Source organism: Bacillus sp. AC266, from assembly GCF_979253805.1.
Window position 1 is genome coordinate 115343 of the sequence record NZ_CEEDEC010000008.1, and the last position, 57671, is coordinate 173013.

General features: G+C 35.6%; 56 protein-coding genes, 1 pseudogene and 1 other annotated feature (2 of these 58 running past the window's edge). Of the genes and pseudogenes, 40 read left to right on the forward strand and 17 right to left on the reverse strand.

What is annotated here, in order from left to right; genetic code table 11:
• Nucleotides 1-1482, reverse strand: the 5' portion of a protein-coding gene (locus AC0IXC_RS25505) for a glycosyl hydrolase family 18 protein (RefSeq protein WP_471653538.1). The gene continues 543 nt to the left of window position 1, outside the view; only the first 1482 of its 2025 coding nucleotides appear in the window; the start codon lies at nucleotides 1480-1482; its stop codon lies off the left edge, out of view.
• A gap of 372 nt (nucleotides 1483-1854) precedes the next feature.
• Here AC0IXC_RS25505 and AC0IXC_RS25510 point away from each other — a divergent pair, with 372 nt between their 5' ends.
• The 7 genes and pseudogenes from AC0IXC_RS25510 (at nucleotide 1855) to AC0IXC_RS25540 (ending at nucleotide 5298) form a co-directional block, all read left to right on the forward strand.
• Nucleotides 1855-2226 (forward strand): DnaJ family domain-containing protein, encoded by a 372-nt coding sequence (locus tag AC0IXC_RS25510; RefSeq protein ID WP_002140246.1) that lies wholly within the window; start codon nucleotides 1855-1857, stop codon nucleotides 2224-2226.
• 10 nt (nucleotides 2227-2236) lie between these two features.
• The gene (locus AC0IXC_RS25515; RefSeq protein WP_002029563.1) at nucleotides 2237-2551 is read left to right on the forward strand and encodes a thioredoxin family protein; all 315 of its coding nucleotides are present in this window, start codon (nucleotides 2237-2239) and stop codon (nucleotides 2549-2551) included.
• A 13-nt stretch (nucleotides 2552-2564) separates the two neighbouring features.
• Nucleotides 2565-2816: a hypothetical protein gene (locus tag AC0IXC_RS25520; RefSeq protein WP_002029564.1), complete on the forward strand. Its 252-nt coding sequence runs from the start codon at nucleotides 2565-2567 to the stop codon at nucleotides 2814-2816.
• A 129-nt stretch (nucleotides 2817-2945) separates the two neighbouring features.
• Nucleotides 2946-3029 (forward strand): annotated as a pseudogene (locus tag AC0IXC_RS25525) (histidine kinase); the annotation flags it as partial.
• 80 nt (nucleotides 3030-3109) lie between these two features.
• Entirely contained in the window at nucleotides 3110-3691 is a 582-nt protein-coding gene (locus tag AC0IXC_RS25530) for a TetR/AcrR family transcriptional regulator (protein ID WP_002124986.1), read from the forward strand.
• Between the two features lie 66 nt (nucleotides 3692-3757).
• On the forward strand, nucleotides 3758-4975 hold the full coding sequence (locus AC0IXC_RS25535; RefSeq protein ID WP_471653539.1) for an MFS transporter: 1218 nt from the start codon (nucleotides 3758-3760) through the stop codon (nucleotides 4973-4975).
• Nucleotides 4976-5046: 71 nt separating this feature from the next.
• Nucleotides 5047-5298 carry a helix-turn-helix transcriptional regulator gene (locus AC0IXC_RS25540; protein ID WP_002010192.1) on the forward strand — a complete coding sequence of 84 codons (252 nt, stop codon included), beginning with the start codon at nucleotides 5047-5049 and terminating at the stop codon, nucleotides 5296-5298.
• Nucleotides 5299-5373: 75 nt separating this feature from the next.
• On the opposite strand, the gene AC0IXC_RS25545 is transcribed toward AC0IXC_RS25540, so the two are convergent.
• Together AC0IXC_RS25545 and AC0IXC_RS25550 are read right to left on the reverse strand one after the other, a co-directional pair.
• Nucleotides 5374-6657 (reverse strand): MFS transporter, encoded by a 1284-nt coding sequence (locus tag AC0IXC_RS25545; RefSeq protein WP_002010215.1) that lies wholly within the window; start codon nucleotides 6655-6657, stop codon nucleotides 5374-5376.
• A gap of 108 nt (nucleotides 6658-6765) precedes the next feature.
• On the reverse strand, nucleotides 6766-8079 hold the full coding sequence (locus AC0IXC_RS25550) for an alkaline phosphatase family protein (RefSeq protein WP_471653540.1): 1314 nt from the start codon (nucleotides 8077-8079) through the stop codon (nucleotides 6766-6768).
• Between the two features lie 154 nt (nucleotides 8080-8233).
• Here AC0IXC_RS25550 and AC0IXC_RS25555 point away from each other — a divergent pair, with 154 nt between their 5' ends.
• Both AC0IXC_RS25555 and proS read left to right on the forward strand, forming a co-directional pair.
• Nucleotides 8234-8527, forward strand: coding sequence for a YesK-like family protein (locus tag AC0IXC_RS25555; RefSeq protein ID WP_002124993.1), 294 nt, complete (start codon nucleotides 8234-8236; stop codon nucleotides 8525-8527).
• A gap of 93 nt (nucleotides 8528-8620) precedes the next feature.
• Nucleotides 8621-8828 (forward strand) — a binding site (T-box leader).
• A 45-nt stretch (nucleotides 8829-8873) separates the two neighbouring features.
• Entirely contained in the window at nucleotides 8874-10304 is a 1431-nt protein-coding gene (proS, locus tag AC0IXC_RS25560) for a proline--tRNA ligase (RefSeq protein WP_326996957.1), read from the forward strand.
• Nucleotides 10305-10573: 269 nt separating this feature from the next.
• Here proS and AC0IXC_RS25565 read toward each other — a convergent pair whose 3' ends face one another.
• Nucleotides 10574-11608: an LPXTG cell wall anchor domain-containing protein gene (locus tag AC0IXC_RS25565; protein ID WP_471653541.1), complete on the reverse strand. Its 1035-nt coding sequence runs from the start codon at nucleotides 11606-11608 to the stop codon at nucleotides 10574-10576.
• A 207-nt stretch (nucleotides 11609-11815) separates the two neighbouring features.
• Here AC0IXC_RS25565 and AC0IXC_RS25570 point away from each other — a divergent pair, with 207 nt between their 5' ends.
• The 7 genes from AC0IXC_RS25570 (at nucleotide 11816) to AC0IXC_RS25600 (ending at nucleotide 18397) form a co-directional block, all read left to right on the forward strand.
• Nucleotides 11816-12694 carry an ROK family protein gene (locus tag AC0IXC_RS25570; protein ID WP_471653542.1) on the forward strand — a complete coding sequence of 293 codons (879 nt, stop codon included), beginning with the start codon at nucleotides 11816-11818 and terminating at the stop codon, nucleotides 12692-12694.
• A 128-nt stretch (nucleotides 12695-12822) separates the two neighbouring features.
• Entirely contained in the window at nucleotides 12823-13419 is a 597-nt protein-coding gene (locus AC0IXC_RS25575; RefSeq protein WP_002029589.1) for a TerD family protein, read from the forward strand.
• Between the two features lie 26 nt (nucleotides 13420-13445).
• Nucleotides 13446-14030 carry a TerD family protein gene (locus tag AC0IXC_RS25580; RefSeq protein WP_002010225.1) on the forward strand — a complete coding sequence of 195 codons (585 nt, stop codon included), beginning with the start codon at nucleotides 13446-13448 and terminating at the stop codon, nucleotides 14028-14030.
• An 80-nt stretch (nucleotides 14031-14110) separates the two neighbouring features.
• Nucleotides 14111-14689, forward strand: coding sequence for a TerD family protein (locus tag AC0IXC_RS25585; RefSeq protein ID WP_002091197.1), 579 nt, complete (start codon nucleotides 14111-14113; stop codon nucleotides 14687-14689).
• A 73-nt stretch (nucleotides 14690-14762) separates the two neighbouring features.
• Nucleotides 14763-15554, forward strand: a complete 792-nt coding sequence (locus tag AC0IXC_RS25590; protein WP_000025698.1) for a TerC family protein — start codon at nucleotides 14763-14765, stop codon at nucleotides 15552-15554.
• Nucleotides 15555-15664: 110 nt separating this feature from the next.
• Nucleotides 15665-17296 (forward strand): YceG family protein, encoded by a 1632-nt coding sequence (locus tag AC0IXC_RS25595; protein ID WP_002140256.1) that lies wholly within the window; start codon nucleotides 15665-15667, stop codon nucleotides 17294-17296.
• Nucleotides 17297-17314: 18 nt separating this feature from the next.
• On the forward strand, nucleotides 17315-18397 hold the full coding sequence (locus AC0IXC_RS25600) for a toxic anion resistance protein (protein ID WP_002029585.1): 1083 nt from the start codon (nucleotides 17315-17317) through the stop codon (nucleotides 18395-18397).
• Between the two features lie 138 nt (nucleotides 18398-18535).
• Here AC0IXC_RS25600 and AC0IXC_RS25605 read toward each other — a convergent pair whose 3' ends face one another.
• Nucleotides 18536-21202: a cation-translocating P-type ATPase gene (locus AC0IXC_RS25605; RefSeq protein ID WP_471653543.1), complete on the reverse strand. Its 2667-nt coding sequence runs from the start codon at nucleotides 21200-21202 to the stop codon at nucleotides 18536-18538.
• A 192-nt stretch (nucleotides 21203-21394) separates the two neighbouring features.
• The gene (locus AC0IXC_RS25610) at nucleotides 21395-21619 is read right to left on the reverse strand and encodes a DUF1128 domain-containing protein (RefSeq protein WP_002010236.1); all 225 of its coding nucleotides are present in this window, start codon (nucleotides 21617-21619) and stop codon (nucleotides 21395-21397) included.
• A gap of 177 nt (nucleotides 21620-21796) precedes the next feature.
• Between AC0IXC_RS25610 and AC0IXC_RS25615 the strand changes: the two genes are divergently transcribed.
• Genes AC0IXC_RS25615 through AC0IXC_RS25625 form a run of 3 tightly spaced genes read left to right on the forward strand, consistent with a single transcriptional unit; the run spans nucleotide 21797 to nucleotide 23705 of the window.
• The gene (locus AC0IXC_RS25615) at nucleotides 21797-22261 is read left to right on the forward strand and encodes a low molecular weight protein-tyrosine-phosphatase (RefSeq protein ID WP_002140258.1); all 465 of its coding nucleotides are present in this window, start codon (nucleotides 21797-21799) and stop codon (nucleotides 22259-22261) included.
• Nucleotides 22262-22314: 53 nt separating this feature from the next.
• Nucleotides 22315-22830 (forward strand): DUF4075 domain-containing protein, encoded by a 516-nt coding sequence (locus tag AC0IXC_RS25620; RefSeq protein ID WP_002191833.1) that lies wholly within the window; start codon nucleotides 22315-22317, stop codon nucleotides 22828-22830.
• Between the two features lie 5 nt (nucleotides 22831-22835).
• A complete protein-coding gene (locus AC0IXC_RS25625) occupies nucleotides 22836-23705 on the forward strand; it encodes a YihY/virulence factor BrkB family protein (RefSeq protein ID WP_002063656.1) in 870 nt (289 codons plus the stop codon).
• Nucleotides 23706-23887: 182 nt separating this feature from the next.
• Here the strand turns inward: AC0IXC_RS25625 and AC0IXC_RS25630 are convergent, their stop codons facing one another.
• Nucleotides 23888-25813: a heavy metal translocating P-type ATPase gene (locus AC0IXC_RS25630; protein ID WP_305927008.1), complete on the reverse strand. Its 1926-nt coding sequence runs from the start codon at nucleotides 25811-25813 to the stop codon at nucleotides 23888-23890.
• A 426-nt stretch (nucleotides 25814-26239) separates the two neighbouring features.
• Between AC0IXC_RS25630 and AC0IXC_RS25635 the strand changes: the two genes are divergently transcribed.
• From AC0IXC_RS25635 to lepB, 3 genes are all read left to right on the forward strand, one after another.
• Nucleotides 26240-27190 carry a DMT family transporter gene (locus AC0IXC_RS25635; protein ID WP_061676181.1) on the forward strand — a complete coding sequence of 317 codons (951 nt, stop codon included), beginning with the start codon at nucleotides 26240-26242 and terminating at the stop codon, nucleotides 27188-27190.
• A gap of 123 nt (nucleotides 27191-27313) precedes the next feature.
• Nucleotides 27314-27994 carry a lysoplasmalogenase gene (locus AC0IXC_RS25640; RefSeq protein ID WP_002029577.1) on the forward strand — a complete coding sequence of 227 codons (681 nt, stop codon included), beginning with the start codon at nucleotides 27314-27316 and terminating at the stop codon, nucleotides 27992-27994.
• A 287-nt stretch (nucleotides 27995-28281) separates the two neighbouring features.
• Nucleotides 28282-28818 (forward strand): signal peptidase I, encoded by a 537-nt coding sequence (gene lepB, locus AC0IXC_RS25645; protein ID WP_002010249.1) that lies wholly within the window; start codon nucleotides 28282-28284, stop codon nucleotides 28816-28818.
• Between the two features lie 43 nt (nucleotides 28819-28861).
• Here lepB and AC0IXC_RS25650 read toward each other — a convergent pair whose 3' ends face one another.
• Nucleotides 28862-31645 carry a tetratricopeptide repeat protein gene (locus AC0IXC_RS25650; RefSeq protein ID WP_471653544.1) on the reverse strand — a complete coding sequence of 928 codons (2784 nt, stop codon included), beginning with the start codon at nucleotides 31643-31645 and terminating at the stop codon, nucleotides 28862-28864.
• Nucleotides 31646-32121: 476 nt separating this feature from the next.
• On the opposite strand from AC0IXC_RS25650, the gene AC0IXC_RS25655 reads away from it, so the two are divergent.
• Entirely contained in the window at nucleotides 32122-32715 is a 594-nt protein-coding gene (locus AC0IXC_RS25655) for a DedA family protein (protein ID WP_002029574.1), read from the forward strand.
• A 14-nt stretch (nucleotides 32716-32729) separates the two neighbouring features.
• Here AC0IXC_RS25655 and AC0IXC_RS25660 read toward each other — a convergent pair whose 3' ends face one another.
• From AC0IXC_RS25660 to AC0IXC_RS25670, 3 genes are all read right to left on the reverse strand, one after another.
• Entirely contained in the window at nucleotides 32730-33158 is a 429-nt protein-coding gene (locus AC0IXC_RS25660) for an EamA family transporter (protein ID WP_002029573.1), read from the reverse strand.
• A 107-nt stretch (nucleotides 33159-33265) separates the two neighbouring features.
• Nucleotides 33266-33412, reverse strand: coding sequence for a BH0509 family protein (locus AC0IXC_RS25665; protein ID WP_000817786.1), 147 nt, complete (start codon nucleotides 33410-33412; stop codon nucleotides 33266-33268).
• Nucleotides 33413-33568: 156 nt separating this feature from the next.
• On the reverse strand, nucleotides 33569-33985 hold the full coding sequence (locus tag AC0IXC_RS25670) for a pyridoxamine 5'-phosphate oxidase family protein (protein WP_002029572.1): 417 nt from the start codon (nucleotides 33983-33985) through the stop codon (nucleotides 33569-33571).
• Nucleotides 33986-34164: 179 nt separating this feature from the next.
• Here AC0IXC_RS25670 and cax point away from each other — a divergent pair, with 179 nt between their 5' ends.
• Together cax and AC0IXC_RS25680 are read left to right on the forward strand one after the other, a co-directional pair.
• The gene (gene cax, locus AC0IXC_RS25675) at nucleotides 34165-35220 is read left to right on the forward strand and encodes a calcium/proton exchanger (RefSeq protein ID WP_012260267.1); all 1056 of its coding nucleotides are present in this window, start codon (nucleotides 34165-34167) and stop codon (nucleotides 35218-35220) included.
• Nucleotides 35221-35301: 81 nt separating this feature from the next.
• Nucleotides 35302-36099 carry a YfkD famly protein gene (locus tag AC0IXC_RS25680; RefSeq protein ID WP_002125017.1) on the forward strand — a complete coding sequence of 266 codons (798 nt, stop codon included), beginning with the start codon at nucleotides 35302-35304 and terminating at the stop codon, nucleotides 36097-36099.
• A gap of 192 nt (nucleotides 36100-36291) precedes the next feature.
• On the opposite strand, the gene yfkAB is transcribed toward AC0IXC_RS25680, so the two are convergent.
• A complete protein-coding gene (gene yfkAB, locus AC0IXC_RS25685) occupies nucleotides 36292-37419 on the reverse strand; it encodes a radical SAM/CxCxxxxC motif protein YfkAB (protein WP_002125019.1) in 1128 nt (375 codons plus the stop codon).
• Nucleotides 37420-37632: 213 nt separating this feature from the next.
• On the opposite strand from yfkAB, the gene AC0IXC_RS25690 reads away from it, so the two are divergent.
• The 6 genes from AC0IXC_RS25690 to truA all read left to right on the forward strand — a co-directional run bounded on the left by AC0IXC_RS25690 (nucleotide 37633) and on the right by truA (nucleotide 43588).
• A complete protein-coding gene (locus AC0IXC_RS25690; RefSeq protein WP_002010264.1) occupies nucleotides 37633-37815 on the forward strand; it encodes an SE1561 family protein in 183 nt (60 codons plus the stop codon).
• Nucleotides 37816-38021: 206 nt separating this feature from the next.
• Nucleotides 38022-39545: a class I fumarate hydratase gene (fumA, locus tag AC0IXC_RS25695; RefSeq protein WP_085963289.1), complete on the forward strand. Its 1524-nt coding sequence runs from the start codon at nucleotides 38022-38024 to the stop codon at nucleotides 39543-39545.
• Nucleotides 39546-39671: 126 nt separating this feature from the next.
• Nucleotides 39672-40454: a delta-lactam-biosynthetic de-N-acetylase gene (pdaA, locus tag AC0IXC_RS25700; protein ID WP_002029593.1), complete on the forward strand. Its 783-nt coding sequence runs from the start codon at nucleotides 39672-39674 to the stop codon at nucleotides 40452-40454.
• A 59-nt stretch (nucleotides 40455-40513) separates the two neighbouring features.
• Entirely contained in the window at nucleotides 40514-41377 is an 864-nt protein-coding gene (locus tag AC0IXC_RS25705; RefSeq protein ID WP_002140272.1) for a DNA-3-methyladenine glycosylase family protein, read from the forward strand.
• Nucleotides 41378-41387: 10 nt separating this feature from the next.
• On the forward strand, nucleotides 41388-42767 hold the full coding sequence (gene rlmD / locus AC0IXC_RS25710) for a 23S rRNA (uracil(1939)-C(5))-methyltransferase RlmD (protein WP_002029595.1): 1380 nt from the start codon (nucleotides 41388-41390) through the stop codon (nucleotides 42765-42767).
• 83 nt (nucleotides 42768-42850) lie between these two features.
• Nucleotides 42851-43588 (forward strand): tRNA pseudouridine(38-40) synthase TruA, encoded by a 738-nt coding sequence (truA, locus tag AC0IXC_RS25715; RefSeq protein ID WP_002125027.1) that lies wholly within the window; start codon nucleotides 42851-42853, stop codon nucleotides 43586-43588.
• A gap of 51 nt (nucleotides 43589-43639) precedes the next feature.
• On the opposite strand, the gene AC0IXC_RS25720 is transcribed toward truA, so the two are convergent.
• A complete protein-coding gene (locus tag AC0IXC_RS25720) occupies nucleotides 43640-43837 on the reverse strand; it encodes a hypothetical protein (RefSeq protein ID WP_002140273.1) in 198 nt (65 codons plus the stop codon).
• A gap of 81 nt (nucleotides 43838-43918) precedes the next feature.
• Complete coding sequence (locus AC0IXC_RS25725; protein ID WP_002029598.1) at nucleotides 43919-45322, reverse strand: sigma-54 interaction domain-containing protein; 1404 nt, start codon at nucleotides 45320-45322, stop codon at nucleotides 43919-43921.
• A 301-nt stretch (nucleotides 45323-45623) separates the two neighbouring features.
• On the opposite strand from AC0IXC_RS25725, the gene AC0IXC_RS25730 reads away from it, so the two are divergent.
• From AC0IXC_RS25730 to AC0IXC_RS25740, 3 genes are all read left to right on the forward strand, one after another.
• Entirely contained in the window at nucleotides 45624-45878 is a 255-nt protein-coding gene (locus AC0IXC_RS25730) for a biotin/lipoyl attachment domain-containing protein (protein ID WP_002010281.1), read from the forward strand.
• A gap of 105 nt (nucleotides 45879-45983) precedes the next feature.
• Nucleotides 45984-47405: an amino acid permease gene (locus AC0IXC_RS25735; protein WP_033708760.1), complete on the forward strand. Its 1422-nt coding sequence runs from the start codon at nucleotides 45984-45986 to the stop codon at nucleotides 47403-47405.
• A 47-nt stretch (nucleotides 47406-47452) separates the two neighbouring features.
• Nucleotides 47453-48775 (forward strand): acetylornithine deacetylase, encoded by a 1323-nt coding sequence (locus tag AC0IXC_RS25740; protein WP_471653545.1) that lies wholly within the window; start codon nucleotides 47453-47455, stop codon nucleotides 48773-48775.
• Between the two features lie 97 nt (nucleotides 48776-48872).
• Here the strand turns inward: AC0IXC_RS25740 and AC0IXC_RS25745 are convergent, their stop codons facing one another.
• Complete coding sequence (locus AC0IXC_RS25745; protein ID WP_002029602.1) at nucleotides 48873-49526, reverse strand: helix-turn-helix domain-containing protein; 654 nt, start codon at nucleotides 49524-49526, stop codon at nucleotides 48873-48875.
• 137 nt (nucleotides 49527-49663) lie between these two features.
• Between AC0IXC_RS25745 and ytaF the strand changes: the two genes are divergently transcribed.
• On the forward strand, nucleotides 49664-50275 hold the full coding sequence (gene ytaF, locus AC0IXC_RS25750) for a sporulation membrane protein YtaF (RefSeq protein ID WP_002029603.1): 612 nt from the start codon (nucleotides 49664-49666) through the stop codon (nucleotides 50273-50275).
• Between the two features lie 162 nt (nucleotides 50276-50437).
• Here the strand turns inward: ytaF and AC0IXC_RS25755 are convergent, their stop codons facing one another.
• On the reverse strand, nucleotides 50438-50782 hold the full coding sequence (locus tag AC0IXC_RS25755) for a DUF3969 family protein (RefSeq protein ID WP_002125038.1): 345 nt from the start codon (nucleotides 50780-50782) through the stop codon (nucleotides 50438-50440).
• 175 nt (nucleotides 50783-50957) lie between these two features.
• Nucleotides 50958-51887, reverse strand: a complete 930-nt coding sequence (gene glsA / locus AC0IXC_RS25760) for a glutaminase A (RefSeq protein WP_060749412.1) — start codon at nucleotides 51885-51887, stop codon at nucleotides 50958-50960.
• Nucleotides 51888-52211: 324 nt separating this feature from the next.
• Here glsA and nagE point away from each other — a divergent pair, with 324 nt between their 5' ends.
• From nagE to AC0IXC_RS25785, 5 genes are all read left to right on the forward strand, one after another.
• On the forward strand, nucleotides 52212-53720 hold the full coding sequence (gene nagE / locus AC0IXC_RS25765) for an N-acetylglucosamine-specific PTS transporter subunit IIBC (protein ID WP_088038350.1): 1509 nt from the start codon (nucleotides 52212-52214) through the stop codon (nucleotides 53718-53720).
• A 262-nt stretch (nucleotides 53721-53982) separates the two neighbouring features.
• Nucleotides 53983-55233 (forward strand): serine hydrolase domain-containing protein, encoded by a 1251-nt coding sequence (locus AC0IXC_RS25770; RefSeq protein WP_088038351.1) that lies wholly within the window; start codon nucleotides 53983-53985, stop codon nucleotides 55231-55233.
• A gap of 340 nt (nucleotides 55234-55573) precedes the next feature.
• Complete coding sequence (locus AC0IXC_RS25775) at nucleotides 55574-55975, forward strand: DUF2642 domain-containing protein (RefSeq protein WP_471653546.1); 402 nt, start codon at nucleotides 55574-55576, stop codon at nucleotides 55973-55975.
• A gap of 16 nt (nucleotides 55976-55991) precedes the next feature.
• The gene (locus tag AC0IXC_RS25780; protein ID WP_471653547.1) at nucleotides 55992-56186 is read left to right on the forward strand and encodes an LSm family protein; all 195 of its coding nucleotides are present in this window, start codon (nucleotides 55992-55994) and stop codon (nucleotides 56184-56186) included.
• A gap of 13 nt (nucleotides 56187-56199) precedes the next feature.
• Nucleotides 56200-57671, forward strand: the 5' portion of a protein-coding gene (locus tag AC0IXC_RS25785; RefSeq protein WP_002029616.1) for a glycosyltransferase family 2 protein. It continues 76 nt past the right edge of the window; the window shows 1472 of its 1548 coding nt (coding positions 1-1472); its start codon is at nucleotides 56200-56202; its stop codon lies beyond the right edge, outside the window.

The window sequence follows — 57671 nt, forward strand, 5'->3', positions numbered from 1 at the left end:
TGTAACAGTAATATTTTTTACGTTTGTTGGTGGTTCAGTATCTTTTTGAGTAATAGGTCCACCAAGTAATTCTTTTACTAGCGTATCAAGTAATTTTGGTCCACTACAACTATATTTTGGACTTGTACGGCAATCCCCGCTTAGTTCCCAAAACATTGCGCCACTTAAACCCTTTGTCTTTATATAGTCTGTTTTATATTTCATAGATTCATTGTCATCATAGCTAATAAAGGTTCCTGTAGTCGCATTATATAAATAAGGTACTTTCGCTACATCGTTCCATCCGCGAACAAAACCATTTTTATTCACATAATTAGATGCTAAATCACCATAATCGTACACACCTGTGTCACCGGTAGAATAATCATCCCAAGTGCCTTTAGAAGCGAGCTTTCCGTCACTACCTGGTTTACAAGGTTGGTATTGCCCATTATTTTCTTTTCCGCAACTTTTCCATCCACGTCCGTAAAAAGGTATACCTAATACGAGTTTATCCGCTGGAACCCCTTCATTTGTATAAATGTCTATCGCACCATCTACGTAAAATTTCGTATCCGCTGCGGGGTCATTTGGATCTTTGTATAGTGCAGCATTATGGTTAGAAGTAGCTTCCCACCCACCGTGGAAATCGTATGTCATAATATTAATCCAATCCAGTATTTGAGAAATCTTCTTTAGCTCTGTATGATCCGCATAACGTTGGCTTGCACCTGACGCGATTGTTAGTAAATATTGTTTACCATCTTCTGCACCAGCTTTCGTTAATGCATTTCGAACATCTTGAAGCAGAAGGGTGAAGTTTTGTTTATCTTCAGGACGATAACTACCACCAGGAATCGTTTCAACACCCGGGTATTCCCAGTCTAAATCAACGCCGTCAAATCCATATTCGCGAAGAAAAGCTACTGTAGATTCAGCGAATACTTTTCTTGTTTTTTCATCAGCGGCCATATCAGAAAAGCGGTTAGACCAAGTCCAGCCACCAACTGAAATAATTGTTTTTAAGTGAGGATACTTAGCTTTTAATCGTTTCAGTTCTCCGAAATTTCCACAGCGGGCATATTTATCACAATCTTCCCAAGTTGTACCCGATCCCGGATAAGATTTTGTGACATCAGCCCATGGTTCACCGAGTACGAGAGTGCCATTAGGGACCTCTTTATTTTGCAGTGGTACACCAGATTCTTTACAGTTCCACGTTTGTTTATTTGGATTATCGGGGTGAGTAGAAGGGTTTCCATGTTTTCCATTCCAGCAAATATCAGCGAAAGCATAGTTTAAATGAGTTAGCTTTGATGCATCAATGTCTGCAACTTGATAATTACGTCCGTAAACGCCCCATGAAGGAAAATACCCAACAATTTTTTGACCTTGCTTTGGTGAATCTGCTAATGCGAAATTTGGAGTAATAAAGTTTGTGAGAAAAAGAGGTAAGAAAAGTAGTAGGGATAGTAATAGTAGCGTGAATTTTTTTGATCTCATAGTCATTTCTCCTTTCAAAATAAAAGATATATTTAAAGGCATGCGCCAATAAACCAAAGTGAATCTAGACGTATGAAACGTCTAGATAAAAATGATCAGACATCACGAAGTCTATACAAGGGAGCTGGGGGTGATTAAATCGTAGCAAATGCAAGATTTGGTGTAAACGCTTTATTTGATTCGCAAAGATTTTCTCAATATTAAATGGCTCTAATACAGACTACACATGAAAATAAAATATTGATTAGGGAGGAAAAGGCTCCTTGTAATTAAATTTGAGAAAAAATTGTATAAAGTCAATTTGTAATAGCGTAGCAAGATGAGAAAATATCATGTAAAATAATAGTAAAAATATGTAAAGGAGCGAATGGTGTGGATGTCTTTTTGAACATTGCTGAAGAAAAAATTCGACAAGCAATACGGAATGGTGATCTCGATCATATTCCGGGGAAAGGAAAACCACTACAATTAGAAGACCTTTCAATGGTACCTCCAGAACTTAGAATGAGTTATAAAATCTTGAAAAATGCAGGTATGATTCCACCAGAAATGGAACTACAAAAAGATATATTAAAAATAGAAGACTTAATTGCGTGCTGTTATGATGAAGTAGAGAGAAAAGAATTACAAGAAGAGTTAACAGCAAAAACGCTGCGTTTTCAGCAGGTAATGGAAAAGAGAAAGATTAAAGATAGTTCGGCTTTTCGTATGTATCAGGATAAAGTATTTCGTAAATTACGCTAAGAGGGATAAGATGAATACATTTGAAACGATAGAAGAATTAGCGACATATATTGAAGGACAACAATTGGTACTGCTGTTTATTAAAACGGAAAATTGTGGTGTTTGTGATGTTATGTTAAGAAAAGTAAATTGCGTATTAGAGAATTATGATTACGTAGAGAAAGTAGAAATATTACTACAAGACATGCAAGAGATTGCGGGGCGATATGCAGTATTTACAGGGCCAACAGTTTTATTATTTTATACTGGAAAAGAGATCCTTCGTGAATCGCGCTTCATTTCACTTGAAAATTTAGAGAGAACCATTCAATTATTCGAAGATTAAGGGAGGCTTTTATATGGAATTTATTATTGTCATACTATTATTTGTTGTAGTTGGAACGATCGCAACAGCAGTTCGATCAAACAAAAAGAAGGTAAATCTTACAAAACAAAATAACATTCATAATTCATCCAACAGCTCATCACCATTATTTTTCTTTGCTGGATCGGATAATGATAGCTCGCACGATGGAGGTTCACATGATTGCGGAGGTTCTTTTGGTGGAGATAGTGGAGGTAGCTGCGGTGGTGGAGGCGGCGGTGATTGATGAGAATACGCCCTATAGGGGGCGTATTTCTTTTTAAACAAACGTTTGATTAGTTGGCTTCCACATGCATAAAAACAGTTAAACAAACGTTTGATTAAATATTTTTAACATGCTAGGGGAAATGAAAAGGGAACCGTATTTCTTACTAAATTAGGATTTAAATTTGGAATAATACATATGATTCGAATGTGGTTTGAAAGTACGTTTTCTTAAATAAGGAGTATAGCCTCTTGCGATAGAGGTTTTTTATTTGTTATTATTAGACTGAACGGTCGGTTTAAAGAGGTGTGAATATGAGAAGAAGCGCAGAAGAGATAAAGAAAGAAATTGCCTATAAAGCAGAAAGTCTGTTTTCACAGAAGGGCTATGCAGCTACATCTATGGAAGAGATTTGTGAAATTACAGAGAGAAGTAAAGGAAGCATTTATTATCACTTTAAAAGTAAAGAAGAATTATTTTTATTTGTAGTGAAACAGCATACGTATGATTGGCTTGAAAAATGGAATGAAAAAGAGAAGTTGTATAGTACTAGTACTGAAAAACTATATGGTCTCGCGGAATATTATGTAGAGGACATACAGCAACCCATTTCAAATGCAATAGAGGAATTCTCTATGAGCCAAGTTGTAAGTAAAGAAATTCTGGATGAACTGTTAGCTTTAACTAGAGAATCATATGTTATGGTTGAGAAATTAATTGAAGCAGGTATACAGTCTGGAGAGTTTCAAGAAGATGATACGCGTGATCTTATGTATATTGTGAATGGATTATTATCGGGGCTTGGAGTACTTTACTACGAGTTAGATTATAAAGAGCTGAAACGTATTTATAAAAAGGCAATAGATGTATTGTTAAAAGGAATGGCAGCTGAATAATAGGTCAGTTGCTTTTCTTACAAAATAAATTAGACCGAACGGTCGGTTTATGAAAGGGGAATGAAAATGAACGCTTTATTTAAAAACCGAGCATTTATGCTCGTTATGGCATCTGATATTTTACAACAATTTGCAATTTGGATCAGAAATATGGCTCTTTTGTATTTCATAATGGAGCGAACGAATAATGATCCAGTTTCAGTTTCTTTGTTATCGGTTATGGAATATGCACCTATTTTTATTTTCTCGTTTATCGGTGGGGTGCTAGCTGATCGCTGGAATCCGAAAAGAACGATGGTCGCTGGAGATGTATTAAGCGTACTGTCTATTGTAGGAATTGTCTTGTTGCTAAAGCTGGATTATTGGCAGGCTATATTTTTTGCAACACTCATTTCCGCGATTGTAGGTCAGTTTTCACAGCCATCATCTTCGCGTATATTTAAACGCTATGTAAAAGAAGAACAGGTAGCAAATGCGATTGCATTTAATCAAACATTACAGTCGCTATTTATGATTTTTGGACCAGTGGTAGGATCGCTTGTGTACACACAACTTGGTTTATTTACGTCACTATATAGCTTAATTATTTTATTTTTGTTATCTGCTATCGCTCTTTCATTTTTACCAAAATGGGTGGAACAAGAGCAAGTGGCGAGAGGTTCATTAAAAAATGATATAAAAGAAGGTTGGAAATACGTTCTTCATACGAAAAATTTACGTATGATTACGATCACTTTCACCATTATGGGCTTAGCTGTTGGACTAACGAATCCATTAGAAGTGTTTCTTGTAATAGAACGGCTTGGAATGGAAAAGGAAGCCGTTCAATATTTAGCCGCAGCTGATGGAATCGGTATGTTAATTGGTGGTATTGTTGCTGCAGTTTTCGCTTCAAAAGTGAATCCGAAAAAGATGTTTGTATTCGGTATGAGCATATTAGCGATGTCATTTTTAGTAGAAGGGTTATCTACATCATTTTGGATTACTAGTTTCATGAGATTTGGAACAGGTATTTGTTTAGCCTGTGTCAATATCGTTGTCGGTACGCTTATGATTCAACTTGTACCAGAAAACATGATTGGCAGAGTAAATGGAACGATTTTACCACTGTTCATGGGGGCAATGTTAATTGGAACTTCACTAGCTGGAGGATTGAAGGAGATGACCTCACTAGTTACTGTATTTTGTATAGCAATGGCACTTATTTTATTTGCGATAGGTCCGGTTTTACGTATGCAAATAAAGAAAGAAGATATTGTGAATCGAGAGGAAATGACGAATTGATTAGTTTCGAAATAGCTATTGTAAGGGAGCAGAATTGCTCCCTTTTCTTGTGGCAATCTTTTGACAATGACATGTACCAACTATATACTGATGATGTAAAAACGATTTTACAGGTTAGGAGAAACGGTGTGAAAAATCAAATCTATGAATTGCGCACTGCAAATAATATTTCACAAGGTGCATTAGCGGATAAGTGTAACGTATCAAGACAGACGATAAATGCAATTGAGAATAATAAATATGATCCAAGCTTAGCACTAGCATTCCGGTTAGCAGAAGTATTAGGAACAACTGTCGATAAACTATTTTTGTACAAGCTTTAGAGTTTTTAATTGTGGTGCGTTATCGTTAAAAATATAAGAAAAAGATCCCCTTCTTGTGTGAAGGGGATCTTTTTCTTATATTGTTTTAGTTTTCGGATTAGGTGGTGTAACGGACGTATCATTTTCAGGTACTCTAGTTAATAAGAATCCACCGATAATAAATAGGACAATAATACTAAGGACACCAGCGTTTGTTTTTCCTGTTAATTGTGTTGTGACACCTACTAATACCGGACCCATAATTGCTGCGAATTTACCAAAGATATTATAAAATCCGAAGAATTCATTTGCAGATTCTTTCGGTACTAGTTTTGCGAAATAAGAACGGCTAAGTGCTTGAATCCCGCCCTGAGAAGTAGCAACTAACATTGCTAAAATCCAGAAATCAAACGTCGTTTTTAAGAAATAAGCATATGTGCAAATAATGATATAAATGATAATGCCGACATATAGCATTTTTTTACCGGTAAATGTTTCCGATAGTTTTCCATATAATAAAGCAAATGGACAAGCGACAATTTGTGTTACAAATAAGATGATTAATAGATTGGTTGCACTAATACCGAGATCTGTTCCGTAAGCAGTAGACATAGTGATAATTGTATCTACCCCATCAATGTAGAAAAAGTAAGCTATTAGGAACATAAATACAGTTTTATATTCTTTAATATTTTTAAACGTATTAGCAAGGCGCTTGAAGCTCATTGCAATTGGTCTTGGATGACGTTCAATATAGTGTGTTTGCTCTACATTTTTTAGCATTGGTATCGTAAATAGTCCCCACCAAAGAGCAGTTATTGCAAAGGAAATTTGACTAGCAATTCCGACTGATAAGGGGATAGTTCCTTTTTGAGCAAGAATAATAAGAGCAATACAACCGATAAAAGGAATTGTGCTCCCAATGTAACCTAATGCAAAACCTCGCGTAGAAATTCGGTCCATTCTATCTCCAGAGGTAACATCTACTAGAAATGCATCATAAAAAATATTTGCTCCAGCAAAGCCAACTAATGCGAGCATATAGCATCCTAGTAATAAGTACCACTGAGATGTTGGAACAATTGCTAGCATACTTGTAAATACGATACCGAGTCCAAAGAAGAATGTGAAAAATCGTTTTTTAAATCCCTTATAATCAGCAACTGTGCCGAGAATAGGAGCGAGTATAGAAATTAAAAGTGTAGCGAACGAGTTTGCATATCCCCAATAGGCTGTTGAAGTTGCGCCAGATAGACCAGCTTCTTTTGCAGCTGCTTTAAAGTAAATTGGAAATAATGCAGTTGTAATGACGAGCGAATATACCGAGTTCGCCCAATCGTATAATATCCAGCTTTTTTCTTGTCTGGACATTTTTTTCATATAATGTTCCCCCTTAAATTTGTTCTACTAACAGTGTACAAAAATAAAAATTATAAAAAGAGAAACAGTGATGATTTTTACATAACTTTTACATATATACACAGTTCTTTACAATTGAAGTAAATCCTCTACAATTGCGCCGTCTGTTTCACCTAAGTGCAAACCGAGTAACCTAGCGATAGTCGGGCCTTCATCAATCAGTCTCATATACGGGATTGTAACGCCACTTTGAATGCCTTTCCCAGCAGCCATAAAAATTGTTTCATAGTTAGGTTTTGTTGGGGAATATCCATGTGTGCCAAATGTATATTTCTTACTTGAAGTAACATCTTTTTTATTAATTTTTTTTATGAAATCACCTGTATAATTTTCAATGAAGTAATAACCTTCCATGGCCTCTAGCATAAATAAGCAATTACCATCAGCACCACGTTCTTTTGCACCTTCATCGTGCAGAATAAATTCAATTCCATTTTGTTTATTCTGAAGAAGTTCTTCAAGAAGAAGTTGAATTTCTTTAATCGTTTCAGTATCATTTTTATCTTTTACATGTACGTAGGCAGATCCATCACAGCTTTGGCAATAAGCTTTCCAATCTAGTAACTTTCCACTTTTATTTACGGATATAAGTCCTTTTTGACGAAATAGGACATTTAGTTGGATTGCTTTGTTTTCACTTAAAGCGCTATGATCGCCAAGTGCAATAATTGTACTTTCTTCGTATATCCCGCTTTCTTTTAATGCATGAATAATTTTTCCAAGGCGTTCGTCGTGTCTGTGGATTGCAGCTATTGTTTCTTTAGACTCAAAGCCATGATAGTGTCTTTGAGTATCTAAATCAGTAAAATGTACGAACATAACATTAGGCTTTTTCGTATGGATTGTATGTACAGTAGAAGCGAGGACGAAATCATCAAGTTCAGGCTGTGACAGTCCATTTCGTATATGGCCGAAGCGACGATTTAAATCTAATTGATATAGCGGACTACCGCTAAATAATGAAACTAAAACTTGATTTTGCCACGGTCTATTTGGAAAAATTTCTGGTAAATTGTAATCAATATTTGCTCTTCCAGTAACAGGCCATAGAAGGGCAGCTGTCGTTAAATTTGCTTTGCGTGCTTCATCGTATAAAGTTGTTCCTTTAATGGACTTTCGATACCAATGCCAATCTGGTGACTCACGTCCTGGTTGAAGTAATGTATTGCTGACAACGCCATGCTTATTAGGATAATTACCGGTTACGATTGTTGAGTGGCTTGGATATGTTACAGAAGGATAAATTGGCTCCACTTTTTTCGCAATCGCGCCCTTTTTTATTAAAGTTTGGAAATTAGGTAGTTTTTGTAATATAGGAAAATCTAAAGCTGATAAGCAGTCGAAAGATAAAATAATGACGCGATTTGTTAATGCTTTATCCATAAAGTTTCCCTCCTGATTATATAAAACCTATTCTTATATATTACTATTAATACCTGGTAATAAAAATATATTTTTGAATAAAATTTCGTTATTTATTTTCAGAAAAATTAAACATATAATAAGTATAAGGTAATGAATGGAAGGAGGGAATACTATGGATTGGCTAGATGGATTTGGTATCTTTTACATCATTGGTGGAGTCACCGTTCTCCTTGTATTTTTTATGTCATATTTACTAAAGAAACGTTTTCCAGACAAACAGTTTGATATTATATTTGCACTTAGTTTAGTACTTCTTTGTTTAGCTTTCTTTCCTGTAACAATGATCGCTATTGGTGGTTGGGAAGGAATGGGATACGGATTTATTTGTTTCTTCGTTTTAATTGGTACACTAATTGGTATGGTTGCTCATCAACTTGTAAAAATAGTTCGGAAAAGTTACGTATAAAACAGTGATAATTGAAAAAAATGTATAAAAATAAGAAAATTGGCTCTTGTTTTGAGATAAAATTTATATTATGATATTCAACAAATTTATTTTGTTATAACGATGAAAAAGGAATAGTACATGTCTTACCTTTTTGCAGAGAGAGAATCCTTTTGGCTGGAAGATTCTTAAAGAGGCGATATGGAACCAACCTTTGAGTTCTGCATATGCAGCGGGAAATTCCCGTTATCAAAAAGAGAGCATACTCAATTTTTTTGTGTATGAATCAGGGTGGTAACGCCGACAAAGCTCGGTCCCTATTTGGGGACGCGGGCTTTTTCTATTTTCTAAAGGAGGAAGAATAACTATGGTAAAAGAACAAGTACAAGCCATTGCGAAAATGGAAGAAGACTTTGCTCAGTGGTATACCGATATTGTAAAAAAAGCGGAGCTTGTTGATTATTCAAGTGTGAAAGGTTGTATGATTTTACGTCCATACGGTTATGCATTATGGGAAAATATGCAGAAAGTGATGGATGAAAAATTAAAAGAATCTGGTCATGAAAATGTGTACATGCCAATGTTTATTCCAGAGAGTTTATTACAAAAAGAGAAAGATCATGTTGAAGGATTTGCTCCTGAAGTAGCATGGGTTACTCATGGCGGAGCTGAGAAATTGGCGGAAAGACTTTGTATACGTCCTACATCTGAAACTCTATTCTGTGAGCATTTTTCAAAAATTGTTCAATCATATAATGATTTACCAAAGTTATATAACCAGTGGTGTTCAGTAGTTCGTTGGGAGAAGACGACGAGACCATTCCTTCGTACAACTGAATTTTTATGGCAAGAAGGTCATACGATTCATGAAACGGCAGAAGAATCTCAAATTGAAACATTAAATATTTTAAATCTATATGCTGCTTTTTGTGAAGAGTATTTAGCGATTCCCGTTATTAAAGGGCAAAAAACAGAAAAAGAAAAGTTTGCAGGAGCGAAGGCAACTTATACGATTGAAAGTTTAATGCATGATGGAAAAGCACTTCAAACAGGAACATCTCATAACTTTGGAACGAATTTCTCTGAAGCATTTGATATTAAGTTTTTAGACCGTAACGGTAAATGGCAATATGTACATCAAACATCTTGGGGTGTATCAACAAGAATGATAGGTGGACTTATTATGGTTCATAGCGATAATAACGGACTTGTAATGCCACCGAAAGTCGCTCCAGTACAAGTTGTTATCGTTCCTATTGCTCAGCACAAAGAAGGTGTGTTAGAAAAAGCAACAGAGTTGCAAGGACGTATTCAGAAGGTTGCACGTGTAAAAATAGATGCTAGCAATAAAACACCTGGCTGGAAATTTAATGAGTATGAAATGAAGGGTGTTCCAATTAGATTAGAAGTTGGTCCAAAGGATATTGAAAAGAATCAAGTTGTACTTGTAAGGCGAGATACGAAAGAAAAAGAGTTTATATCAATGGATCAATTAGAAGAACGCATTCCAGCACTACTTGAGGAAATTCACCATTCCTTATTTAGCAAAGCAAAAGTATTTCGCGATGAGAATACGTATAGTGTGACGAATTTCGGAGAGATGAAAAAAATAGTTGATGAAAAACAAGGGTTTATTAAAGCAATGTGGTGCGGAGAACTAGCTTGTGAAGAAAAACTAAAAGAAGAAATTGGAGTATCTTCACGTTGTATTCCGTTCGAACAAGAAAGTTTAGCTGACGAATGTATTTGCTGTAGTAAAAAAGCGAAGCAGATGGTGTATTGGGGAAAAGCGTATTAATACTCTTTCTACTAGATGACAAAAAGGACCTTTGATTGCATAATAAAATGCAATCAAAGTCCTTTTTAGTTTTATCCCGCTATTTGCCAGGCAGTAAAACTCCCACTTCAAAATTCGGCTGGAGCAAAGAAGTTAGGTGGGAGCCCTGCTGCCGGTAAAAGCCCGATTGGTGAAGGCTAATAATCAGTGGGGGATGAACAAAATCCCCACTGATTAAAGTTTCACTTTATAATCTGTTTCATGTATTTTTAGATGGAAGGATGATTTTTTTATTTTGCGTTTTTACGACGAATAAATAGTAACACACCAATTAGGAATGTCGAAAGACCAATTAAAATAGATGCAGGATAATGCGTTGCAGTATTAGGCAATTTATTGCCTTGTTTTGTTGCATTATCTTTTGCGTCACCGCTTTGAGAGCCGCTATCGCCTTTAACACGGTTGCCGCCCTGAGAGCCATTACCACCTTGAGAACTGCTGTCGCCTTTAACACGGTTGCCGCCCTGAGAGCCACTGCCACCAGAACCACTGCCACCAGAACCACTGCCACCAGAACCACTGCCACCAGAACCACTGCCACCAGAACCATTGCCACCAGAACCATTGCTACCAGAACCGTTGCCACCAGAGCCATTGTCACCAGAACCATTGCCACCAGAGCCGTTACCGCCAAAACCGTTGCCACCAGAGCCATTGCCACCAGAGCCATTGCCACCAGAGCCATTGTCACCAGAACTACTGCCACCAGAACCGTTACCGCCAGAACCACTGCCACCGGAGCCATTGCCACCAGAGCCATTGCCACCAGAGCCATTGTCACCAGAACCACTGCCACCAGAGCCGTTACCGCCAGAACCGTTGCCACCAGAACCGTTGCCACCAGAACCGTTGCCACCGGAGCCATTGCCACCAGAACCGTTGCCGTCAGAACCATTGCCGCCAGAACCACTGCCGCCAGAACCATTGCCGCCAGAACCGTTGCCGTCAGAACCGTTGCCGTCAGAACCACTGCCGTCAGAACCACTGCCACCAGAATCATTGCCGCCAGAACCACTGCCACCAGAACCGTTGCCACCAGAACCGTTGCCACCAGAACCATTGCCACCAGAACCACTATCGTCCTGAGAACCATTGTTTCCTGGAGGTTTATTATTATCTTTTGAATTACCTTCTGCTAAAGTATCGTTATTTTGTACAATAGCGTTTGTTATTGGATGGAAGTTTTCAGTTGCAGCATTACCAATATTTAAGCCGCTAAAAAAGGATAAAGAAAGTGTTGATGCTAGAATGAAGATTTTTGTCATTGTTTTCCTCCTGAAGAAAAAATTATTGTTCCATCTAAAATACACCCCTTTGTAATATTTCATAGGAAAAAGAGTTTTATGCAAAAAAAACCATATATAGAAAAAGGTGGTTTATTTCTAAAGGGAGAAAAGAGTTAATGTAAATTCCTTGCAAATAGTAGAGTGATGGAGAATTTACACTCATAACAGTAGAGGAAGTGGTAACGGATGAAAGAATATGTTGCATTTGATATTGGTGGTACGCAAATTAAATATGGAATTGTTTCAGAAATAGGGGTAGTACTAATACATAAAAAGGTCCCAACAGAAATTCACTTGGGCGGGGAACAAATTGTTCAAAAACTTATATGTTTATCAAAAAAGTTAATGACTGAACATACTATTTCCGGAATTGGTATTAGTACAGCGGGAATTGTTGATATTGATAAAGGAGTTATAACGGGAGGTGTGGATCATATTCCACGTTATGCTAATATTTCTATTGTTGAGAGATTACAAGAAGTATTAAAAGTTCCTGTATCTATTGAAAATGATGTTAATTGTGCAGCCTTAGGTGAGAAATGGAAAGGTACAGGGAGGGGAGAAAGCGATTTTATTATGCTTACGCTTGGAACGGGCATTGGTGGAGCAATTGTTATAAATGGAGAGTTATACCGTGGACATTCGTTTGGCGCTGGGGAATGGGGGAACATGTTAATAGAAGGGAAAACTTTTGAGGAGGTTGCCTCAATTTCAGGATTAATTCATCTCGTACGAAGATATAAAGGTAAAAAGGAGTGGGATGGTAAAACAATTTTCGAATTATATGATAAGGGTGATAGCGGTGTTACTCAAGCCGTGAAGATTTTCTTTAAACATTTGGCGATTGGTATTAGCAATCTTGCTTATATTTTTAATCCGAAAATGATTATTATTGGTGGGGGAATTACTGAAAGAGGAGATGATTTCTTAAATGAAGTGAAGGAAGAGATAGGAACATACTTAAATCAAGAGATTTATAGTAATTGTGAGATTAAACTTGCGCAAAGCGGTAATTGTGCAGGAATGATTGGCTCTATTTACCACTTATTACATCAGTATAAATAAATATAGTATCTGTTTTCATATAATTGAGAATTTATCCTTTTTCTCATTAGATAAATAATGCTACAATATAAGAGAAGAATACAATGTTTTCCGAGTTGGAAAATGCTTTGTAGAAAGGAAGAAACTTCATGCCTATTATTTTAGAAAAAGGACAAAAGATTGATTTAACGAAAGGACAACCGAGAGTAGCGAAACTACAGGTTGGCTTAGGCTGGGATCCAATTGGGCAATCAGGTGGGTTTCTGTCTTCTTTATTTGGAAGTAAACCAAGTGTAGATTGTGATGCATCTGTCGTTATGTTAGAAGGGGATCGTTTTTTAAACAAAAATGATCTAGTTTACTTCGGCAACAAACTTTCTACTTGTGGTAGTATTATTCATTCAGGAGATAATTTAACAGGTGAAGGCGCTGGTGACGACGAAACAATTTTCGTAGAATTACATAAAGTTCCGAGCCGTATTAATCGTTTAGTATTCGTTGTAAATATTTATGACTGTGTAAATCGTCGTCAAGACTTTGGGATGATTCGCAATGCATATATTCGTATTCAAAACCCACAAACAGGTGAAGAATTAGCGCGTTATAACTTGTCAGATAATTATGCTGGCAAAATGACTTTAATTGCAGGTGAAATGTACCGAGACGGAAACGAATGGAAGTTTTCAGCAGTGGGAGAAGGAACACAAGATAAAAACTTAAGTGAGATTGTATCACGTTACCAATAAAATAAACCAAGGAGGAATAGTATAATATGGCATCTATTTCATTGAAAAAAGGACAAAAGGTAGACTTAACAAAAACAAATCCAGGTCTTTCGAAAGTTCTTGTAGGACTTGGTTGGGATACGAATCGTTATGACGGACAAAATGATTTCGATTTAGATGTTAGTATCTTCTTAGTAGGTGCTAACGGTAAAGTTTCAGGTGCAGAGGATTTCGTCTTCTATAATAATCCAAAAGGTGCGAATGGTGCTGTAGAGCATTTAGGAGATAACCGTACAGGTGAAGGTGAAGGCGACGATGAAACAATTAAAATAGACTTAAAAAATGTTCCTGCTAACATTGAGCGTATTTGTTTCACAATTACAATTTATGATGGAGAAGGCCGCAGCCAAAACTTCGGACAAGTTTCTAATTCTTTCGTACGTATTATGGATGAAGAAAAGAATGCAGAATTAATTCGTTACGATTTAGGAGAAGATTTCTCTATTGAAACAGCTGTAGTAGTGAGCGAATTATACCGTCACGCAGGTGAATGGAAATTCAATGCAATCGGAAGTGGATTCCAAGGTGGATTAGGTTCTCTATGTAATAACTTTGGTTTAGATGTAGAGTAATAGATTTATATATCCATCAGTGAAACGCGTAATTACTGATGGATATATTTTTAAAAATTAAAATATAGAGGTGAATATATATGGTTATTCAATTGCAAAAAGGACAGAAAATTGATTTAGCTAAAACAAGCCCAGGTTTATCAAGAGCAGTAATTGGTCTTGGATGGGATATTAAATCTTATGATGGTGGATCTGATTTCGATTTAGATGCATCTGCCTTTTTATTAGATGCGAACGGGAAATGTACGAAGGAAACTGATTTTATTTTCTATAATAATTTACAGTCTCCTTGTGAATCAGTTTTACATACAGGAGATAACCGTACAGGTGCAGGTGACGGTGATGATGAGCAACTTGTTGTCGATTTGAAAAAGGTTCCAGCAGATGTTCATAAAATTGCTATTACAGTTACAATTTATGATGGTGAAGGCCGTAATCAAAACTTTGGACAGGTTGCAAATGCATTCGTTCGTTTAGCAAATGAAGAAACAAACGAAGAAGTTCTTCGTTTTGATTTAGGGGAAGATTTCTCCATTGAAACAGCAGTTGTCTTTTGTGAATTATATCGTCATAATGGACAGTGGAAGTTTAGTGCAGTAGGAAGCGGATTCCAAGGTGGATTAGGTGCGCTTGTAAAAGCGTATGGCTTGGATGCATAAGAAGGGAAACGACATTCGTTTCCTTTTTTTGACCTTTCTATAAATCTAGCAAAGAATAGGGGATAAAGGTAAGATGAGTATTTTGCAAGGAATCCTTGATACGTATGCTCAGTTTTTCGACTTGGACATGTGGATTAAAGTGTTACAAGATCCAGTATCTTGGGGGTTAATAGGTACACTTGTTGTACTTGAAGGGTTATTATCTGCTGACAATGCACTTGTGCTAGCGGTAATGGTAAAACATCTTCCAGAAGAAAAACGAAAAAAAGCATTATTCTATGGACTGATTGGAGCTTATGTATTCCGTTTTATTGCGATTGGAATTGGAATGTTCTTAATTAAATTAGCATGGGTAAAAGTGTTAGGTGCACTTTACTTAGCTTGGCTTTCAGTTAAATACTTCATTGATAAAAGAAAAGGTAATGCAGAAGAAGAGGAAGCTCATGGTATGAACCAAAACAGTATTCTCTTCAGAATGTTTGGTGTCTTCTGGGGAACAGTTGCGATGGTTGAATTAATGGATATCGCGTTCTCTGTAGATAGCGTACTTGCTGCATTTGGTGTATCAAATCAAGTTTGGATTCTATTATTAGGTGGAATGCTTGGTATTTTAATGATGCGCGGTATCGCTGGCGTATTCTTAAAATTGTTAGAGCGTATTCCAGAACTTGAAACGACAGCATATATTTTAATCTTAATTATTGCAGCAAAAATGTTACTGTCTGTTATTCATATTGAAGTAAGCCATACGCTATTCTTTATTATTTTAGTTGTAGCATTTGGAGCAACGTTTATACTTCACTACATGAAGAATTCTGGACAAGCTAAAGAAGAAGTTGCAGCTACTAAAAATAATCATAAATAATTGAAATGGGTTTGCTCGTTATGCGAGCGCCCATTTTTTATAACTAAAAATAGTTTATAATAGAAGAGAGACTTTATAAAAAAAGTAAATGTTTTTGGAGGTGAACTGTTGTGTTTTCACGTTTTACACTTCAACCATGTGCATTAAAAGACGAATCAGATTTAAAGCAATTTGAAGCGCTTTTAGAAAAACGCCCACAATATGAACTGACAGAGAATGAGATGAAGTTTAGTTATATAGCAACTCGTATTCTTGGTGTTCCTAATGATGTAGATGAATATTTCAATGAGCTATTTGATTATAGCGAAGTGAAAGGGATCGTGGTTTTGCATGAACAAAATTTAAATAAGGTGATTGATCCCGAAAAACTGCGCCATATTCAAGAGGTTTTTACATTACATCAAGAAGCACCGAATGGCCTTACAGTAAATAGGCTTGTCGCCCATCTGTCTGGAAAACAACTATTACCGCAAGTAGACAATCCTGATTTACAGCATTATATACATACGACGTTTATTTCTGTATTGAAATTGTATGAGAAACAACATAATCAATCTTTAAAAACAGAAGGATTCCGGCGTTTCTTAATCGATATGATTAAATTAAGTGAAAATTACGTAGCGAAGTGGTTCTCTACGATTAATTATAAGAAACAAATGCCACGTATCGTTTGGTACGGTGATGCGACGGAGAGTCGTATATATTTCTTATACTTTCTTATTATGCTCGGCTGTGATGTGCTTTATTATCACCCAGAAGGAAAAGATGGATTTGAGAGTGTAGATGAGGAAGGAAAGACATTTGTCGTATCTCATTCAGGCCGTATTTCATTGGAACCATTTCCTGATCGGCGTCGTGAACGCGTCGCAACGGTAGCTTATCAAGCTTCAAAAGAAATCGAGCAAGTACTTCACCACGATAATTCATTATTATACAAACCGTGGCAATTCCGTTCGTATACACCTGTAGCCCGTACGCTCAAAACAACGTACGATGAACTCTTTTTAATTACGAAAGAAAAGGCATTTGTACGCCCAACATTCTTTGTTGAAAATAAGCATATTTATATTCCTTCTTTATTTGCAAAAATATCAGGCGTTTCAAAGAATGATAAAGAATATTTTCAGCGACTAAAGGCTGTTACATCATTTGATAACAGTTTATTAATTAATACATTCCCGTTTACGAAAGAACAAAAAGCGAATTTCCAATATCATTATCGAGATGCATTGGACCGCGGGGGGAAGTTACATCCGGATTTAATTATGAACAGCCATTGGTGGCCGCATAAGCGTTTACCAGAAGGATTACAACATGGTATTGCAGAAGCAATGATCCATACGTGTGAAAGTGAAATGTGTAAACCAATTGCGAAAGAGACGAAACAAGATGTAGCGCTGTATGTTTTCGCACAACTCTCTCAAATACCACCGAACATTTTAGAGCAGCTTGAGAAATTTGATTATTCGCAAGAAGTACCGAAAATTGTTATATTTAATAATGAGAAGAGCGGAGAATTAAGTCGTTCTGATGCTGTGTTATTACTATTTTTAAATCAAATTGGAGTAGATGTATTCCACTTTAATCCAACGGGGAGAAACGATATTGAACCGTATATTGAATCAGGAGCATTTGATTCACATTGGCTTGAAGAAGTTAATTTCGATCTTGAATTTCATGGTTCATCAGCCTATAAAAATTTATCACAAACAATAAAAGGACTATTTCGTCCATTTTTATAAGGAAAGGGAGAATACCATATGAATAACCCAGTCGTACTAGATTCGAAAACAGAATTGAATGAGCAAACCGCACAAGATGTTCGCTTGCAACTTAGACAAGATGCAGAAGTGCAACGTATTTATAACGCAGTAGACATTAAAGATCAATTAGAATTAATTGAACTCGGAAAAGAACCTTCTATGGAAATTTCACGTTTCGCTGATCAAATTTTACATACAATGTCTTTATCGAAAGTAGAAGACTCTGGTGAATTATTAAAGCAGCTTGGTAAAATTATGGACAGATTTGATAGTAAAGACTTTGCGGAAGAGAAAAGTGGTTTCTTCTCACGTATGTTCAAAAAAGCAGATAAAATGATTGAACAAATCTTTAGTAAGTATCAGACGATGGGTCGCGAAATGGATAAAGTATACGTAGAAATTACGAAGTATCAAGATGAAATGAAAAAATCAATTGGTACGTTAGATGGTTTATATGAGCAAAACTTAAAGTATTATTTAGACTTAGAAAAATATGTAGTAGCAGGGGAAATGTTATTAGAGCGTTTAAATACAGAGTTAGTTCCGATGTACGAAGAGCGCATACGTAATAATGATCAGTTAGCGGGTATTGAATTAGAATCGCTTAAAAACTCTGTTGAAATTTTAGAACAGCGTATTGATGATTTAGAAAAAGCACGTATGGTTGCTCTATTAACAGCACCACAAATTCGTATGATTCAACGCGGTAACAATAAATTAATCGGTAAAATCAATACGGCATTTATTACAACGATTCCTATCTTTAAAAATGGTATCATTCAAGCGGTAAATGCGAAACGTCAAAAGCTTGTTGCGGACTCTATGGCTGAACTTGATCGCCGTACAAATGAATTACTTAAGAAAAATGCACAAAATATCGCAACTCAAAGCGTGGAAGTAGCGAGATTATCAGGTTCTTCTAGTATTAAGATGGAAACACTTGAGGAAACTTGGAACATCATTTCAAGAGGTATGCAAGAAACACAACAAATTGAAGAGCAAAATAAACGTGAGCGTGAAGAAAGTCGTAAGCGTATGGCTACATTAACAGAGAACATCAAAAAAGAATTACAAGGATAAAGTGAAACTTTAATCAGTGGGAGATGTTCATCTCCCGCCTAACTTCTTTGCTCCAGCCGAATTTTGAGGTGGGAGTCTTACTGCACGGCAAATAGCGGGATAAACAAAAAGGCAATGAGGAATATTCCTCATTGCCTTTTATTTTCTCTTAAATAATTTAATGATTTCATTCACAACAAGCGGAATGATACTTAACAAGAGAACAAATCCCCAATCTCGCATTGTTAATGCATGCACACCAAATATATTGGCAAGAGGTGGGATGGAGATAATACACACTTGCATAAGAACACCGATTAGAAGTGAGAAGACTAAATATTTATTTGTAAATATCCCAATTGAAAAAATTGATTTCGTTCTTGAACGTAAGTTAAATGAATGAACGAGTTGAGAGAAACTAAGAACGACAAATGCCATCGTTTGAGCGTGTAATAGCGCGTCTTCATCAATTTGCCCTGGGAAGAGAGGAAATAAATTTGTATCTCCTGTATAGAGCTTTGCCCCAACGATAAAGGCTGTTAAAGTAAGAAGTCCAATTACAACCCCATTGAAAATAAGAAAAGGAACGCTGCCGCTAAATAAGCTTTCTTTCGCATGTCGTGGTTTTTCCTTCATCACATCTGGATCTTCAGGATCAACACCGAGTGATAATGCAGGCAGTGTATCTGTAATTAAATTTACCCACAAAATGTGAATAGGGCGTAGTGGTGTTGCCCAGCCGAGTAAAATAGCTAAAAAGAGAGCTATAATTTCGCCGAAGTTACAAGAGAGTAGGAAGAGAATAGACTTTTTAATATTACGATAAATATTTCTTCCTTCTTCAACAGCTTTCACAATAGATGAGAAGTTATCATCTGTTAAAACTACATCTGCTGCACCTTTTGCGACATCTGTTCCTGTAATTCCCATTGCTACTCCAACATCTGCTTGTTTTAAAGATGGAGCATCATTTACACCGTCACCAGTCATGGAAACGATATTTCCTTTAGCACGTAATGCTTTTATAATCTTCACTTTATGTTCTGGAGAGACCCTAGCGAATACATTTAAGTGATTAATTTTACCTGCTAGTTCTGTATCTGGAATGTTATCTAATTCAGTTCCAATCATGATTTCAGATATTTCTTCAGCAATGCCAAGTTCTTTGGCAATTACAAAGGCGGTATCCTTATGATCACCCGTAATCATAACTGTGCGAATACCAGCCTTTTTACATTCTGTAATTGAATCTTTTACTTCTGTACGTGGTGGATCAATCATACCAACAAGACCGATAAAGATGAGATTTTCTTCGAGATGATTTATATCCATATCGTTTAAGTCGTATCGTTTATATGCGAATGAAAGTACTCTTAATGCTTCTTGCGACATTGACCCGGCAGCTTCTAATATTTGATTTTTATCAGAATCTTTTAGGACCTCAAGTTTATTATTTATAAAGATATGGGTACAGTGAGGTAAAAGTTTATCAATAGCACCTTTCGTCATGCTATAGTAGCCTTCATCGTAAGTATGTACAGTTGACATCATTTTACGATCAGAATCGAAAGGCAATTCGTTAACACGTTCATGTTTATTTTCTAAATGATCTTTTTGAATGTTAAAAGAGCTTCCGGCAACAAGAAGGGCAATTTCTGTAGGATCCCCTGTTTGTGAGTCGGCACCGTAAGAGGCATCGTTACATAAAACCATATTTTCTAATAATAGACGGTGTGCATCATTATTTACATTCAAATTTTCTAGCTGGTCGTATGTGCGATCACTATAAAAGTGAGTAACGGTCATTTTATTTTGAGTTAATGTACCTGTTTTATCTGAACAAATAATTGTGACAGAACCGAGAGCTTCAACAGCTGGTAGTTTACGAATGATAACGTTTTGTTTAATCATACGCTGAACACCAATTGCAAGAACGATGGAAACGATAGCTGGTAAGCCTTCTGGAATGGCTGCAACAGCTAAACTAATTGCGGTCATAAACATTTCTAACGTATCCCGGCCCTGTAAAAAACCGATGAGAAACATAGTAGTGCAAATAGCTACAGCGACAAATCCTAAATATTTTCCTACTTGTGCTAAGCTTTTTTGAAGTGGTGTCATATCATCGTCTGCTTCATGTAAAAGGGTAGCGATCTTGCCAATTTGTGAATGCATCCCAGTTTCAACAGCAACACCGATGCCACGTCCGTATGTTACTAACGTCGACATAAAGGCCATGTTTTTTTGATCACCTAATGGTACTTGCTCATCATTTTGCATGGAAGGGTGGTAGACTGCATCTTTATCTACAGGGACAGATTCACCAGTTAGAGCAGATTCTTCAATTTTTAAATTCGCAGTTTCGATAAGTCGTAAATCGCAGGGGATATACCGCCCGGCATCAAGCATGACGATATCACCTGGAACGACGTGCTCAGATGGAATCTCTTTTAGTTCACCATCTCGCTTTACGATAGCTTTAGGTGTTGCCATCTTTTTCAATGCTTCTAAAGCCTGTTCCGCTTTCGATTCTTGGATTACACCGATAACAGCATTTAAAACTACAACGAGCGCGATAATACTTGCATCAGCCCATTCACCTACAAAGGCGGAAATAAGGGACGCGATAATAAGGACATATACGAGGACGTCATTAATTTGGGCGAAAACGCGCTGCCATAAAGTACGTTTTTGTTTGGTAGCTAATTCATTATAACCATATTGCTTTAAACGTTCATTTACGATTTTATCTGTTAAACCGTGTTGTTCATTTGTTTCTAGGTCGATTAATGTTTGATTTTTCGTCTTACTGTACCAATTGCTCATAAGTAAGCACCTCCAGTAAAAACAGTTAGCAATGGTAGTGTGGCAATTTTTTGAGAGTAGTATGTATGGAGAAAAAATCTAAGGTGAGGTTCTACTTTCATTGTACAGTAATTTAGAATGTGAGGAGGAAAAGAGAAGAGTTGTCATGAATTTGTTGAAATTAAAAGAGCCTCGAATACGTGAGGCTCTTTGTCATTTTTTAATTAATGTACCTAATTCCTCAGTAATAGCTTGCATTTCACTAATACTGAATGTTTCACGTTTCATAACGTGCTCATAAATGTCACGTAAGTCCTCGTACATTTCTTCGTTAAAACTAGCAGCTCTCATTGCTCCAGCATTAACCATGCGTAATTTTTCTTTAATAGCTTCTACCATATATTCAACGTTTGCTTCTGATTTTACGGATAAATCCACCGAAGTGTCCCCCTTTAAAATAACATAAGGTTATCTTAACATTTTTTTATCATTTTCGTTAATGAAACTTTTCAATCCTATTAAATTAGTAGGGATTTCCTTTATAATTAATAATTGGTTGTTTATACTATATAAGTATATAGTAAGAAATGCACCAAGAAGGGAAGAAACAAAAATATGGTCCGAGTATTGTTTGTTTGTCTTGGGAACATTTGTCGTTCTCCAATGGCAGAAGCAATTTTTCGGGATCTTGTCGTAAAAGAGGGACTCGAAGAGAAAATTGTCATTGATTCTGCAGGAACTGGAGATTGGCATATTGGTCATCCGCCACATAAAGGAACAAAAAAAATTTTAAAAGAAAATGAAGTCTCTTTTGAAGGAATTAAAGCACGGCAAGTAGAAAAAGAAGACTTAACAAAGTTTGATTATATTATTGCCATGGACAACAAGAATATAGCGGATTTAAAAAGTTTTGGTAAAACTGAAGGCTATATTGGTAGACTGTCCGATTTTGTTCCAGACGGTGGCTGGACAGACGTTCCTGACCCTTACTTTACAGGGAACTTCCAAGAAGTGTATGACCTTGTAACAGAAGGGTGTGCAAAGCTAGTAGCTTTCATTCGAAATGAACAAGGAATATGAGGAAGCTTAGAAAGTAATACTTTCTAATATAAGAAATGAAAGGGTGAAGGAATATGGCAAAGAAAAATAATATTGCTCGAAACATTGCGATTGGTGTAGCTGCAGGTGTAGCTGTATCTATGTTAAAGAAAGAAAACCGTGAAAAAGTAAAAAACACGGCAGAAAAAGCAAAAACAAAGATGATTGAAATTGGTGAAAATTCGAAGATAAAAGAAAAAGTGCAAACTGTTACAGATAAAGGACGCGAACTTGCTGATTTCAATGTAGTAAAAGCGAAAGTAGCAGAAATCAAAAAGTTGACGCCGTCTGTTGTAGAAACGTTAAAAGAGACGAAAGAAATTTTTAGTAAGAGAAAAGTTGTGCCAGTAGAAAAGCCGGAAACGATTGAAATTCAAGCTGTATCTCCAAAGGTAGATGAGCTTAAAGCAGAAGAAGAGCCAGTAGTAGCTGAAGATGGTGGTATGAAAGAAGCGCGTGAATTATTTATGAAGGACTCAAATGCAGAGGAAAAAAAAACTGAAGCATACATTGAGCTAAAGCAAAATAAAGAAGAGAAGAAAAGCGTCTAAAAAATATGAGGAAATTTCTAGAAAAAGCAAAAAGAAATCGCACTTTTTCGTTTGGGAAAGATTTATATGACCGGACGATGCGCGATGATGTAGCGGGCTTAGCAGCACAGCTCGCTTATTTCTTCTTGCTTGCGATTTTCCCTGGGCTTGTTTTCTTAATTACGCTTCTTGGCTTTATTGACCTTCAAACAGAAAGTGTGCTCAATTTATTAGAACCGTACGTACCAGAAGATGCGATGAACTTAATTGAAGTAAACGTAGATAAAGTTGTAAACGAACAAAATGGTGGTTTATTATCATTCGGTTTACTATCGATGTTATGGTTTGCTTCAAACGGGGTGAATGCGGTTATGAACGCTTTTAACCGCGCTTATGATGTAACAGAAACCCGTTCCTTTATTAAAACAAGAGCTTTATCTATCGTGTTCACGTTAGCGATAATTTTTATGATTGTGTTTGCACTAATTGTCCCAGTATTTGGACAAGTGATTGGGGCAGCCGTGTTTAAAGCAATTGGTTTATCGGATAGTTTTTCTTATGTTTGGAGTATTACGCGTTTAGTAGCAAGTTTCTTTGTCTTAATCGCTTTGTTTAGCTTTTTATATACATTTGCGCCTGATCGGAAATTAAAGCGAAGAGAAGTCATATCGGGAGCAATATTTGCTACTGTAGGATGGATTGTGGTATCGTACTCATTTGCCTATTATGTAGATAAATTTGCAAATTACGCTAATACATATGGTGGTCTCGGTGGTATCATTATTTTAATGTTATGGTTTTACTTAACTGCGTGGGTAATTTTACTTGGCGGTGAAATTAATGGTTTACTCCATCATTATAGAACGGGTGACAATAATTCCCGTAATGAAAAATGAGCTCTTGTTCCATAATAAAAGGGAACAGGGGGGATATTTCATGAGTAATAATAAAAAGAACCACAATAATAAAAGTAATAATAAACAAAAGAGCAGTTCGCATCCAAAGCATAAAACGAGCAGTAGTGCGAACGGTCACAATAGCTACCATTAAAAAAAACGGGTCCTTTATCAGGGACCCGTTACTTATTTCCTTTTAATAATCGTAAGCCATTCAAGATTACAAGAATGGTACTTCCTTCATGTCCAATAACACCGAATGGAAGAGCTAAAAACTGCAAGAAATTAGAACAAATCAGCATTGCAATGACAGCTAAAGAGAAGATAACGTTTTGCTTCACAATACGGTTCATTCGTTTTGATAAACGGATTGCTTGAGAGAGACGAGATAATTCGTTTTTCATAAGAACAACGTCTGCAGTCTCTAATGCTACGTCTGTTCCTTCACCCATTGCAACACCAATACTAGAAGTAGCGAGTGCAGGTGCATCGTTTATACCATCTCCAACCATGGCGACTATGCCGTACTTTTCTTTTAACTGCTTTATCGTTTCAACTTTTGTTTCCGGTAAACATGATGCGTAATATTCTTTTATATTACTTTCATTGGCAATTGCTTTTGCTGTTTCTTCATTATCACCAGTAATCATGATTGCTTCGACACCAATGCTTTGCAAATCACGAATAGCCGCTATCGTTTCTTGGCGAAGGGTATCTTTTAAAGCGATTAGTCCAAGAATACCATCCTCATCACTAATATAAACGACAGTTTTCCCCTCTTTTTCAAGTGAAGCAGAAATGCCATTATGAAATGTCTTTGTTTCTTCTCCAATAAAATCAGCTTTACCAATTTTATAAGATTTGTTTTCTAATATTCCTTTTAATCCAAAACCAGTTACATCTTCAACGTTTTCTGGTTTTTTTATCGTAATGTCGTAAGCATGTTTTGCATATTTAACAATCGCTTCTGCTAAAGGATGTGTAGAGTGACTTTCAATCGCTGCTGTAATAGAAAGTACTTCACTTTCTGCTATGCCTTCTCGAACATATACATCTGTTACAGTAGGTTTTCCTTGTGTTAATGTTCCTGTTTTATCAAAGGCAATCGCCTTTACTGAAGCTAGACGTTCTAAATGAATACCACCTTTAAAGAGAATACCGTTTCTCGCTCCGTTTGAAATTGCTGATAAAGTGGCCGGTGTAATGGCTGCAACTAGCGCACAAGGAGAAGCGACTACAAGTAAAATCATCGCGCGATAAAACGTTTCATTCCAACTCCAATCAAGTAAGAAATGAGGAACAAACATCATAAGCGCAACAACAAGTAGTACACCTTTTACGTATGTTCCTTCAAATTTTTCGATGAATAGTTGTGATGGGGATTTTTCGCTTTGTGCACTTTGAACGAGACGAATAATCTTTTGGAATAATGTTTGATCGCTCGGCTTCGTAATTTTAACTTCAATAGCACCACGTAAATTTACAGTGCCGGCAAATACTTCATCGCCGAATTTTTTCTCATTCGGAATGGGTTCTCCTGTAATAGCAGCTTCATCAATATTTGTTTCACCAGTATGAATAGTGCCATCAGCAGGAACACGCTCACCTGGCTTAATTAAAATAATATCGTTAATTTGTAATTGTTCAACTGGAACACGTTCCGGAGTTCCGTTTGAAATAAGTAATGCTTCTTCAGGTTGTAGATCAAGAAGCGCTGAAATTTCTTTTTGGCTTTTACTTAATGTATAAGATTCCATTGCTCCGCTTAATGCAAAGATGAAGATTAAAATAGCACCCTCTGCCCAGTAACCAATAACTGCGGCACCGATAGCTGCAAAAATCATGAGCATTTCAACATTTAGCTCTTTCTCTTCAATTGTGTCTTCAATACCTTCTTTCGCTTTTGCAAATCCTCCAATTACATAAGCAAGGATATATAAAGTAATACCTGCACTTATTGCATCATTTTTTGTGAATAACCAACCAGCTAAAATAAAAATACCAGATGTGATTGCAAATATAAGTTCATAATGTTTCTTTAATGTATCCCATAAAGAGGGATTAGAAATATCTTTTTGTGCTTGTAATGTTTTTACTTCTGCGTTCATTAATACTCGCTCCTTCCGAATTCTTATTGAGAAAAAGAATCAAAATCGAAACCCCTATAAAACGACGAAAGCTGCCATCCATAATGGATAGCAGCATTTCTGTTGAATCTGATTTTAATAGTTATTATGTTGTAATTATTCTATAGTATAGCATATGTTTTTCTTAGATGATATGTTTTTGTTTTAGTATAAGGTGAAACTTTAATTAGTGGTGGTTTTGTTCATCCCACGCTGATTATTAGCCCTCGCCAATCGGGATTTTACGGGCAACAGGGCTCCCACCTAACTTCTTTGCCCCAGCCGAATTTGGAGGTGGGAGTTTTACTGCCCGGCGAATAGCGGGATAAACTGAAAACTTGTGTTTTCGCATTTCCTTTGGTATATATGAATATTGTTCATAAAAAGGTCGGAAAGGAAGACATCAAGTTGAAGACAGAGAAATTTTTTACCCATCCGATTGGCGTGTTTATTGCTGCAATAGTAGCAACATTTTTATGGGGAAGCGCATTTCCCTTTATTAAATTAAGCTATGCTGAACTTGGAATTCAGCCGCAAGAAGTCGGGGAACAAATATTATTTGCTGGCTATCGCTTTTTCTTATCTGGTGTAATGCTCTTATTATTTTTTAAAGCGTTAGGAAAAGATATGAAGTTCAAAAAAGGAACAGGAAAGCAGTTAGTTCAAATTGGCTTGTTTCAAACTTTTCTTCAATATATATGTTTTTATATTGGAATGAGTTACAGCTCAGGAATTGAAGGAGCGATTATTTCAGGAACATCATCATTCTTTCAAATTTTACTCGCACACTTTTTATATAAAGATGATGCTCTAAATAGGCGAAAAGTAATTGGAGTAGCTATCGGTTTTTGCGGTGTGATTTTAGTGAATGTACCGAGTGATGGAAGTTTATCATTTCATTTTGGAATAGGTAGCTTATTACTTCTTGGGGCAGCCATGATGTATTCATATGGAAACATATTAGCGAAAGAAGGTAGTAAAACATTAGATATTGGGTATATGACAGCATATCAGATGATTTTCGGATCAATGGGGTTGCTATGTATAGGTGCATTTCAAGTTGGAATGATGCCATTCATATTTAATCTACATGCAATACTTATGCTTATATATTTATCGTTCTTATCAGCAGCCGGATTCTGTATATGGAATACAATTATGAAGTATAACAAAGTAGGGAAAGTCTCGATGTATATGTTCTTTATACCAGTGTTTGGTGTGCTACTATCAAGTCTAATTTTAGGGGAAGCAATCCATTCCTTTGTACTATTTGGTTTAGCATGTGTCGCAGCGGGAATTATTGTAGTAAATCGTAACCCGGTTAAAAAGAAAGTTGAGCAAGAAAAACAAGTAGCATAGAGAACAGAAAAACGATTAAAATGGAAGAACAGTATTGTTCTTCTTTTTTTACATAGAAAAAGGAGAACGTGATATATGTAACGAAAAAAGATAGAATAAAGCATTTATTGAGGAGAACATATTATGAATGTACTTTACATTGTGTTAGTCGGGCAAATTATTCTTTTTTTAATGGGAGCAATTTATGCAATAGGACAGACGAAGAGAACGAGAAATAATATGCCGTTACCTTTAGCAGTTCGTCTTATTCTTAGTTTTTCTTTAACAGGAAGTGCAATTTGGATATGGTTACAAGATCCATCGGCTGAGTACAGTACGTGGGTTGCACTCGGTATGACTTTATCAACTGTAGGGGATTTATTTATGGCAGGATTAATTCCAATTGGTCATCGATTAATTGGAGGAATGGTTACTTTCGCTCTTGCACATTGTTTCTATGTGAAAGCATTTTTACAAACAGGTATTTCATGGAATGGTTTTTGGATCGGTTTATTCGTATACGGACTCTTTCTAATTATAGGGTGGTTTTTCTTTATTCGAAATGAAAAACAAGACAAACTTTTTACAATAGGCGCTCTAATTTACGGTTTGTGGGTTGGAGGAATGGCATGTTTTGCATTCGCCTTATATTACGAGAATATAGGAATATGGTGGATACCAGCACTTGGTGGTTTACTGTTTGTGATTTCTGATTTTATTATCGGCGTGACAGATATCGGAGGGCGCAAACTGAAGTATGAACCGCTTTGGATTTGGTTTACATATGTCGCAGCGCAGATGTGTATTGTATATGTAGGATTATAAAAAGATACTCTCAAAAATAGTTGATAGACTATTTTGAGAGTATCTTTTTTATTGCTATGCTATTATATTTGTTTGTTTAATTTGTGCAGTATCTTATACTTTCTAAGCATAAATTTCATAGGAAAAGTCCTGTTTGATAGATGGAAAACATAGTATATAAAAATAGTGAATTTATAGGGATTATTATTTTTATATTTGTAATATTCTAATGTTATAATTCAGAATTTTGTGGAAATTAACCAGTCGGAGTACTTATAATAAAAATAAAAAGATGATGAGATGGTGGAATGATGCAAAAGAAAAAACGTTTGCGTGAATTCTTTGAAATAATTGCAATTGCATGTTTATTAGTGTTTTTGGCAAAAATCTTTTTGTTTTTCCCTACGACTGTAAAAGGAGCATCGATGAGGCCGACGTTACAAGATGGAGATAAAGTAATAATTAATAAACTTGCAAAGAGATTTGAAAGTTATGAGAGAGAGGATATTATTGTCGTGAAGACAGATAATTTCTATGTGAAGAGAGTTATTGGATTACCAGGAGATGTAATTGAGATGAAGAATGATCAATTATATGTTAATCATCAAGTGAAAAATGAAGAGTATTTAAAGAATAATAAAAAACAGGCAGAAAAATTACTTATCAATTTAACTGAAGATTTTGGACCGATTACAATTCCTAAAAATAAAATTTTTGTGATGGGAGATAATCGTTTAGTTAGTAGGGATAGTAGGAACGGCTTAGGGCTCATTGATAGAACAGAAGTATTAGGAAAGTTCATGGCGATATATTATCCATTTGAACATGTGAAAATTGTAGATTAAAAATAAGAAAAACCAAGCGAATTAGTTGCTTGGTTTTTCTTATTTAAACAGTCGGTGTTTTATTTATTGTTTCTTGTGAAGCAATATGTTCATTATTTTGGTCGATATTTAACATGAATTTTCGTTGTAACAATTGCAATTTAAAGAGTGTTAAAGGATCATGATAAGTTTCTGGGTTTGTTCTTAGCTTTGTTAATGTTTGCTCATCTTCTTGTATTTCAAGTTGGGCCGCTTCTACGGTTTGTTTCAATATGCTAAGAGGGTCTTTAAAGAACATCATGATATCCCGTTCTAGCGCACCTTCAAATACTTCAAATTGAAGGAAGAATTGTTTTGAAATCATCTGAGCAACTTCTGTATAATCTTCTGTTTCAATATATTGTTTATATTTATTTGATAGCATAGATTGATTTTTTTGCATATTACCGAATAATTTCCCTGCACTCTTTAAGAAAAATTGTGTCGGTGTAAAGCGTAATAAAATATTGATGTTAGCTACTGTAATTCTATTCGTCATTCTTGCAACATCTCTATCCCAGTCATCTAGTAATTTGAAATCACAAGGAAGTTTAATACGCTCTTCCTCATAGAGCTTATTAAAGGTATCGCTCATTTCATCTAAATAAGCCTGAGCTTGAATGAATTCATTATGAGCAGTTTCAATCCATTCTTGAATAGACCCAGTAAATTTAGGAAGAAGCACTTGCTGTACATGTTTTTGAATTCTTTCATTCATTGCTACATTTAGTTCTTCATGGACCAGTTTGAAATCACTATCTTCTTGAACGAGGTCAGAGCAACTCTGCAACAATTCAGGAATTTGAGAATGTATATCCTGCGTAATCTCTTCTTTCGTTAAGAGATAAGATTCTGTAATAGAACGAATTTTATCTTTTTGAATGGCAGTAAGATTATTAATAAAACCATCAAGTTTTACTAAAATATGTTTATTCCAGCGAACGGATTTCACTAACGTATTTTCTAATTCCACACGTTCATTTACAAGGTATGCAATTGTTTTTTGGATAAACCATAATAATTTTTCAATGCGTTCTTTTTCCACGTTACGCTTAGTAAGGTTAGAAAGAATAGAGTCTGTTACGTTACCTAGCTGTTCACTACTCTCTTGTGAAGGAGAGTAAGGGAAAAAGTGTGCTTCTGGGAAATGTACGAGTATTTTCTTTTTAATGCTGTTCGTGATATTTTCACTAGTATTCGTATCAATTGTTTGTAAGACGAATTTAATTTGTAAATTTGGTACTTGCTCACGAATATATAATAATGTATCGAGTTCTTCATCATGTAATGGTGAAGCTGAATTTAGGACATAGATGAGACTATCTGCTGCCTGTAAGTATTCAAAGTGAGAGCTGTTTTTGTCAAGTTGTCCATGCACAGTAGGTGTGACAAGGAATGAAAACTTATTTTTTCGTAAAAACCTACTTGGTAATTTAACTTCAATACATTTTCTTTCTAGTTTTGACTGAGAAGGTACCGCTAGTATGTTATGAAGTTCGTCAAAGTTTGGTATATTTCGTATATCTAGTTCTGTAAGCTCAGTTATTTCAGTTTGACTATCATCTTTAAATGTAATTGAAGTTGTTATAGCCTCATTTAATATATTTTCTCCTAGTATAGAGTTAATAAAGGCTGATTTATCATAATCGCTAGCGCCTGCTACTAGAAGTTGTGTAACAGTTAAATCGTATAACTCACGAACAAGTAGTGTGAATTGATGACCTAAATCTACATCATTCTTTTCAGCCCATACAGCAATCGTTTCAAATAATGCTGATACGTCTGCCATATCAACATTTGCATGAGCTGATGCACTTGAAAGTAAGGCACCTGCGCTTTTTACGAGTAATGATTCTAGAGTTGTCGGTGAAACTTCATTCCATGCTAATACTGCTGCGGAGACAAGTAAAGAATCTTCCGCTCTCATTAAACTAAACCAATTTGTTAATAAATCTGGTACAAGTCCTTGTAATTCGTGCATGAAATGTTGTCCAGTAATCAATTCGAAGTACGTCTCTTGATAGCGAGTAGAAATTTCATTCCAATCGTCATGAGCATCTACTTCAACATGTAAGAATAGGTGATTTATTGTTTGAATCCAAGGGAGATGGAATAATTCATTTTCATAGCTGTTCCAAAGTGAGATAACAAGCTCTTTAAATTGAACTTGATCAATTGTATATAAGGCTTTTAAAGATTCATAGAAATACTCAGGTTTAATTTTTTTAGTAAAGCCTCTGTTCACATAATTGATTAAAGTATCGAACCAGTGTAATGATTTTGTTCGAATTCCTTCTTGAACAGCGAGTTCAATAGCATTATTCCAATCTTCTTGTTTTTCATAGAACGATCGAGCGATTGCAGTAATATTTGGATAGTCTGGTTGAAATGCAACAGCCTCGCTAATCGTCTTAAATGCTAGTCCTAAACGATTTTGCTCTATATAAAGGGAAAGAAGTTGTAGGGAAACTTCCATTGTAAGAGTTGTATCTTCTGTTTGGATAGATGTATAAATTTCTTCTGCTTTTGGCAAGAAATCTAATTCGAAATAAGCATCTGCAATATTCTTCATAGCCCAGAGAGCAAGTTCATTATTTACTTTCTCCCATTTGAATATAGCGGCTTCAAAGTCGTTAGTTTGAAAATAAACTTCACCTTGTGCAAAGCGAATATTAGATATATTGGAGAATTCATTTTTTGATTCATTTATATATGCTTCACCGAGTACTTCCGCTACCGGAATGGAAGAGTCTTCTGTTAAAAATGTTTTATAGTAAATCTTTTGGATAAATTGTTTTTCAATGGTCATGTTCGTTCCCCCTGTATAATTTAGAAAAATGATGTTGTATGTAAAAGGGTGCATGTTACTCTAATAGGTAGAAGTTGCATTATATAGACCAAACTATGTTTTTGCTAGATATATCATTTTTCTTGAGAGTTAAACCGTTGCAAAAAGTAACTTCCCTTTATTGTAACAAAAAAATAAGCCTATGAATTTTTATTTTTTTATCTCGCTATTTATAGGCAGTAAGACTCCTACTCCAAAATTGAGCGAATGCAAGGAATTTAAGTGGGAGCCCTGCTGCCCGTAAAATCCCGATTGGTTCAGGCTAATAATCAGTGGGAATGGATAAAAAACCACTGATTAAATCTCTATTTAAGGAATGGAATAGAAGTAGAGTTCATTATAAAAACAATGTATAGTGAATATGTATACCATGTTTGTCTTAAAGATAGAATGGGCACAATATGGGATAACGATCGTGTATAGGATGTGTCTTCCGAATGGAACAACATATTGGCGAGTTAATCGCACATTATGGATATTTTGGAATTATTATAGCTTTAGCTGGCGGGATTGTTGGATTACCTATACCGGATGAGTTTTTATTGACTTTTATTGGATATAACATTTCAAAAGGAGTTATGTCAGGAACAGCTGCTTTTTTAAGTGGAATGGCAGGTGCAATGCTGGGCATTACATTAAGTTACATATTAGGTTTAAAACTTGGGCTCCCTGTTTTAAAAAAATATGGTCCGAAAGTTAGAATTAAGGAACATCATATTGAAAAAACACATATTTTATTTGAAAAATACGGTCCATTTCTTTTAATGATTGGCTACTTTATACCGGGAGTACGTCATTTAACAGCATATTTTGCTGGAGTTTCAAATTTAACATTGTGGCGATTTTGTTTGTATGCTTACGGTGGTGCACTAATTTGGATAAGTGTTTTTATTGGCTTAGGTTGGAAACTGGGAGAGAAGTGGCGCTTTGTTGAATATAGTTTACATCATTATGGAATATGGATTTTATTAGTTTCGGCAATTGTAATATTGATTGTGTGGATTTACATAAGGAAAAGAAAAAACCGCTAATAATAGCGGTTTTTTTAGCTGAAAGCGATAAATAATACACCAGCTGTAATAAAGACTACACCAATACCGGTCATAAAGTTTAACTTTTCACCTAATATAATCATCGCGAGAATAATGGAAAATACTACACTTAATTTATCGATAGGTGCTACTTGTGAAACTTTTCCTGTTTTTAACGCAAGAAAATAAAATAGCCATGACGAAGCACCAGCGATTCCACTTAATGTGATAAATAGCAGTGCTTTTTTATTTAGGAGGACATCACCGATATTTTGAAATTTACCTTGTATAATAATAACTCCTACCATAAATAATGCCATAATAATAGAGCGAACCGTTGTTGCGACGTTGGCATCGATTCCATCTAAGCCAATCTTTCCGAAAATAGATACGAGGGCAGCAGCAATTGCTGATAATAGTGCGAATAATAGCCATGAACTCATAGTGAAACTCCTCCAATCTTACATTATTATACATGAAAATCATTCTCATGTATAAAAACGAAATAAACCCCCGCCCTATATTTTTAATAAGGTGGGGGTTTATTATACTACTCTGCTATTTCTTCATATAAAAAGTACGTTACATTATAAATATGCTCTACTTCATCATCCGTCATAAATAATAATTCGTCACGTTCAATCCCTTTTTTCTTTTCAATAAACTCAATCATGTTTTTTCGTTCTTCTCTTTTCATCAATTTTAATTTCTCCCCTCAATCTGTTTTAATACAGTTTATTTAAGTTACTGCTATTATATAACAGAATCTTTAGAAAGTTCCACCTATTTTATTGTTTTTTTCAGAAGAACCTTTCGACAAAACAAGCCCACCTAAGGGGGGCTTGTTTTTATTTTATAGTCGTAAAAACTCGGGCTCGGTCGTACCAGCACTATCGATGTAATAAATTGTATCGGGATTGATTTTTATTAGTACGTAATTAGGGTCTTCCGCACCGAGTAACCAGCGTTTTAAGCTATTAGTCCAAAATTTGTTTTTTAATGTTTGATCTTCTTCGATGGAAGCTATGCCTTCAACTTCAATGTAATCCTCATCTAATTTCTTTCCTTCACGTCCAAGTAGTACATGTACATTGGGGTTTTTTTCAATATCTGTTATCTTTTTTGAATTTCGATCTGTTGCAACATATAGTACAAAATCTTCGTGGAAAAACATCATAAAGGCGCTATGTGGCTTATCGTGACGTACAGTAGATAATACACCAGTGCGTTGACCTTGAATAATAGTTGCGATTTTTTCTTTTAAGTGCATATTTTTAGCCTCTTTTCATAATTCATAATTTTTTCTGTCTGGACAAGATAATTTAAATATCTTTCATACTGTTTTCTTCAATCCGATTTTTTAAACGTAATTGTGATGAAATCGGACAAGTTAGGAGATGAATAATAATAATATCGAGGAGAAATACATACGATGGAAGGATGAAAAGCATGTTTAATAAAATATTTCTCATAGTAGCGCTTATAGGTGTACCACTTTCTGTAATCGGAAAAACACTTCATTGGCCACAAACTATTATGTTTGCTGTATACTGCATTACTATTATTGCATTAGCTGGTTTTATGGGGAGGGCGACAGAAAGTTTAGCAATTGTTTCTGGGCCTCGGATAGGTGGTTTATTAAATGCAACTTTCGGTAATGCCGTGGAACTTATCATTTCAATTTTTGCACTCCAGGCAGGATTAACAGAAGTTGTTTTAGCTTCCTTAACTGGTTCTGTACTTGGAAACTTATTACTGGTAGGAGGGTTATCCTTCTTTATAGGTGGCCTTAAGTATAAAAGACAAAGTTTCAATGTTTATGATGCAAGACATAATTCAGCTTTATTAATATTTGCTGTTGTCGTAGCCTTTGTTATTCCAGAGATTTTTTCAATGAAGATGGATGCTGGAAAGACGTATCAATTAAGTATTGGTGTTTCTATTATCATGATCATTATGTACCTTGCTGCATTGCTATTTAAGTTAGTTACGCACCGCGGTGTATATCAACATAAGAGCGATGAAGAAGTACATGAGGAGGAGCCTGAGTGGTCGAAAGGTAAAGCGCTACTCGTTTTAGCGATAGCAACACTTGCAGTTGCTTATGTGTCAGAGGCACTCGTACATACTTTTGAAACGGTCGCAAAGTCGTTTGGCTGGTCAGAGTTATTTATAGGGGTTATTATCGTTGCAATTGTTGGTAATGCAGCAGAACATGCATCTGCGATTATTATGGCATATAAAAATAAAGTAAATATCGCAGTAGAAATTGCAGTAGGTTCTACATTACAAATCGCCATGTTTGTTGCTCCTGTTTTAGTACTTCTTTCGATGTTCTTTGCACAAAAGATGCCGTTAGTATTTACAATACCAGAGCTTGTTTCCATGATTACAGCTGTTTTCTTAACTATTGCTATTTCAAATGATGGGGATACAAACTGGTTTGAAGGAGGCACTTTATTAGCTGCGTATGTCATTATGGGAATTGGTTTTTATTTATTATGAAAAATAGGGATAACAATGCTTCAGAGGGAAAACACTAAATACAGTAATTTATATACCTTTACATAGGAAGGAGCCAGACAGGTGAAACGAGTATACAGCATATGTCTTTCAACCATGGTCTCGTTTATTTTATTATTTCCTAACAGTAGTTTTGCAAAGACAACGGTAGAAGTAAAAATGCCTTCATCTGTTTTAAATATTTCAAAGGATAATACATTTCCAAATGATGCACAAGATTTACCGCGTTTACAGCCAAGTAAGTTTGCGCAAGAACTATTGAAAACAGCAAATATCAAAATTGAAAACCCAGATTTAATTCGAATGTTTAATGAAACGACAATTTCGAATGCACCGCTTGCAGTAGGGTACCGAGCGAAAATTTATTTAGGGCAATGGGCATTAAATTATGAGTCAATAGACACATCGATTAATTGGGAATATAAGCAAGTAAATCGAAATGTATATGATAATCGCGGAGGGGATCGCTTATACCCACTTCGCTATAAGCAAGAAACCCAAAAGACAATCGAAGGTGATTTAACAGCAGATATGAAAGATACTACAGATGTGAAAAAAATGATGCTTCTAAAAGCGCTTGAAAAAGTACAATTGCCACTTTCATTTAAAACAACCATTGGTTATGGTACCGGACATGAGCGTGTTTATAATATTAGCCCAAGTCAACTTGGATATTTATATGCGTATACACCAGCAGTAAATGAAAAAGGAAAAGTAACATTTGGAGAAGTCTACCTTGTGTTAAAAGGGAATCAAAAAAAGCTTGTCGTGAAAAATATTACATCACAAGGAATCGGAGCCGCTATTCCAATTCATGATCATTTATTTTTTAAATTTGTTTCTTCATCGCATGCACAATGAAATAAAAAACGTCAGCCTATAAGCTGACGTTTTTTATTTATCCCGCTATTTGCGGGCAGTAAAACTCCCACCTCAAAATTCGGCTGGAGCAAAGAAGTTAGGTGGGAGGCCCTGATGCCCGTAAACTCCCGATTGGTGTGGGCTAATAATCAGTGGGGGATGAACAAAACCCCCACTGATTAAAGTTTCACTTTATAACATAATGTTTGATGTTTTTGATAAGAAATCTTCTTTTGGATAGTAGCTATTTTTTACAAGAACATTTGGTCCAAGGCATTTCACGGCAGGACAATGGCAACTTAATGATTTTGCTGTTTTTGAGTCACACCATTTGTCGTAAGCTTCTTGTAGTGTATTTGTTTGTACATTACCTAGAAGCGGGACATCACCGAAGTCGGTCACGATAATATTTCCATCAAAAATATTTACGTTCAAACGAGAACGACCATCTGGATCATTGCGGACAGTTACATTTTTACTTTCATGTAATTTCTTTAGTGTAGCTAAATCGTGTTCATTATCACTACATGCATAGAAAGGTAATGTTCCGAATAACATCCACACATTTTCATCACGGATCTCTAATAAATGTTCAACTGCATTTCGAATTTCTTCTTTTGTTAAAATTTCAAGTGTGCTAGCGAAGTCACTCGGATACATCGGGTGAACTTCATGACGTTTACAGCCCATTTCTTCAACGATTTGACGGTGAATATGTTCAATATGTGGTAGAGTTCGTTTGTTTAACATAGTTTCGGCTGATACGAGTACACCTGCCTCTGATAGGGCTTTACTATTTGTAATCATTCTTTCAAATAATTTAGCGCGCTGTTCATAAGTAGGCTTACGCTCCATCATTGCAAATCCGCCTTCAACGAAGTCATCGATTGTTCCCCAGTTATGTGAAATGTGCAATACATCTAAGTAGGGAATAATTTGTTCGTAACGTGCTAAATCTATAGTTAAGTTTGAGTTAATTTGAGTGCGAACGCCTCGTTCATGGGCGTATTTTAAGAGCGGTGTTACATAGTTGTCGACGGATTTTTTTGAAAGCATAGGTTCTCCGCCTGTAATACTTAAAGAACGTAAATGAGGAATCTCATCTAATCGTTTTAATAAAAGCTCCATCGGAAGCGGGTTTGGATCTTTCGGCTGTAATGTGTAACCAACAGCGCAATGCTCGCAACGCATATTGCATAACGTCGTCGTTGTAAACTCAACGTTTGTTAATAGTAGTTTGCCGTACTCTTCAAGGTCCATATACGCTTCCCATGGATCGTAAGAAGGAGTAATCGGCTTCATTATTTGTGATATCGTCATATGAAATACTCCTTTGACTATTGAAATAACAATTTGTCCATTCTCTATAATAGAAGAATATGTGCTTTTTATAAAGTGAAACTTTTTTGTAAAAAAAGAGAGAGGGCTTACATTATAATGAATTACTGTGACGAAATTGATGAAATTACATGCCCATAGCAATCATTTTTGCGGTATAATAAAAGCAACTCGAATTAAAAGGAGAGTGCCTTCATGGGAAAAGCAATTCAAGGTAAAGATTCACAACTAGTATATTTGAAAGAACGTTTAAATATGTTCATTGAAGTAATTGATACGATTGAACCAGAAGAGGTAGAATTAGAGGATGTAGATCGTCTTCTTGCAATGTTAGATGAATTAGAACTGAAATGTGAGCAATTTAAAAAAGACGAATAATATATTAAAAAGGCTGCCACTACAAAATTGGCAGCCTTTTTCTGTACGGATAATAGAAGGAATATAGAAAAAAAGGTATAATCAAGTTGTGAAAAATTTCATTTAACCTTTAATGGCGTGAAATAAATAAACAGCTGAAGAGTATAACAATGGAATTTTCATTTCATAACGTTTTGGTAGCGTTCACAATTGAGGGGGAAGTAACAATGGAAAAGCTTCAAGAAAGCATGTATCAACTAATTGTTGAAACGTCAACGAACTTACCGAAAGATGTTCGTCGCGCAATTCAACAAGCGAAAGAACGAGAAAATGCAGGAACTCGTTCGGCGATGGCACTTGGCACAATTACGAATAACATTAAAATGGCAGATGATAATATCTCGCCAATTTGCCAAGATACAGGGATGCCAACGTTTAAAATTTATACACCAGTTGGTGTGAATCAATTAAAACTGAAGGAAGCTATCTATAGTGCGCTTGAGCGGGCGACAAAAGATGGTAAACTTCGTCCAAACTCTGTTGATTCTCTTTTTGGAGACAATAGCGGAAACAATTTAGGACCAGGTACACCTGTTATTAAGTTTGAACAATGGGAAAAAGATTACATTGATGCACGTTTAATTTTAAAGGGCGGCGGTTGTGAGAATAAAAATATTCAATATAGCCTGCCTTGTGAAATAGAAGGACTTGGACGAGCTGGGCGTGATTTAGAAGGAATTCGTAAATGCCTTCTTCATGCAGTATATCAAGCGCAAGGTCAAGGGTGTAGCGCAGGAGTAATCGGCGTCGGTATCGGGGGAGACCGCACATCAGGTTACGAATTAGCAAAAAATCAATTATTCCGTACATTAGATGATGTAAATCCAGTTCCAGAATTACACAAACTTGAAGAGTACGTGTTAGAGAATGCGAATAAGCTTGGCATTGGTACGATGGGATTTGGCGGAGAAACAACTTTATTAGGTTGCAAAGTTGGAGTATATAATCGTTTGCCAGCGAGCTTCTACGTATCTGTTGCGTATAATTGTTGGGCATATCGTCGTCTTGGTGTAACAATTCATCCTGAAACAGGTGAAATTATGGATTGGTTGTACCAGGAAGGTGAAGATACACTTCAGCAAGATGCTGCGCAAGAACAAGCAGAGCAGCGTGAAATCGTATTACAAGCTCCAATTACAGAAGAGCAAATTCGTGAACTTCGTGTTGGTGATGTTGTTACAATTAACGGCATGATGTATACAGGACGTGATGCGATTCATAAACATTTAATGGATAACGATTGTCCAGTAGATTTAAAGGGACAAATTATTTATCATTGTGGTCCAGTTGTAGTGAAAGATGAAAATGATAATTGGCAAATTAAAGCGGCAGGTCCAACGACAAGTATTCGTGAAGAGCCATATCAAGGCGATATTATGAAAAAGTTCGGTATTCGTGCTGTAATTGGTAAAGGTGGTATGGGTGCTAAAACATTAGCAGCTTTAGAAGAACACGGTGGTGTGTACTTAAATGCAATTGGTGGTGCAGCGCAATATTATGCTGAATGTATTAAAGAAGTGAAAGATGTTGATTTCTTACAATTCGGTATCCCAGAGGCAATGTGGCATTTACGTATCGATGGTTTTAAAGCAGTTGTAACGATGGATTCTCATGGTAAAAGTCTACATGCTGATGTTGATAAAACATCACTTGAAAAATTGGCGAGCTTTAAAGAACCTGTATTTAAGTAAAGAGAAGTGCATCTCGAATTATTCGAGGTGCATTTTTTTGGTATATATAGAAAAACATGTTCAGCATGAAAGAAAGCAGGGAAACAGAAACTACAGGTACGATTATATATGGAAAGGAGACTATTTATGAAATATAAATGGTTATATATAGGTCTCATTTTTTCAATTATGATGGCACTTGTTCCAGTTTCAACATTTGCTTATACGAATACACCACATAACTGGGGAATCCCACGTCCTAAAAATGAAACGGTGCCAGATGCAGGGAAACTATATACAGAATTACTACAAAAAAATGGTGGGTTTTATTTAGGAGATACGAAGAAAAAAGATATTTATTTAACATTTGATAATGGATACGAAAATGGATATACAGGAAAGATTTTAGATGTACTGAAGGAGAAAAAAGTACCAGCAACTTTCTTTGTGACGGGACATTATATAAAAACACAAAAAGATTTATTATTAAGAATGAAAAATGAAGGACATATTATTGGTAATCATTCTTGGAGTCATCCAGATTTTACAACAGTAAATGATGCAAAACTTCGTGAAGAATTAACGAGCGTAACGGAAGAGATTAAAAAAGTTACTGGGCAAAAAGAAGTGAAATATGTACGCCCTCCACGAGGCGTGTTTAGTGAAAGAACGCTAGCGCTTACGAAAGACATGGGATATTATAACGTGTTTTGGTCGCTTGCATTTCTTGATTGGAAAGTAGATCAGCAAAGAGGATGGCAATACGCTCATAATAATGTAATGACTATGATTCATCCAGGATCTGTTTTGTTACTTCATGCAATATCAAAAGATAATGCAGAAGCACTTGCGAAAATCATTGATGATTTGCGCGAGAAAGGGTATCATTTTAAAAGCCTAGATGATTTAGTAAAAAGCAATCAACCGTAAGCATGTATGCTTGCGGTTTTCTCATGCTATAATGATGTGTAAAAAGGATGGGGAAACGTATGTGGAGCGAACATGTTACGTTAGAATATCCGTACCATTTTGAGGAAGTACTAAAGCGTTTATCTTTCGACCCGTTAAACGTTATTCAATTAGACGAGAAAGTAATTTATGTCCCGGTTTTTATAGACGAAGAACAGATTGTTGTTCGTTTGCAAGGGATTGGTACTGTTCAAAATCCACAGTTTTGGATCTCTAGTCAGGCAGGAGATCAAGAGAAAGTAATGAAACGAATGAGATCCATTTTTCACTGGAATGAACCGTTTCAAAATATACAAAATCATTTTTTAAACACATCATTACGTCCACTATTTGAAACATATGCTTATACTCCAATTATTTTAGAATTTGATTATTTCGCTTGTCTTCTTCGCTGTATTATTCATCAACAAATAAATTTGAAATTTGCTACTGTGCTAACAGATCAATTTGTAAAACGATATGGGACAGAGAAGAACGGCGTTTTCTTTTTCCCAACACCAGAAAGAGTAGCAAACATTTCAATAGAAGAATTGAGAGAGCAGAAGTTTAGTCAGCGAAAAGCCGAATATATAGTAGGATTAGCAAAACATATTGTAGGCGGTAAATTAGATTTAGCAAGGATACAAAACGAAACAGAAGAAGAAGTATCGGCACAATTGTTACCAATAAGGGGTATTGGAGCATGGACAGTGCAAAACTTTTTAATGTTTGGGCTTGGTCGGAAAAATATGTTTCCAAAAGCAGACATTGGAATTCAGCGCGCAGTGCAAGGTGTATTTCAATTAGATAATAAGCCTGATGATGCATTTTTAGAAAAAGTGAAACAAGAGTGTGAACCATATTGCAGTTATGCAGCGTTATATTTATGGAAAAGTATAGAGTAGAGGTGTAATAATGATACAAAAGCAACAAGAGAGTAAGTTGGAAGTTGGTCAAACGTTTCCTGTGACAATTAAACGTCTTGGGATTAACGGAGAAGGCGTTGGTTATTTTAAGAGACAAGTTGTTTTCATTCCAGGGGCATTACCAGGAGAAGAAGTTGTTGCTGAAGCAACGAAAATTCAGCGTGGCTTCGCTGAAGCGAAAGTGAAAAAAGTTCGTAAATCCTCACCACATCGTGTGAAAGCACCATGTTCAGTATATGAGGAGTGTGGTGGCTGTCAATTGCAGCATTTAGATTATAAAGAACAATTAAATCAAAAGCGTGATATCGTTGTACAAGCATTTGAGAAGTACATGAATAACAGTCTGGAAGAGAAAATTCGTCCGACGCTTGGTATGGAAAATCCATGGCATTATCGTAATAAAAGTCAATTGCAAGTGGGGCGTAAAGACGAAAAGGTTATTACAGGGTTATATAAGCAAAACTCACATCAGTTAATTGATATTTCTCATTGCATGATTCAGCATAAAGCAACGAATGAAGCGACAAAAGTTGTAAGACGTATATTAGAAAAATTAAATGTTTCTATTTACAATGAGAAAAAACAAAAAGGTTTAGTACGCACAATTGTGACACGTACTGCAGTTCAAACAGGGGAAGTGCAAGTCACACTTATTACAACAAAAGAAGAATTACCAAATAAAGATCAATTTATCGCAGAAGTGCAAAAACAAATGCCAAGTGTTAAATCAATTATGCAAAACGTAAACTGGCGTAAAACATCTGTTATTTTCGGTGATAAAACATTTAAATTAGCTGGAAAAGAAGTAATTCAAGAAACACTAGGTGATTTATCATTTGAATTATCAGCACGCGCATTCTTCCAATTAAATCCAGAACAAACAGTTGTTTTATACGATGAAGCGAAAAAAGCAGCTGCTTTAACAGGAAACGAGAAGATTGTGGATGCGTATTGTGGTGTCGGTACGATTGGACTTTGGCTTGCGAATGATGCAGCGGAAGTACGTGGTATGGATGTAATTCCAGAAGCGATTGAAGATGCAAAGAAAAATGCAAAACGCCACGGATTCACAAATGCAAAGTATGAAGCTGGTAAAGCGGAACAATGGTTACCAAAGTGGGTAAAAGAAGGCTGGCGTCCAGATGTCATTGTTGTCGACCCACCGCGTACAGGTTGTGATGATAAATTACTTGAAACGATTTTAAAAGTGAAACCGAAACAAGTTGTTTACGTGTCTTGTAACCCGTCCTCATTAGCACGTGATGTGGAAACATTAATGGAGAGCTATGAAGTGGAGTATGTACAACCAGTTGATATGTTCCCGCATACTGCGCATGTAGAAAATGTAGTGAAACTTGTTAGAAAGTAACATTCAATAAGGATATGTCCCTCACAAAGCAGGAGCTATGTGAGGGTATATTTTATTTAGCGAATGGAAGTAAGGAGAATATAATGAACAATTATAAATTGACGATTCAATATGATGGTGCGCGTTATAAAGGGTGGCAACGTCTTGGTAATAATGACAATACGATTCAGGGGAAAATCGAAAGTATAATATCTGAAATGGTCGGAAAAGAAATTGAAATTATCGGCTGTAGTAGAACGGATGCTGGTGTACACGCTTTGAATCAAGTAGCTAACTTTCAAAGTGATGAGAAGTTAGTAGAACATAAAGTAAAAAAGTATTTAAATCAATATTTACCAAATGATATTAGTATTACGAGTGTAGAAGAAGTACCAGATCGTTTCCATGCTCGTTACAATTCTAAAGCAAAAACATATCTTTATAAAATTTGGAATGAAGAGCATACGAACCCATTTATGCGTAAATACAGCATGCACGTGAATAAACAATTAAATGTGAAAAGCATGAAAGAAGCTGCGAAACATTTAGTTGGTTCACATGACTTCACTGCCTTTTCAAATGCAAAGTCTAAGAAAAAATCTATGGTTCGAGAAGTGTATACACTTGATGTTTCCGAAGAATCAGGATTTGTACAAATTAGAGTAAGTGGTAACGGATTCCTTCATAACATGGTGCGGAAAATTGTTGGAGCATTAATTGAAGTTGGATTAGGGCAATTAGAGGCGGACGCAATTCCAAACATTTTAGAGGAAAAACAACGTAATCAAATTAATTGTCTTGCTGAGGCGAGTGGATTGTATTTGGAGAATGTTGAATTTTAATAATAAGTAAAAAATCGAGCTGATAAGGCTCGATTTTTTTGCACTCTGAAATTAAGAAGATTTCTCTTTCTTCATACGTAGCTTCAAATTCCAAAAAGCAGCAAGCATAATAGCTGCAAAGGAGCCGCTAATTGTGCCTAAGAGCTTTGCATGAGGAAAGCTGCTCATATCAATGAATAGCATTATACATAGAATGGTAGGGAAAAGACCTAAGTAGTGTAATAACTTCAACTTCTTATCATTACTCATATACATTGCCCCTTTCTAGCATATTATACGTTTATTATAACATATTTTACCAGTTCCTTTACGCTTGGAGAAAGATTCATTTCATATGTGCAAGTGCAATTTTTTAATTCGATATTGTAAGTTTTGTCTACTCAATCCTAAAAATTTTGCGGCTTGTGAGATATTACCTTTATTTTCTTTAAGAATTTGATGGATATATTTCTTTTCCATTTCTTCGATTATACGTTTTAAAGTTTGTGGCGTATCAGTATTGTGACTAGTTAGCAGAGTCTGCATATTCAGTTCCTTTTTTGCTAGTTCGCGAAAGTGCGTTGGCATATGGAACGCTGTAATGATATCTTCATCTTCTATTAAGTTCATGGAGCCTTCAATTATATGTTCTAGTTCTCTCACATTACCAGGCCAATCGTATTTATAGAAGAAGTTATTTACGTTTAAATCTACATCTTTTACGCTAAGATCAAATTGGATATTGTATTTTTCAATAAAGTGTTGAACAAGATATGCAATATCTTCTTTTCGTTCCCGTAAAGGTGGAAGACATAAAGTAACAACGCTTAATCGGTAATATAAGTCTTGTCTTAATCGATTGTGTGCTATGGCTTCAAGAGGATCTTCATTAATAGTTGCTATAATACGAACATCAATTTCTTTTTCTTGTGTGCCTCCGATTCTTCGTATTGTTTTTTCTTGTATAGCCCGCAGCAATTTAGCTTGAAGTGCTGGGCTTAATGAGTTGATTTCATCTAATAACAAAGTTCCCCCATTTGCCTCTTCAAATAAACCAGGTTTATCTATTGCCCCTGTAAAAGCACCTCGATTTGTACCAAATAGTAAACTTTCCATTAAGGTTTCTGGTATAGCGGCACAGTTTTGCGAAATAAATGGTTTTGTTGAACGCTGGCTTTCATTATGGATGCTTTGCGCAAATAGCTCTTTACCGGTCCCTGTTTCCCCGATTATAAGTATGGAGGATGGCGTACGTATTACTCTCTTTGCTTCTCTAATGACCGATTGAATAGCTCTAGAATCACCAATTATGTGATCAAAGGTAAACTTAGTATTTTGTTTTCGAGAAAGGTTCGTTTTCATTGTTTGTTTTAAATGACTAATCTCTTTTGAAATTTCAATAGCGCCTTTAATTTTTCCATTTTCTATTATAGGAAAAGTATCGTTAATCGTCGTAATCTCTTGTCCTTTATTGTTAAAATACGTTTGTTTTATATTTTTGTTTGTTTTTCCAAGTTTTAAAGCCTCTATAAGAGTACTATTTTTATTTTCTTCAAATGCAAATACTTCTAAAGGATTTTTATCTAGCACATCTAAGCGATCCATTGATTCAATTTCCATCATTTTACGGTTATAGATAATCGTTTTACTTTCCTCATTAATAATATGGATCCCAATATCTAGTTCATTGAGTAAAGTTTCGTATAGCACATTCATTTCAATAATCTTTTTAAAATTGATTTCTTCTGTATGCATGTATTATCTTCTCCTCGTTATACCCTATGAAGACTGACTTTTTATAATTTTATTAAAATTCTTATAAAATCGCAAAATTTTTTTGCTATTTTCTCTTAAAAATTTTCAAATGATAGAAAATTTTTGCGGTTATGCAGATTTTTTTCTTAAGAAATCCTAATTTTACATAGGTATTGAGGTTGGTACGTATTTTGCATGAATAGTAGTTAAGATCTCTAAATTTAAAGAGTAGGGGGATTATGAATCTTTATAGTGTATGCAACGTTTCAGTTTCAATTAATAAGAGGGAGGAATTTATAAAGTGAAGACGGTTATAGAAGGCGTGTATAGTCCTTGTTACGGGAAAGTAGAGAAATTATTTGTTACTGAAAGTTCTTACGTATATGAGTGGGAAAAATTAGCGTTAATTGAAACAATAGATAAGCAGCAGGTGGAAATTAAAGTGGGAATCAGTGGTTATATCGAATCATTAGAAGTGGTAGAAGGACAAGCTATCGCTGATCAAAAACTATTAATAACAGTGAGGGATGACCTTTTAATAACAGGTAGTGATTAATAGTAGTAATATGTATTTTGCTCTTTTAAATAATTATTTTTACTATGAAGAATTTTAAAAACGCTTACATTAAATGGGTTTGCAAAGTGAAAAGGGGGGATTTATATGATGGATCAAAACCAGGGATTAAAAAGAGAATTGAAAAGTCGGCACATATTTATGATTGCACTCGGAGGGGTTATTGGTACTGGGCTTTTTTTAGGATCCAGTTATACAATTCATGAAGCTGGACCTGGAGGAGCGATTGTAGCGTATCTTGTCGGTGGATTTGTTATGTATTTAACGATGCTCTGTCTTGGAGAGTTAGCGGTTGCGATGCCTGATGCAGGATCGTATCAAACATATGCTACAAAACATATTTCACCTGCAGCGGGTTATGTAGTGGGATGGATGTCGTGGCTAAACTGGACGGCTACGATAGGCATTGAATTAATTGCAGTTAGTATATTAATGAAACGTTGGTTTCCAGATGTATCATCATGGATTTGGTGCGTAGTGTTTGCCGTATTGCTCTTTGTTATTAATGCGTTATCTTCAAGAAGTTTTGCGGAGGTTGAATTCTGGTTTGCAAGTATTAAAGTAATTACAATCATTGCATTTATCATTTTGGGCGGGGCAGCAATGTTTGGTTTTCTAGATATGAAAGGAAATGAACCAGCGCCGATGTTTTCTAGCTTTACTGATTATGGTGGATTGTTCCCAAATGGGTTATCAGCCATTTTAATTACGATGATTGCAGTTAATTTTTCCTTCCAAGGAACAGAACTAGTTGGTATTGCAGCTGGTGAGAGTGAAAATCCAGAGAAAACTATCCCGAAGGCAATTAATAATACAGTTTGGCGCATACTTATTTTCTTTGTACTATCTATTTTTATTCTTGCGGGACTATTTCCTTGGCAGCAAGCAGGCGTGATAGAAAGTCCATTCGTAGTTGTATTTGATAAAATTGGTATTCCTTATGCGGCTGATATTATAAATTTTGTTATTATTACAGCTGTACTATCAGTTGCGAATTCAGGATTATATGCAACTTCCCGTATGCTATGGTCTATGTCTAATCAAGGAATGATTAGCCCGATTTTTGGTAAGTTATCTAAAAACGGTGTTCCTATTTATGCATTGATTGTAAGTACGTTTGTAGGGTGTCTCTCATTACTATCAGGTATTTATGCGGAAGATACAGTTTATTTATGGCTGCTTTCAATTGCAGGGTTCGGAGCAATATTAGTTTGGGCATCTATTGCTCTTTCAAATTTATTGGCTAGAAGGACATATTTGAAGCAAGGTGGGGATATTAAGGACTTAAAATTTAAAACACCACTGTATCCATTTGTTCCAATTCTTGCTTTAGTATTAAATTTAACAGTAATTGTAGCTATGGCTTTTATTCCAGAACAAAGAATGGCATTATATTGTGGTATTCCATTTATGATTGTTTGTTTACTGTTTTATCGTGCTACTAGAAATAAGAGAAGTAAGGTAGAACATATTGAAAAGACAAATACAACCGAATTAGAAAGTTTATAATAGTGATTAATTTGGAGACTGTAAGATTGTAAACAGTCTCTTTTTTTGTGAAAATAAATTTGGAAACATACTACGTATGCAAAGGGAAATTAGCAATGAATCAAGAAGTTTCACAGCTATTAGAACAGATTGATTTACGAAAAGAGGAGCTACTAGAACTTACAAAAACTTTAATTCGTTTTGCAACACCAGCACCGCCAGCAAGAAATACAAATGAGGCGCAAGAATTTGTTGCGGAGTTTCTAAAAAAACGAGATTTTAGTATTGATAAGTGGGATGTATATCCAAATGATCCGAATGTTGTTGGAGTGAAAAAGGGGACAGCAAGTGAGTCACATAAAAGTCTCATTATTAATGGACATATAGATGTTGCAGAAGTATCAAAGGACGAACCGTGGGAAACAAAGCCGTTTGAGCCGTTTATAAAAGATGGTTGGTTAGTTGGGAGAGGCGCGGCAGATATGAAAGGTGGACTAGCTGGAGCCTTATTTGCTATTCAGCTTTTAGAAGAAGTGGGGATTGAATTACCTGGAGATTTAATTTTTCAATCGGTAATTGGCGAAGAAGTAGGAGAAGCAGGGACACTTCAATGTTGTAAGCGTGGTTATGATGCTGATTTTGCAGTAGTAGTTGATACAAGTAATTTACATATGCAAGGGCAGGGCGGCGTAATTACTGGATGGATTACAGTGAAAAGCCCGCAAACGTTTCATGATGCAACACGTAGACAAATGATCCATGCTGGAGGACGTCTATTTGGAGCGAGTGCGATTGAGAAAATGATGAAGATTGTCCAAAGCTTACAAGAATTAGAGCGTCATTGGGCAGTCATGAAAACATATGAAGGCTATCCATCTGGAACAACAACAATTAATCCAGCTGTTATTGAAGGAGGACGTCATGCGGCATTTATTGCGGATGAGTGCCGATTGTGGATAACCGTACATTTTTATCCAAATGAAACGCATGAACAAATAATAGAAGAAATAGAAGAGTATTTAGGAAAAGTGGCAGCAGCAGATCCATGGTTAAGAGAGAACCCACCACAATTTAAGTGGGGCGGAGAATCAATGATTGTGGAGCGTGGCGAAATTTTTCCTTCTTTAGAAGTAGATAGCGAACATGTTGCTGTCAAAACGCTAAGTTCAGTACATGAATCTATTTTATCTAAAAATGCAATTTTAGATATGTCAGCAACGGTAACTGATGGCGGATGGTTTAGTGAGTTTAACATTCCAGCTGTTATTTACGGACCAGGTACATTAGAAGAAGCTCATTCAATAAATGAGAAAGTTGAAGTTGAGCAGTTAATTGAATTTACAAAAGTAATAACAGCGTTCATATATGAATGGTGTCATACAAAAAAATAGATTAGTATATTGAAATTGTACAGGTATGTACTTGTACGCTTTTTTAGTGAACTATTTCAGAGTTGAACATAAACAACTGAAATAGTTCTTTATTTTTCTATGTTTTTCGTTTTATTTCAATTAATTTCTCTTTAGCTAATTCAACGGCAATCGCATCATCTAAATAGCCGATTGGAAAAAGATAATCGGGGATAATGTCTGTTGATAAAATGAAATATAGTAAGGCACCCCCAATAATTGCACGCTCTTCGGTTGAAATGGTTTCTGTACAAAATTGTTGGTACATATTTGTTAATTGCTCAATGAAAGGACCAGCACTATCAATTTGTTCTATTTTACTTTTGAAACTCTCGTGAATACGTTTTTCGCCTTCAGTAGTTTGAGCATAGCGCTCGTAATTTTCAAGTTCTTGTTTTACACGAGTTGTTGTGTATTCGAAGTCGAATAGGTTAGAGGATTGTAATGTTTGTTGAATTGTATCGAGAGATGTGTACATATCTGCTTTTTCCTTATTTATGTGTGGAGAGTTAGGGTACATTTCATCAAGTAATAATTGCGGTGGAACTTGTAGACAGTTTGCGAATTTTTGTAAATGGTTTTGCTTCGGTTGTTGTTTGCCATTAATTATTCTTGAAATTGTTGCAGGATCAATATTTGTAAGTGTTCCTAGTTGGCGCATAGATAGAGCGCGCTCCTTTAACAGTTTCTTTATTAATTTACCGAGCCGCTCATTTGGATTTCCATTGGGCATAATGTAGGCACTCCTTTTCTATTGTCTATCGTTGAAAAAATGTTGAGCATTTATTACAAGTATATGAAACAGACAGGCACAGTTGCTCAACATTTTCATAATATGCAACGAAAAGTGAGAAAAGGGGTGACTGTACGATGAGTACGGCAGGTTTATTTTCAATTTTTTTAATCGGGATTGCGTCTAATTTAGATAATGCAGGTGTTGGGATTGCATATGGCATTCGTAAAATTCGAATTTCGTGGCTTAACAATTTTATCATCGCATTTTTTGGATTTTTATTTACTTTACTAGCTGGATTTTTTGGGAATTGGATCGCATTATTTATTTCAGAGTTCACAGCAAACATTATTGGAGCAGTCGTTTTAGGAATAATCGGGGTGTTTATTTTATGTCAGCCTTTCTTGAGTCAAAAAGATACCGTAGAATCTAAAGATAGTAGTGTACTTATGGGGGTTTTACGTAATCCAGAAAAAGCAGATTTTGATGGTTCTAAAACAATTAGTTTTTCTGAAGCAATTGTTTTAGGAGTTGCATTGTCCATAAACAATATTGCAGGTGGATTTGATGCTGGAGTAACAAATTTAAATCTTTGGCTTACGGCATGTATTTCTGGAGTTTTTAGTTTTATTTGTATTAGTGGTTTTACGTATGTTGGTAAAAGATTTTTAGCTGAATACTTAGGGAAATGGGCAACTATAATTGCAGGTGTGTTATTAATTCTTATTGGAATTGATCAATTGTTGTAAGAAGGATAGGGAAAACAGTATTCGAGTATTTCCTTGGAAATACACTGAAAAATTGCATATATCGACGTGAAATCTTTTCACGGTAATGAAAGATTGTAAGTATTATACAAATTTTTGGTGTAAAAAGGTTTAAAAAAGTAAAAGCACCTGTATAGGTGCTTTTTAGCGTATATCTTCAATTAGTTGTGCACATTCTTCATCATGCATACTGTACTCACTTAAAACTTGAATACAAAGCCATTTCAGTTCTTCAATACTATGCTCAAGTTCTTCGGGAAGTACATGGTAAATGTCTTCAAGTCCCATTCCGAAATGAATAAGTTCTAATACTTGATCATCGATGTTCCGATCCATTAATAGTTCAAGCACTTCTAAATTGAATATGTATCGGTGAGATTCATCGAGTGAAACAACTTTTAGTTTCAAACTTTCTACAATACTCAATATAAAAAGAAGAATTGTTTTTTCGAGAACAGGTTGTTTCTCCATTTGAAATATGAGTTTCATCTTTTACACCTCCACATACAGCGCTAGGTTGTACTATATTATTCAGGAGGGGGGAGCAAATATGCATAATAAAGAGAACTTTTATTACTGTTTTTTTGAATTGTGTTGATGCCTAGTAGAACGGATTTTTTGTGAAATAAAAAAATCCTGCCAATATAGCAGGATAACTTCTAAATTAAAACATACTCCAACCTTCTTGGGCAGAAAGTAATTCAAGAATTTTAAAACCAGCGATACTATTTCCGTTTGCATCTAAAGCTGGTCCGAAAATACCGATTCCCATTTCGCCTTTTACGCAGCCGAAAATGCCGCCCGCTACACCACTTTTTGCAGGGATTCCAACACGAATTGCAAATTCACCAGATTCATTATACATCCCGCAAGTAACCATAAATGTTTTACAAATTTTCGTAATATGTTTAGGGATGATCTGTTTCTTTTTATAAGGATCATATCCATCCATTGCAAAGATTAAACCAATACGTGCTAGGTCGATACAGTTAACCTCAATTGCACATTGACGCGTATATAAATCCATAAGTTCTTCAATATCGTTATCGATGATGCCATTTTGTTTCATATAGTAACAAAGTGAACGGTTTAAGTAAGCTGTTTCTAATTCAGAAGTGGCAACTTTAGAAGAATAACTAATAGTAGGATTGTCTGTTATATCACGCACAAATTGAAGAATGCGTTCCATCTTCTCCTCGTTATCATTACCAGCTAGCATACTTGTAATAGCTAATGCACCCGCATTAATCATTGGATTAAGAGGCTTGGAAGAACTTGTCGTTTCAAGCTTAATAATAGAATTAAATGGGTCACCAGTTGGTTCCATTCCAACTTTAGAAAATACATATTCTTCACCACGGTCTAAAAGGGAAAGAGCAAGTGTAATTACTTTAGAAATACTTTGAAGAGTAAATAGTGTTTGTGAGTTACCAGCATGGATATATTCTGTTTCTTTATGGAAAATGGCAATCCCTAGATCATTTGGATTTGCATTTCCTAGTTCGGGGATATAAGTAGCAAGTTTTCCTTTTTTCGTATATGGTTTTACTTGTTCTAACAACTGCTGTAAGTTGTTTGTTTCAATGCACTGCATAGTACCAACGCTCCTATTTCGAATTAACTAAGTTTACTTTTCCCGATATGCTCGGAAATAAATAATAACATGAAAAAGTGGAATGATAAAACGAAAGTTGAATGTTCTATAGTGAGTCTTCAGTTTCGATTATTCCGTGATATAAAAGGAAAATTTTCCTTTTATATAACAGTTTGGAAATAGGAGATTTATCCATAAAAAGTTCGGAAATAAAAACTACACATCTATACAACTATATGTTATTATGGTTATGTAAATAGAAAGCGTTTTCTAAAGCGTACTTATAATGATAACGATTTCATAAATTTGATAGGGGGAATTAAGATGTTGCAGTTTTTACAACGTATTGGTAAAGCGTTAATGCTTCCAATCGCCGTACTACCAGCAGCAGGATTATTGCTTCGTTTAGGGCAACCAGATGTATTTAATATTCCTGTTATGGCACAGGCCGGCGCAGCGGTTTTTGATAATTTAGCACTTATTTTTGCAATTGGTATTGCAATCGGTCTTTCAGTTGATGGTAGTGGTGCAGCAGGTCTTGCAGGTGCAATTGGTTATCTGGTTATGAAAAACAGTATTGATGCACTTAGTAAGGGATATTCTACTGCAGAATTACAAGATAAATTAGGTAAAGTCCAAGATTTAATAGGAAATAGCGCAAATGTAGATCCATCTAAGCTTGCAGATACAATGACACAAGTATCTAAGGCAGCCGAATTATCGACTAAAGTGGATATGAAAGTTTTAGGTGGTATTATTGTCGGTGTTATAGCAGGATTCCTTTATAATAAATTCCATAAAATTAAACTTCCAGAATGGTTAGGTTTCTTTGCTGGAAAACGTTTCGTTCCGATTGTTACATCGGTTGTAATGCTAATATTAGGAATTCTATTCGCACAAATTTGGCCAGCAATTCAAAATGGTATCGATGCATTAGCTCATGGAATTGTTAATTTAGGTGCAGTTGGTTCAGGTCTATTCGGTCTATTAAACCGTCTATTAATCCCAATTGGTTTACACCACGTAATGAACACATACTTCTGGTTCGTATTTGGTGACTTTACAAATGCAGCAGGTAATGTTGTAAATGGTGATATCGCTCGTTTCCTTGCAGGGGACAAAACAGCAGGTATGTTTATGACTGGTTTCTTCCCAGTTATGATGTTCGGTTTACCAGCAGCATGTTTCGCAATGATTGCAGCTGCTAAACCAGAAAAACGTAAAATGGTTACAGGTATGTTAGGTGGCCTAGCATTAACTTCATTCTTAACTGGTATTACAGAACCTATTGAATTCTCATTCATGTTCTTATCACCATTATTATATGGTATTCATGCCGTGTTAACAGGTATATCTTTATTCGTAACAACATCCCTTGGCATTCACGATGGTTTCACATTTAGTGCCGGTGCAATTGATTACTTCTTAAACTTTGGTATTGCAACAAAACCAGTGTTACTAGCAGGAATCGGTTTAATTTACGCAGCAATTTACTTTGTAGTATTCTACTTCTTAATTAAGAAGTTCGACTTGAAAACTCCTGGTCGTGAAGATGAAGATGAAGATGAGTTAGCTGAAGAGGGTGATGCACCAGTTGCAGGTTCAATTGGTGAAACTTACGTAGCAGCTTTAGGCGGAAAAGAAAACTTAACAGTTATTGATAACTGTGCAACGCGTTTACGCTTACAAGTGAAAGATGCAGGTTTAGTAAATGAACCAGCATTAAAACGCGCAGGTGCAAAAGGCGTTATGAAATTAAGTAACACAAGTGTACAAGTTATCGTAGGTACAAATGTTGAATCTGTTGCCGATGATATGAAAAAACACGTGTAAATAGTTAGATAAGAGGATATCCAAAAAGATTGATAACAACAGTCTTTTACAGGATATCCTCTTTTTTTGTTAATTTTTTAAAGGGAATCTTACTTTTATAAATTTTCTTTTTCTTTTTTGAACATATAGGTTGGTAATATGTTCGGTGCGTGATACAGTAGTGATGACATAAAATGGAGTGTCCATAATCTGCGGAAATGATTTGAAATAAGTCTTGTGTAGATGAATTAAATTATCGGTAAATAAGGGGAAAAAGGTAATCATGGATCAGGAAAAAAATACTGTTAATGGGAAAGCAAATCGGTCGATTGTATACATAAAAAGAACAATCATTCTAGCCCTACTACTGTCACTTGTATATTTCATGTATACAAAAATTGTTGCGCATAATAAAAAAGAGGAAACTTTAAAAGCAGCAGCAGAAATGAAGAAGCAAGAAGAGATAAAAAAGATAGAAGAAGTGAAAAGGCAAGAAGCTGAAAAACAAAGAAAACAAAAAGAACAGGAAGAACAGATAAAACAGGCGCAAGTTATAGAGAAACCTGCTGAGGGACCGCCTCAAGAAATTAATGAAAACGCTCAATTGGATCAATATTTACAGAGCATGGGATTTAGTGGGACAGCTGTTATTGTGAAGAATGGGAAAGTTCTTGTGAATAAAGGATACGGCATGGCTAATAAAGAGAAGCAAGTGCCGAATAATTCAGAGACGACCTTTTATATTGGTTCTATTTCAAAAGCATTTGTGGCGACTGCTATTATGCAACTCAAAGATCAAAATAAGTTACAAGTAGAGGATACAGTTGCAAAGTATATTCCAGACTTTCCTCAAGGTAATAGCATTCAGTTAAAACATCTATTAACACATACATCAGGCATTCCGGAATATGAGCAGGGAAAAGAGGATATTTCTCATGAAGAACTGATAAAGCGGATAGGAAATCAAAAGCGTATCGGGAGTCCAGGAGAGAAATGGAAGTATTCCGATTCGAACTACTCTATACTTGCTTACATTGCTGAGAAGGTAAGTGGACAGTCGCTCGAAGAATATATAAAACAACATATTTTTGCGACTGCGGGTATGAAACATTCTGGTTTCGGTACAGCGTTGGAACAAACAAGATTCCCATCAACGGGTTATAAAATAGTGAATAACAATATGACAACACCTAATATTCCAAGCATGTCACAACTATATGGTTGTGGTGATATATATACGAGCGCGCATGATTTATATTTATTTAATGAAGCACTCTTTTCTGGAAAATTAATTTCAAAAGAGAGTTATAATCAAATGTTTACAGCCGTGAAAAAGGATTATGGATTTGGCTGGTATGTAGATCCAGGAAGCTATTCAAATCACGGTGTAATGCCAGGTTGGAATTGCTTAAATGGTTTTAGTAAAAATGGTAGTGTATATGTGGTTTTATTATCTAACATTCAAAATAACATTAAATCATTTGGTAAAGTGAATAACGACATTTATACGATGTTGCGGAATATTGAAGTGTAAGAGGCTATCCTTTTGGATAGTCTTTTTTGTATTGAGGAAATATATGTGCGGTTCGATGATGAAATAAATGGAAAATGGGAGGTTTATGAGTATACATAAGCATCATGCACGCAATGCGAAACGAATTTTGTGTATTACGGTGTAGCTGCCATTGTGACAATTGAAAATTAATATATACATAAAGATAGATGGGAAACTATCGATCTTTTTTTATGCTCTGAAACAATTATTTCTTTTAGAAAATGTATGCCTTACCTATCACAAAAAAAGTCTGCTTTGTATAAATTAAGATGTATGGATGTAAATTTTTATACTTTAAAAATAATAGGAGGAGAAGCATATGTGTCTGTTCAGAAAATATTGGCATAAATTATCCAGACTGTTTAATAGACAATTAGGCTATTTTTTAGATGACAAGTTACTGCCTGCTGTGGAACGACTTTTATTTTCACAAAACTTTGCGAAATTTATTCAAAGAAATTCTAAGCAAGCTACGGAAGAGTTTATAGAATCAAGTCAATTTCAATCTATTATTTGTAACATTTTAAAAGAATGCAATACATCACCTTTTAAGGAAATTGCAAAGCAATATTTAGGTAAAAACGTAGAAATTACTGTGACAGTTGGACAGTTAATAGGTGTTATTGTAGCAGTTGGTGACGATTTCTTAACGCTGCAAGAAGGAATAGGAACTGAAGTTTTATTACCATTTATAAGTATTATATCAATGAAAGAAGTGTAAGAAAGGAGACTTATATATGTTATTTACTGATGAATTGCGTAACCATATTGGTGAATTAGTGCAAGTTGTGACAGCGGCCGAAATTGTCGCAGGTATTCTTTTATCTGTTACGGACGGGGCAGTAAGTGTTCGTACATCTCCTTCTTATGGACCACCTGAAGATGTACTTGTGCGTATTCCTATTATTGCTTATGTTCGCTTGGAAGGGTAAGAGTGATACAAGTATGAGAATATCAGTTGTTATTCCAGCGCATAATGAAGCAAGTACTTTATCACAAGTTTTAGTAGAAGTGGAGAAGCTGAAGCCGTATGAAATTATTGTAGTAGATAATGGATCGACAGATGGAACGAATGAAGTCGCATTACAGCATAGTTGCCATGTAATTTATTATAAACATTCTCTTGGTAATGATGTAGGAAGGGCAATTGGAGCTAGAGAAGCAAAAGGTGAAATTGTATTGTTTTTAGATGGTGACATCGTTATTGAGAGTAAAGAGCTACAACGTTTCGTGAAAGGAGTTCAGCAAGGGCATCAAATTGTTGTGAATAATTTAACATGGTCTGTTTATTTAAAGATGAGACCACACTATACGACAGTTGGAAAATTCATGTTGAATCGTTATTTGAATAAAAAAGAGCTTGTTGTTGGTTCTTTAATCGCAATTCCACATGCGATGAATCGAGATGTTATTGAGAATCTTGGGTGGTGGAATTTAGCAGATCCAGCACTATTTCAAGCGATGGCGATGTCTAGAGGAGTAGATATTGCCGATATGGCTTCGGTCGATGTAATTCACACGAATAAGGTTCGTCCTGTGCATACGGGTACATCACCTGGTTCTCCTTATCCGAAGGCGACTAGTCGTATTATGGGTGATCATTTGTGTGCTTTGCAATACGTAATCGAAACATATGGTAAACGTGGCGGTTTTTCGGAGGGAAACAGGGATAGAGAGTTTATAGGGAAGTATAAACCAGTTTTATTACAAAAGGAAAAAGCGAAATACAGTGCTATTATACCCGTATCAGAAGAAAAAATGACTATAAGATCTGTCATACAGGAAGTGAAAAAGGCAGGTGTAGATGAAATTATAGTTGTTGCGAATGGAGCAGATACCGAGACAATTAAACAAGCAAAGCTAGAGAATGTTATTGTAGTTGAATTCGCGAAGGCACTTGGACATAATGTAGCACGAGCGATAGGGGCTATGCATGCTACGGCAGATATTTGTTTATTTGTTGATGGTGATTTTGCTATTCCGGCAAAAAAGCTAATTCCATTTTTGCATGCTATTGAAGACGGAAACGATGTGGCGTTAAATGATTTGCAATGTTTGTTAGATATGTTTCACCCGGCAGATCCAATTAGTATGGGGAAATATTTCGTGAATTTGGTAGCGAAACGACCAGATTTATGGAACAACTCATTAACGGCAGTGCCACATGCTATGCATAAAAAGGTAATAGAGAAAATTGGATATGATTCCCTTATCATTCCACCATTAGCTCAAATGAAAGCTATTTTAGAAGAATGCTCTATTACAGCAGTGGAATTTGTAGATGTTATAAAAACAAATCGAGTACGTCCAGAGCAACATGGGTTTGTAAATGGAAGAATTCCTGCATTCGATCGTATTTTCGGTGATCAGCTTGAGTCGATTGCTTATTTATTACAACATACGAATGGGCGCGGGAG

Coding starts and splice junctions, on each gene's coding strand:
- AC0IXC_RS25515 (WP_002029563.1), top strand. CDS start 2,237: ATGAATACATTTGAAACGATAGAAGAATTAGCGACATATATTGAAGGA.
- AC0IXC_RS25520 (WP_002029564.1), top strand. CDS start 2,565: ATGGAATTTATTATTGTCATACTATTATTTGTTGTAGTTGGAACGATC.
- AC0IXC_RS25530 (WP_002124986.1), top strand. CDS start 3,110: ATGAGAAGAAGCGCAGAAGAGATAAAGAAAGAAATTGCCTATAAAGCA.
- AC0IXC_RS25535 (WP_471653539.1), top strand. CDS start 3,758: ATGAACGCTTTATTTAAAAACCGAGCATTTATGCTCGTTATGGCATCT.
- AC0IXC_RS25540 (WP_002010192.1), top strand. CDS start 5,047: ATGTACCAACTATATACTGATGATGTAAAAACGATTTTACAGGTTAGG.
- AC0IXC_RS25545 (WP_002010215.1), bottom strand. CDS start 6,657: ATGAAAAAAATGTCCAGACAAGAAAAAAGCTGGATATTATACGATTGG.
- AC0IXC_RS25550 (WP_471653540.1), bottom strand. CDS start 8,079: ATGGATAAAGCATTAACAAATCGCGTCATTATTTTATCTTTCGACTGC.
- AC0IXC_RS25555 (WP_002124993.1), top strand. CDS start 8,234: ATGGATTGGCTAGATGGATTTGGTATCTTTTACATCATTGGTGGAGTC.
- proS (WP_326996957.1), top strand. CDS start 8,874: ATGGTAAAAGAACAAGTACAAGCCATTGCGAAAATGGAAGAAGACTTT.
- AC0IXC_RS25565 (WP_471653541.1), bottom strand. CDS start 11,608: ATGACAAAAATCTTCATTCTAGCATCAACACTTTCTTTATCCTTTTTT.
- AC0IXC_RS25570 (WP_471653542.1), top strand. CDS start 11,816: ATGAAAGAATATGTTGCATTTGATATTGGTGGTACGCAAATTAAATAT.
- AC0IXC_RS25575 (WP_002029589.1), top strand. CDS start 12,823: ATGCCTATTATTTTAGAAAAAGGACAAAAGATTGATTTAACGAAAGGA.
- AC0IXC_RS25580 (WP_002010225.1), top strand. CDS start 13,446: ATGGCATCTATTTCATTGAAAAAAGGACAAAAGGTAGACTTAACAAAA.
- AC0IXC_RS25585 (WP_002091197.1), top strand. CDS start 14,111: ATGGTTATTCAATTGCAAAAAGGACAGAAAATTGATTTAGCTAAAACA.
- AC0IXC_RS25590 (WP_000025698.1), top strand. CDS start 14,763: ATGAGTATTTTGCAAGGAATCCTTGATACGTATGCTCAGTTTTTCGAC.
- AC0IXC_RS25600 (WP_002029585.1), top strand. CDS start 17,315: ATGAATAACCCAGTCGTACTAGATTCGAAAACAGAATTGAATGAGCAA.
- AC0IXC_RS25605 (WP_471653543.1), bottom strand. CDS start 21,202: ATGAGCAATTGGTACAGTAAGACGAAAAATCAAACATTAATCGACCTA.
- AC0IXC_RS25615 (WP_002140258.1), top strand. CDS start 21,797: ATGGTCCGAGTATTGTTTGTTTGTCTTGGGAACATTTGTCGTTCTCCA.
- AC0IXC_RS25620 (WP_002191833.1), top strand. CDS start 22,315: ATGGCAAAGAAAAATAATATTGCTCGAAACATTGCGATTGGTGTAGCT.
- AC0IXC_RS25625 (WP_002063656.1), top strand. CDS start 22,836: ATGAGGAAATTTCTAGAAAAAGCAAAAAGAAATCGCACTTTTTCGTTT.
- AC0IXC_RS25630 (WP_305927008.1), bottom strand. CDS start 25,813: ATGAACGCAGAAGTAAAAACATTACAAGCACAAAAAGATATTTCTAAT.
- AC0IXC_RS25640 (WP_002029577.1), top strand. CDS start 27,314: ATGAATGTACTTTACATTGTGTTAGTCGGGCAAATTATTCTTTTTTTA.
- lepB (WP_002010249.1), top strand. CDS start 28,282: ATGATGCAAAAGAAAAAACGTTTGCGTGAATTCTTTGAAATAATTGCA.
- AC0IXC_RS25650 (WP_471653544.1), bottom strand. CDS start 31,645: ATGACCATTGAAAAACAATTTATCCAAAAGATTTACTATAAAACATTT.
- AC0IXC_RS25655 (WP_002029574.1), top strand. CDS start 32,122: ATGGAACAACATATTGGCGAGTTAATCGCACATTATGGATATTTTGGA.
- AC0IXC_RS25660 (WP_002029573.1), bottom strand. CDS start 33,158: ATGAGTTCATGGCTATTATTCGCACTATTATCAGCAATTGCTGCTGCC.
- AC0IXC_RS25665 (WP_000817786.1), bottom strand. CDS start 33,412: ATGAAAAGAGAAGAACGAAAAAACATGATTGAGTTTATTGAAAAGAAA.
- AC0IXC_RS25670 (WP_002029572.1), bottom strand. CDS start 33,985: ATGCACTTAAAAGAAAAAATCGCAACTATTATTCAAGGTCAACGCACT.
- cax (WP_012260267.1), top strand. CDS start 34,165: ATGTTTAATAAAATATTTCTCATAGTAGCGCTTATAGGTGTACCACTT.
- yfkAB (WP_002125019.1), bottom strand. CDS start 37,419: ATGACGATATCACAAATAATGAAGCCGATTACTCCTTCTTACGATCCA.
- AC0IXC_RS25690 (WP_002010264.1), top strand. CDS start 37,633: ATGGGAAAAGCAATTCAAGGTAAAGATTCACAACTAGTATATTTGAAA.
- fumA (WP_085963289.1), top strand. CDS start 38,022: ATGGAAAAGCTTCAAGAAAGCATGTATCAACTAATTGTTGAAACGTCA.
- pdaA (WP_002029593.1), top strand. CDS start 39,672: ATGAAATATAAATGGTTATATATAGGTCTCATTTTTTCAATTATGATG.
- AC0IXC_RS25705 (WP_002140272.1), top strand. CDS start 40,514: ATGTGGAGCGAACATGTTACGTTAGAATATCCGTACCATTTTGAGGAA.
- rlmD (WP_002029595.1), top strand. CDS start 41,388: ATGATACAAAAGCAACAAGAGAGTAAGTTGGAAGTTGGTCAAACGTTT.
- truA (WP_002125027.1), top strand. CDS start 42,851: ATGAACAATTATAAATTGACGATTCAATATGATGGTGCGCGTTATAAA.
- AC0IXC_RS25720 (WP_002140273.1), bottom strand. CDS start 43,837: ATGAGTAATGATAAGAAGTTGAAGTTATTACACTACTTAGGTCTTTTC.
- AC0IXC_RS25725 (WP_002029598.1), bottom strand. CDS start 45,322: ATGCATACAGAAGAAATCAATTTTAAAAAGATTATTGAAATGAATGTG.
- AC0IXC_RS25735 (WP_033708760.1), top strand. CDS start 45,984: ATGATGGATCAAAACCAGGGATTAAAAAGAGAATTGAAAAGTCGGCAC.
- AC0IXC_RS25745 (WP_002029602.1), bottom strand. CDS start 49,526: ATGCCCAATGGAAATCCAAATGAGCGGCTCGGTAAATTAATAAAGAAA.
- ytaF (WP_002029603.1), top strand. CDS start 49,664: ATGAGTACGGCAGGTTTATTTTCAATTTTTTTAATCGGGATTGCGTCT.
- AC0IXC_RS25755 (WP_002125038.1), bottom strand. CDS start 50,782: ATGAAACTCATATTTCAAATGGAGAAACAACCTGTTCTCGAAAAAACA.
- glsA (WP_060749412.1), bottom strand. CDS start 51,887: ATGCAGTGCATTGAAACAAACAACTTACAGCAGTTGTTAGAACAAGTA.
- nagE (WP_088038350.1), top strand. CDS start 52,212: ATGTTGCAGTTTTTACAACGTATTGGTAAAGCGTTAATGCTTCCAATC.
- AC0IXC_RS25770 (WP_088038351.1), top strand. CDS start 53,983: ATGGATCAGGAAAAAAATACTGTTAATGGGAAAGCAAATCGGTCGATT.
- AC0IXC_RS25775 (WP_471653546.1), top strand. CDS start 55,574: ATGTGTCTGTTCAGAAAATATTGGCATAAATTATCCAGACTGTTTAAT.
- AC0IXC_RS25780 (WP_471653547.1), top strand. CDS start 55,992: ATGTTATTTACTGATGAATTGCGTAACCATATTGGTGAATTAGTGCAA.